We start from the raw sequence: 47,990 nt of genomic DNA, 5'->3' as shown, positions 1-47,990 counted from the left end.
GATGAGACGTCGAACACCTCCCTCAACGGCACGGGAGCCCTGTCCGTTGCTCACACCGGCCCATCACCCGATCAGTGGCCACTCTGAAAACACTCGCTGTTTCATCCCGGGCTGGGGTGTCCGCGCTCATAGCGCCACCGACCTGCTTTTCCAGATCGCCTTCTGCTTCAAGTGCCACGGTGCCCGACTGTGGGGGCCTGCTGTGCCGGGAGAGCTGGAAGGTATCCACGGCTTTGATCCGGACAGCCCTTCGGCCCTCGAGCTGCTTCGACGGTTTCGCGGCTCCAGGTTCAGCCGGCTGCGAAAGCTTGCACGATGCAGTTGAGGGGGAGGCGTGGTCGGGCTCTCCGGATTGACTGCGGTGGGTCTTTCTTCTCTGTCACGATCCTCGGGTTGTGCTGGTTGAGGGCGAGGAGTGAGAGTGCAGGAATCGAAGCGTGTCCATGCCGAGCAGGTGCTGGTCGCTGAACTTCAGGAGCATGTGGATCCGGGGTATTTGACCGGGGTGAGTCTGAGTGTCACGCCGGGGGCTGCGGGGAGTGGCGGGGAGACCGTGCGGGTGACTATTTCTGGCGTGGCACGGCAGGAGGTGGCCAAGCAGATCGTCCTCCTTGGGCGGAAGTGGCAGGGCAAACGCCTCTCTCCGCCCGGGGTGCTCCTTGAGGCCGTGGACACGGGGGCCTTCGCCCCTGGTGGTGGTCCATCCCGCTGACGGGAAGGAACAGCCGGGCCGCCTCGTTCAGCAGGACGAGCTCCTGATCCGGTGTGGAGGACCGGGTCCGCCGGGAGTACCTATATCTTCCTGCGGCCCTGGTGCATGGCGTGGAAACGTTCGACGGCCTCAAGGTCGAAGGAGTCGACCCGGTCGGCGGTCATGGCCTTCTCCGGGAAGCGGGAGTCCGCCGGCTGCTGCTCGCGCTGGCGTACCAGGTGCCGACGGTCCATTTGCCGGCCACGCTCTAGTAGGACTCCGTTAGGTCTGTTGTCGCCCTCTTCGTCTGGTTCGGCGGGAGGGTGGCAGCGGGCGGTGGCAGGTGGTGCAGATGCCGGTCCAGCACCTCAGCAAGTCCTGGAGGTTGTTGAGGGCTTGGTAGAAGGTGAGTCCCGGGTGCTTTTGGGTGGAGCCGTTGTTCGGTGAGGAAGGCGTGGGCTGCGGTGGCGAGGGTGATGTGGTGGTGTCATCCGGGCCGTGAGCGTCCCTCGAAGTGGTCCAGGTCCAGGCCGTGCTTGAGTTCGTGGTAGTCGTGCTCGATGCGCCAGCGGCGTTTCGCCCAGCGCACCAGGTCTGTGATGGGGGTGTCGGCGGGGGAGGTCCGAGAGCCAGTACTCGGTGGGCGCTTCTGCCCCGTCGGGGCCACTCGGTCAGCAGCCACAGATCCGGCAGTACTCCGTCCCACCAGCCCTGTTCGGAGGAGGCCCGCGCTTTGATGGGGCGCTCGACGGCCTTGCCGGCCGGGCGGATCCGTAGGGCCGCGAACTTTGAGCGCATCGGACCGCGGGAGCCCTGCCGCCAGGTCACGTCTGTGAACGTAGAGCGTCCCCGTCCTGTGGCCAGTGAAGCCACGGAGAGCGCGGGCTGCCGGTAGCGGGGCTGGGGCCAGCACCCAATTGCCCCCTTGCGGGGCGGTGCTAGGGGCAGGGTGCCGAAGGCGTGAGCCGTCACGTCGGAGCGGATCGCCAGCACATAGTGCAGGCCCCGTGCGGTGAGCGCGGTGCGAAAGCGGGCGTTCGTGCCGTAGGCGGCATCGGCGACAACGACCTGCGGGGCCAGTCCCCACTCGGAGACTTCGTCGAGGATGTCCAGGGCCAGCAGCCACTTCTCACGGTGGCCGACTCCTGCCGGGACCTGTGTCTTTGCCCTCCGCTTGTCATCGTGTGCCCATTCCGCAGGCAGGAGCAGGCGCCACTACAACGGGCAGGAAGCGGTGTCCGTGACGGTGCGGACGCTGACCGCCACCTGGCAGTTGGCCCGCTTGCCCAGGGCCCCGCAGTACGTGCGGGGCGACTCCGACCGACATCCGGCCGTCCTTGGGGAACGAAACGTCGTCGATCGCCCAGGCAGCGGGCGCGATCTGTGCCGACATACGTATGGCGAGCCGGTGCTGCACCGGCAATGGGTCCCACGGCGACTGGTTCACGAACTGCTGCAGGTTCTGCTCGTTACCGTCCGGCAGCCGTCCCGCCATGGCCTGGATCGGCTTCCGGCGCCCGTCGAGCATCAGCCCACGCAGATAACAGTCACCCTCGTCCCGCTGATCCCGGCGGGGCGCCGAGGAGAAAGCGTCAGCCACGAACTCCGCCAACTCACAGCGCAGGCCGTTCACTTGCCGCATGTCCACCCATCCAGCATGCTCCCGAACAGCACGAACGAGAAGACCTAACGGAGTCCTACTAGGTCTGTCTGGCAAATGATCACCGAGCGGCTGCGTGCCTGGTCCAATCACCTTGCCGTCCTGACGACAGCCAGTGATTCTGGGCAGGTGTCAGGACAGGGGAAAAGAAGGCGGCGGCAAGAGGACGCACGGCAGCGGCTTGCTGCCCGCACCGCGCTGGACGCGGGAAGGTGGGAAGTCGTCGTTGAGACACGGGACCAGGCGGAGATGCGTACGCGGTTGCGCCGTCTTCGGGATGCAGGAGTGGACGGGTCGATGATCCGGATCGACACGCTGTGTGGGCGCCTGGAGCTGCCGACCACCTACCGGCTGAGCCGTTTCGTAGCGGACCCCACGCGGGAGTCCGAGTACGAGCACTCTGATCATTGATCATGCGGCAGGTCGAGGCGAGTTGACGGAAGCGGCGTGGGAGCGAATAGAGCTCCTGCCCCCCCGCGGGCGAATGGCCGTGTTCTCGGCGCGGCCGATCCACTCCAGAGTGGTCAGCGAGTTCTGGGTGGGTTCGGGGATGGTGGAGTCCTCGGCCTGCCAGGAGCCCAGAGTCTTGCCGGTGGGAAAGTTCGCCGAGTGCCGGCGAGGACGCCGGTGGCCGCGTCGCGGCCGGTGACCTCCTCGGCTATCAGCAGCCGCAGGACCTCGGCGGGATCCCAGCGTTGAGCACGGGCGGTGGCCAGCACGTCGGGGGCGGCATTGCGCATATAGGGCAGGCGCATCCGGCGCATCAGCTTGTCCAACTCCTCGGGCAGGGGTGGGGCCTGGGAAAACGTCACAGTCGTACATTCCTTCTCTGGTCGAGGTAGCCGCCGATAGGCTCCGCGGGTGATTAATCTGGCGGTGCGTGGTGAGAGCGGGAACATCGAGGCCCGCGCCAAGGCCGGTGTGGAGTGGACCGCTGCTTTTGCGGACCTGGACCCGGCGTGCTTCCCGATGCTCTTCGCCCTGACTCCGTACGGGGACGCGGTGTTCAATCAGCGGCAGATGCCGCTGCTGCTGGCGGAACTCGACCGGCTTCCGGCCGCCTGCGGTGGTGAATGGGTCGCTCAGGCCCGCGAGTTGTGCCTGGTCGTCGAGCGCGGGCAGCACCTGTATCTGTGGTTCCTCGGCGACTGACCCCGCTCGGCTGGGCTCCAACTGCCCTGGGTGATGACTACTGGCCCAGGGCCTGCCAGCCGATGGTTCCGTTCTGGACGGAGTGGGCTTCGTCCGCCCGGACGACCTCGCCGGCGGGCCTGCTGTCGGCGATGTGCCCCAGGATCGGGAGCAGGTCGTCGTCGGCGCAGCGCCCGGCCGTGGCAGCGAGTCCGAGGGCCTGGTCGTCTCTGTCGTTGCCCAGAAGGGTGGCCAGCTCGACCGCGCGGGCCATCTTGGCGCGGATGCGGATGCGGATGCGGATGCGGATGCGGATGCGGGTGGCGCTGGCGGGTCCGGCCTCCTTGAGCCAGCGCCCGGCTCCCGGACCGATGCCGACGAACGCGATCTCCGCTTCCGAGCGGGGCCGCAGCCTGGGCTGTTGGTTCTGAGCCTGGGTGGTGCTCGTCGGCGAAGCTGGAGGACGTCACGGCCAGGGCGGTGGTGCCGAGGGCGCAGCCCGAGGATGCCCGGGGACGCTGGACACGACAGCGGCACGCCTGCCACCCGCGGCGCGCACACCGACGGACCGCGCAGACCGGGCCCGTCGGTGTGCCTGCGTCAGATGCGGACGCGGATCGCGGGACTGCCCGTGCCCGTGGCGATGACGCCTCGGTTGGTCCACTTCACGGACGGACCGGTCCCGGTGGTGTTCTCGTAACCGCTCAGGGCGCCATTGGGAGCGAGGACGAGGTACTCGGCCCTTGCGTCGCCCGTGACGTCGGCGAAACGGATCTGGTCGCCGGTCCAGTTGGCGGAACCGGTGGCGACGTAGCCCTGGTAGACCCACTTGAGTGTGCCGTCTGCGGTGGTGGTGTTGGTGTAGCCCTGGGTGGCCCCGTTGTCGGAGACGACGAGGTAGTCGGCCTTGGCGTCGCCCGTGACGTCGGCGAAGCGGATGTCCTCGGCGGTCCAGTGGGCGGAGCCGGTGGCGACGGTGCCACGGTCGGTCCATTTGACCGTGCCATCGGCGGCGGTGGTGTTGATGAAGGCACGGACGGCGCCCTGGTTGGAAACGATCAGGTAGTCGGCCTTGGCGTCGCCTCCGATGTCGGCGAAGCGGACCTGGGTGTCGTTCCAGGCGGCGGACCCGGAAGCGATGGTCCCGATGTCCCGCCAGCCGCCGCGGCCGTTGCCGCCCTCGTTCACCAGCGCGCGTACGGCGCCGTTGGGGGCGAGGACGAGGTAGTCGGCGCGGGCGTCGCCGGCCACGTCGGCGAAACGGACCCGCTCGCCGGTCCACTGCGCGGAACCGGAGGCGATCACGCCCTGGTCCGCCCACTTGACCGTGCCGTCAGCCGTGGTGGAACTGGTCCAGGCGCGGACGGCACCGTTGTCCTCGACGACGAGGTAGTCCGAGCGGCCGTCGCCATTGATGTCGACCCGGTAGTCACCGGCCGTGGCCGGGGTGCCGGTTCCTGGCGGGGCGGGCTTGACGGTGACGTTCTCGTCGATCCACTTGTTGCGTGCGGCGGTGATGACGCCGCCGTGGAAGGAGGCCGCCATCTTGCGGTAGCCGCGGTCGTTGGGGTGCAGGTTGTCGTCGAGGTCCGCCACGGTCAGCGTGCTCATGCTGACCTGGGTGATGCGGTAGCCGCGCTGTGCCCGGTCGGCGACGATGCCGGGGATGGCCCGGTTGTAGGCGTTCACCCGGGCCTGCACCGTGCGGTCGGTCGCCGGGACGAGGGAGGCGACCACGATCGCGGTGTTCGGAGAGGACGCGTGGATCTGGTCGATGAGCCCGGCCAGTCGCTGCGGGGCGGTGCCCACCTGGTAGTCGCGGTCCATGTCGTTGGTGCCGATGTGCAGGAGGACCAGGTTCGGTTTGGCCTGCTCCATCCAGCGTTCGATGTTCGCGGAGATCTGGTCGATGCGCCAGCCGGAGTGGCCCTCGTGACGGGTGCCGTCGGTATCGCGCATGGAGCCGACGAACTGCACGTCGGGGGCGTCCTGCACCAGCATCTGGGCCAGCGCGGGCCGGTACCCGGTCCGTCCGCCGCTGCCCACCCCCAGGGTGATGGAGTCACCCAGGGGCATGACGGCCAGCTTCTTGAGCTCGTCGTGGGGCGGCGGGTTGGGCACTGCGGGAACGGTGGGGTCCCCGGTGGGCATCAGGTCGTAGCGGGTGGAGTTGTTGTCGCCGACCGTGAGCGGGGTTCCTTCGGTGACGGGCTCTGTCGAGTTGCTGCCCACGGCTGCGCCGGAGGAGGGGTTCCAGATCTGGCCGTCCAGGAACTGCCACGACATGCGCTGTTCGGCCTCGGGAGTGCTGCCGGCGGTCGGGCAGGCCTCGGTCTTGGCCATCGCGTGCCCGAGTATCGGAATGAGGCTTGAACTCAGGCACTTGCCCGACACCATGCTCACCAGGTACATCGTGCCCGCCACGGCGGTGGACGCGCGCAGGAGCCACTTCTCGTACGGGACGCCCGCGTGGTCGCTCAGGCGGCCTTCGACGACCCGGTCCACCGCGATGTCCTCCCGCAGGTACCGGAGGCTGTGTTCACTGGCGAAGTACACCGGCTGGTTCACCTGCACCGGGAACCCGCCGGTGTCCAGGTGCTCCAGGTCCACCTCACCCACCGACCAGGAAGCGGAGGGTTCGGGCTCCGTGGGAACGGGCTTGCCCATCGACAGCTGGTGGTTGGTCCCCCACATGGTCAGGCGCTCGCCCCGGATGTTGCGAATGAGATCACCGTCGATACGCCACAGGAACTGCTCCGGTGGATGACTGGAGCTCGCCCTGTCCAGATTCCCGACCACTCCGAAGTCCCCTGAGATCAAGGAGAGCCCACTGGCCTGATTCACGAGGTGGAAGTAGTCGTGCTCGCCGGAGCGCGTGGCGAAATTCAGCGAATAGACCTGGGACGTGGCATTCCTGAACTGTTCGCCGTGCGGGGTGCTCAGCGCTGCGACTCCGGTGACGGCGAGGTCGGTGTTGTTGTTCACGAGGGCGACGTGCCGGGAGGGCTCCGCTCCTCCCCGCGGACTGCCGAACATCACCGAGTGGTGGTCGCCGCCCGAGTTGCCCCAGGTGCCGGTGGCCCGTTGCCACGCGGCCTGAGGGGCGGAGGTGATCATGTAGTCCAGGGTGCCCCCCGAACTCTGGGTGGGCAGCAGGTTGCCCCTCTCGTCGACCGCGGCGATGACGGTGGCATCGAGGTCGGTGATGGTCTGGTCGTTGTTCAGAGTGTTCGGTCCCCGGTTGAAGTCCCCCAGTACGGCCCAGTCCCAGTTCGGGCCGAGCGGTTCGACCTGCGCCGCTATCTCCGCGACCATGTCCTGCGCCGGATTTCCGGCAAACGCATCAGCGTGATACGACGCGTACGCCATGAAGTTCTGGGTGTTCCCCTGGTGACCGTCAAGCAGGACCAGGGCATTTCGCCTGCTGCCGGCAGCCGCCACGTCCAGGGCGCGGTTCACCCGGGAATCGGTGACCATCCCCAGCGGAATGTTCTGGGGGTGTGCCGTATTGGAGGTCTGCAGCAGGTAGAGGTAACGCACTTCCGGGAACCGGCTGCTGCCCACGTTCCACCGGTACTCGGTCACGTTGGGCGGCAGTGCCGGGAGCTGGCCGGTTCCGCCCCGGTCGGTCAGCTGCGTTACGACGCCCTGCCCGCGGTCCGGGGGTGCGGGGACCCACCAGCCGTTGGCGTCGTTCCTGCGCGGGACTTCCTGCAGAGCCACCACGTGGTGGCTGCCTGCCAGAGCCTCCACACGGCCCCAGACTTCGCTCTTCTGCTGCATGTTCTGGGTGGCCACCCAGGTGTTCCGCGGCTCTGGCAGGGCCGCCGCGTCGGTCGCTCCGGTCATCACCGCGACCATGCTGCTCAGCAGAGCCAGGACACAGACCCAGGCGGTCCGCCAGAACGGGCCGCGCACCCCGGCCACCGGTCCGCTCCGTCTGAAACGTTCCTTCTCGGACCTTCGCACGCGCGCGGACCATCCGCGGCGTACGGCAGCATTTCCTGTGGCAGGCATGGGGGATCCCCTCATCGAAAACATGAACAGCGGCAAACCGGCCGCCGTATCAGGCGACGGAGCCTTCTCTGAAGAAGTCAGCCGGGTCCGCGCACGTTCGGGCCGCCCCCACGGCCGTATGCCGCGGAGATCATAGGCATGCGCCACTAACGCCCCACTAACGATCACCCCGCGCGGAAGACGGGCCTGCCGGGACCGATGCCGAGCCCCGTCCGCGCGCACGGCCCAGCATGACCGCTCCGATCTCCACCATGCCTGCGCGCACCCGGCCCAAAGAGCCTTAGCTGCAACCCGATGAGTGTGGTGATCCGACGTCGCCACTGCGCTGGACGGTGAGGGAACCGTCGGTCGCGGCCTTTGGGGGATGCTCGACGCTGAGGCGAAACAATGTGCCCTGGACCAGGGAGAGTTCCCGCCGTGGTCGAACCGGGCCGAGGGGTGATGTCGTTTCGTGGGGGTGTAGTTGAGGGTGTAGTTGAGGGTGAGGTGACTCCCGTTGGACACACCTGACAATGGATCTTGATGATCCTGGAAGGTGTAGCTCCACATGGCACGGCCTTCGAAGCGCAGTGCGTAACGAGGTGCGGTCCCGGCTGGCCTCGAAGCCGTTGTACCGTCGCGCAGCCAAAGCCGGGAACGTGGGTGCCGCCTGCCTCCTGGGCATGCTGCTCCACGAAGAAGGGGACGAGGAAGCTGCTGAAAAGGTACTGCGCGAGGCGGCCAAGTCGCGAACGCCCCAGGCACTCCGGGACCTGGGGTATTTCCTCCTGCAGACCAACCGCCCGGAACAGGCGCTGATTCCGCTGCGCCGGGCGGCGGAATCCGACGCGGCCGCGGGCGCACTCGTATTACTCGGTACGGCTCTGGAATGGACCGGGGAGACCGAGGAAGCACTCCGGTGCTTCACCCGTGCCGCCCGGTCGGATGACGAGGACGCGCCGTTGGCAGCCGCTCGCCTGCTCATTACGGAAGACCGCGATACGGAAGCCGAGGTCTTCCTTGGGCCCGCCGTCGCCCAGGGTGTGCCCGACGCACTTCATCTGCGCGGGGTGATCGCCTAAAAAGCGGGAGACCGTACGACCGCTCGGCCCCTCCTCCAAGAGGCATACGACAAGGGGTGTAAGGACGCGGCCTACGACCTGGGGCGTCTCGAGTACGAGGAGGGCCAACAGCAGAAGTCGTTCTTCTGGTACACGAAGGCCGCGGAAATGGGTAGGTCGCATGCCTTCCTTCAGCTCGGTGTCCTGCTCCACAGCGTGAGCGAGCAGGAATGCCGGAAGCTCACCGGCCGGAGCAAGGACGAGGCCGTCTTGGCCGCCTTCCAGGAAGCAGCCGACCGCGGCATTGCGCAGGCTCACACGGTGATGGGGGAAGTCCTCGACGCCGCCGGCAAGAAGAAGAGAGCCGAAGCGGCCTACGCGAAGGGGGCTCGAGAAGGGGACGCCGACGCGTGCTTCGCCATGGGCGTTATCCGGGAAGCCGCCGGGAAGCGGCAGGAGGCGAAGGACTTTTACCGCGAGGCGGCCGATGCGGGGCACGTGGTCGCCTCCTTCAACCTGGGGAACTTCCTCTACGACGAGGGAGACACCAAAACGGCCGAGACCCTACTGCGATACGCCGCTTCCTCTGGGTACACGATGGCTGGCTATCATCTCGGAATTCTGCTGGCGACCCACCGCTCGGCACAGCACAAGGAGGCCGAGCAGCTGCTGCATGACGCCGCGAAATCGGGAATCGTGGAGGCGCACGCCAAGCTGGGCTGGTTCTACGCCAAGAACGACCAGCTCGGCCCTGCAGAGAAGCATCTGCGTCGGGCGATGCAGGCGGGGATCGCGATCGCCGCGTACCACCTGGGGCTCCTGCTGGACCGGCAGGAACGGAGCCGAGAGGCACGCGATGCCTTCAACGAGGCCTACCGCCTGGGTTACGTCGAGAACGCCCATGCCCTTGTCATCGTGGCCAGGGAAGAGGAACTCCTGCTCGGGTACAAGGCCTCCGCCTACAACGGCACGCCTCCGTCGCACTCGGGCCCCCGGCCGGAACGCCGTCGGTGGGGCAGTCGGCGCAGGAACTGAGCCGGGAGTCGTTGCGGTGGGGCTCGAATCGGCCCCACCCCCCCCGTCTTCGATGAGGTTCGAAATCCGACCGCGCCCCGCCCTCGTTCTCGGAGACCACGTGGCGCAGCTCAAGGTGTCACCGATGGCGGCAGTGGGTCATGCCGTCGGGGATGGCCCAGGAGTCGGGCACGACCACGGGAGGCGCACCAGGCTGGCGCCCGCCGGTGTAGCGGGTGGTGGCCCGGCGGTTGGTGGTCCCGAGGGGTTCGCGGGCCCAGGTGGCCGGGCGGGTGGTGTCGGGGGAGAGGACCCAGCGACCGCCCGTTTCGGCGCACTGGGCGATGTGGTTCAGCAGGCTGTGGGCTGTGCCCGCCGGGTCGTTGGTGCGCATGGCAGGGGTGTGCGCTGCCCGGTGACGGTGATTTCCACCGTGAGTGTGTCCCGCGAGTGGTCGATGGTTTTGATGGCGTCGGCGTTGACCGTGGCGGAGGCCACGCACACCCGCACGTTGCGTTTCGGCATGGGGCGAGCCGGGCGGGCCCACCCCCGTGATTCCGCAATTCACCGCCAGCCCACCGCCGTGCTCCCGCGCGCCACCGCCGGGCCCTCGTGAGTAGGTGTCTTTCAACTTCCCGCTCCTGATCAGCGGAAGAGTGCCACTAGAGTGGTGCGCGGGCCGTGACTGGCGCTGAGGTGGAGCACCACCGGGGAGCGGTCTGACGAATCGGTCGATGCCGTGCGCCTGGGCGAGTGGTCAGCGACGCCTGGAGGCGACCCCATGTCCCAGACACAGACAGCCCGGCTCATGGACGGCGTTGGCCTTGCCCGACGCATCGTTGAGGAGACGTCAGGCAAGGCGACAGAGCTTGCGCGACGTGTCGGCGTGGCGCCTTGCCTCGCAACGGTGCTGGTAGGTGAGGATCCGGCTTCGGTGACATACGTCCGGATGAAGCGGGCCCGCTGCGCGAAGGCGGGCATCGAGTCCCGACTTGTCAGCCTGCCGGCCGCCACTACAACCGCTGAGCTGGTGGAGACCCTCCAGTCCCTCTCGCGGGATGCCGGAGTGCACGGCATCTTGCTTCAGCACCCCGTAGGCCCTCACATCGACGAGCGGGCGGCATTCGAGGCCATCGCGCCGGAGAAGGACGTCGACGGGGTCACGATGAACTCCTTCGGGGCGATGAGCTTCGGACTGCCTGGATTCGCATCGTGCACCCCTGGCGGGATCATGCGGCTCTTGGACGAGTACGAGGTCGATCTTGCAGGTCAACACGCCGTTGTCGTGGGTCGCAGTGCGATCCTCGGCAAGCCCGTCGGAATGCTCTTGCTTGCCCGGGATGCCACTGTCACCTACTGCCACTCCCGTACGACCGATCTGGCCGCGATCGTGCAGGAAGCGGACATTGTTGTGGCGGCCGTGGGAAGGCCTCGGCTTATTCGCGGCGCAGACGTCAAGCCAGGGGCCGTCGTGATCGACGCCGGATACAACCCCGGCAACGTGGGCGACGTTGACTTCGACACTGCCCGCACTCGTGCCGGCTTGATCACGCCGGTCCCTGGCGGGGTCGGCCCCATGACCATCGCAGTCCTGCTGGCGCAGACGGTCGACGCGGCATCCATCCAGCTTGGGCTGGCCGGCCGATGAGGAGGGCACCCTTGATTTCGGCGTGGACGACAAGCGGCTAAGGCTTGTCCCGTAACTGATCTTGAGGTCGATTCGGCAGCTGTCAGCGGCGATGAATCTTGCCTTCCTATCCTGCGAGGGCGAGGTTGTGCAGGCGGGCAACGCCGAGCATGGCGTGGTGTACACCATCGCCTTTGAGGCGGCAGTCGCGGAGGATCTTCCAGCTATTCATGCGGACGAAGGCGTGCTCGACACGAGCGCGGACCTGCTTTGTGGGACTTGTTGTGCGCCTGCTTCCAGCCGGGGAGTTCTTCGCCTTTGCGGCGCCGGTGGGGCATCACAAGGCCGGTGCCCGGATAGCCGCCGTCGGTGATCGTCATGGTGTTGCCGACGGCGGCCTTGGTGCCGGATTCCGCCCACGACTTGCAGTTGTTGCGGTTGCCCGGCAAGGGGAGGCCGATAACGACGACCAGGCGGCTATCTGCATCGATGACCACCTGATGGTTGGTCGGTCCGCAGTCGACTTGGATACACCGAACAGCGGAGCGAGCTGACGGAGCGTCAAGTTCGTGCGCCAGTAGGCCGCGACCAGCAACAGCCGGTCCTCCAGAGGCAGGCCCCAGGGCCGTCCCCGGCGGACGGGGCCGATCTCCTGGCGCCGCAGTACGGTCACCAGCTTGGTGAACTGGCGGGGGCTCAGGCCGGTAAACGGGGATATCCAGGACGGCTCCGACGCCGTGATCACCACACCGGGATCATGACATCAGATCCGCCCGGCGCCGACACGATCGTTGCAGCTACGCTCCACTGCACAGCCGATGTTAGGCAAGGGGGAGATCGTGAACCGACCACTGCTGTTCCTCGATGTGGACGGGCCGCTCAACCCCTTTGCGGCCAAACCAGAGAAGCGCCCGTTCGGCTACACCACACTCAGGGTGCCCCGGGACAGCGAGACCCCAACGGAACACGGAGGACTCTCGCCCCGGCGACGGCCCCTGCGGGTCTGGCTCAACCCTGAGCACGGGCAAGCCCTGCTTCGGCTCGACTACGAGCTGTGCTGGGCCACCACATGGAGGGACGACGCCAACCGGTGGATCGCCCCGGTGCTCGGCCTTCCCGAACTCCCCTTCGTCGAGTTCGGCGACGCCCTGTTCCAAGAACGCCCCGACGGAGTCCACTGGAAGACCGGTCCCCTTGTGGACTACGCCAACGGTCGTCCCTTCGCCTGGGTAGACGACGAGCAGAGCGATCTCGACGAGGCGTACGTAACCGCCCACCACCGGGGTCCTGGGCTTCTCCACCACGTCAACCCGCGAATCGGTCTGCGCGAGGACGACTTCCACACACTCGCCGATTTCACCCGGTCACTGAACACCACACAAGCCACCGGCTGAGCACGCCACCACCCCATCAGAGAGCTCTGCACTCGGCTCCGCGATCATTGCGGGACAAGCCTTAGTTGAACGGATCCAGCGTGATGTACGCCTGCTGCGGGTTGCCGTCGTGCACCAGTGACTCGTGCGCGCCGACGTCGTCGAAGGCGAACCCGTACGCCTTGCCGTCCGCCATCTGGGCGTGGATCTTGGCGGAGTAGTGGTTGGTGACCGCGTCCTTGTAGAAGTTCGCGTCGTCAGCGTCGGGCTGGTTGGGGTTGCTCAGCAGGGTCGAGCGGTTGTAACCGGCGCACAGCGTACGGGAGATGGGGCCCCGGACCAGGTCGTTCGGTGCGTCGAGGAGCTTGTAGCAGCCGAAGACGCTGTCCGAGTCGGGCTTCTGGAAGCTGGTGACGACCGCGCCGGAGGCGTCGGTGAAGTTCATGGTGTTGCCCGAGACCCGGCCGAAGTACTTCACGGACGGCTGGTCCTTGAACGGGGTGACCGTGAGTGCCTGCGAGGAGTACTTGCTCCACACCCGGTTGACGTAGTCGCTCATGACGTTGGCGGGCAGCGCCCCGGCCTCGATGCCGTGGCCCGGCGCCAGGGCCCTCAGGACCGTGCCGTCGGACCGGGTCCTGATGAGGCCGCCCCAGCCGCCGGGCTGGCTGCGCAGCGAGGAGAGGAAGGCGTTGTAGCCGCCGGGCTTGAGGTGGCCGGTGGTCCTGGTCGAGCCGTCGGGGGTCTTCACACCGACCGCGTAGGGGGCGGAGAACATGTCGACCTGTGTGCTGTTGATCCACAGCCCGGAGCCGTTGAGCGTGTACTCCGTCCAGTTGAAGAGGATGCTCGCGTTCGGGTCGCTCGGGTTCTGCACCGCGGGCTGCACCAGGCCACCTGTGGCCAGCTTGAAGACCAGTTTCTGTCCGTACGAGAAGTAGACCCGGCCGGAGAACTTCGGCATCCGGATCGTCTTCGCCTGGCCGCTCGCCGGGCCCTCGATGGAGGCCTCCGGTGCGGGTGACGGCGGATTGGCGCCGGCGGGCCACGGATGGAAGGCGCCGGATGCGTCGGCCCAGCCCTGGCGGCCGGTCGAGAGTTCGGTGCCTATGACGTAGACGTGGACCTGTTCGCCGCGGCCGGAGTTGTTGGTCAGCGTGAGCGGGATCGTCGCCGGAACCGCGGCTCCGGAGGCGGGAGTTGCCGGTGAGGCGGCCAGCAGGCCTCCGGCCAGGGCGAGCGCTGCGACGAGCGCGGCCGCCCTGCGGTGGGGGCGGGGTGTGGGGGGCACGGGGGGTTCGTTGGCGGACAAGCTCTTCCTCCTCGGTGGGAAGGCCAGTGGGGGGAGCTGCCGGGAGGCCCTCTCTGGTTGAGAGCGCTCTCAGTGCATTGCCTGGAAGTTAGCCATTCGCCAGGGACGCGTCAACGCATAGGTACGGACCTTCGCGATTCCTTCGCCTGAGCGAGGCGACGCGGCCGCCCCCCCCGGCACTGCGTGCCGACCCGGAGACCCGCCTACGGGTCGGCCGTCACCGGCACCTGTCCGGCGGGGCCCACCCGCGTCGACGAACGCTGCGGTGAACGATGCCCGTGCCTGTCACCGGCCCGGGCGCGGCCCGCGCGAAGCCGAAACGTGCCGTCGCCTGCGGCCCACCGTGAGTGTGGTGAGAGCGGCCACCGCGAAGGAGAGCAGGGAGGCGCTCATCCAGGGCTGGACGGTCAGGCCCACCGCGTCCTGCAGTCGGACCCAGAAGTCGGACCAGCCGGCGATGTTCGTCGGTGCGACCAGCTGGTAGGTGGCGAAGCCGAGCGCCCAGGGCGCCAGCATGACCCAACGGGTGGGGGCCTGTTCGGAGACGTCCCAGGTGCGGTGTCCGCCGAGTACGAAGAAGTCCACGACGAGGACGGCGAACATCGGGATGAAGACCGCGCCGATCAGGTACAGGAAGCTGGCGAAGCTGTCCATGTTCACCAGGAGTGCCAGGCCGGTGGCCAGGGTGCCGCTGACCAGGCACAGAACGCGGCGGTCCACCCGGGGCAGCAGGTTCTGGGCGGAGACGGCGGTGGAGTAGACGTTGGCGAAGGACTGGTCGACCTCGCGCAGCACCAGGACGCCGAAGCAGATCACGCCGACGCTGGTGGCGGTGAAAGGATCGAAGACCTTGTACGGATCGGTGCTGTCGAACGCGATCATGGCGAGCGCTGCCACGCCGAGGACCGAGCCCGCGATGCCCGCGAGGGTCTGGCCGACGACCAGGCCGCCGAACGCCTCCTTCTCGCTGCGGGAGTGCCGCGAGTAGTCCGCGACCAGCGGCAGCCAGGAGATCGACACGGCGATCACGCTGTCGGTGGCGAACCAGAAGTCCTTCCAGGAACCGCCCTCCATCGGGATGCCGCGCCCGGCCAGGTCCCAGCCCAGGTAGAGGATGGCCAGGACGACGGCGATGGTGACGTAGCGGCGGATGATGCGCAGGGCGCCCAGCGGGCGGAGCGTGAACGCCGTCGTCACCGCGCCCGCGACGAGCACGTACAGCCAGCCGGGCCCCGGGTCCCCGAAGGCCTGGCGGGCCAGGATCTTCAGCCCTGTGGAGATGACCACCAGCTCGAAGACGGCCCAGCCGACCATCTGCAGCACGTTGAGGACGGTGGGCAGGTACGACGCCTTTGCGCCGAACAGGCCGCGCAGCAGCACCATCGAGGGCGCTCCGGTGCGGGCCCCGGTGATGGCGGCCAGTCCGAGGGCGAAGGTGCCGATCAGGGTGCCGACGACGGACGCGGTGACGGCGGCGGCGAACGACAGGGTCGGACTGCCGGTGCCCAGGGGGTCGAGGACGACCAGCATGCCGCTGAAGCCGAGCAGGCTCACTCCCAGGTTTGCCCAGAAGGTGCCTTGGTCCCAGCCGGACAGGACCTTGGGCGTGGGCTGGTCGAGGGTGAGCGGCGCCTCGTTCGCCGGGGCAGGCCCCGAGGTAGTGGGTTCGGTGCCGGTCGTCACTTCGCGGGCTCCGCATCCTGGGCGGGAGCGGTCCCGAAAGGCCAGGACTCGACGCGCCAGGCGGCGTCCCAGAACATCCACTCCCAGGTGGAGGCGGTGGTGAAGACCGTACGCATCCGTGCCCGGGTGGCCGGGTCGGCCTGGTCCGCAAGCCGGTTGACGATTCCTCGGGCGTGCGCGGTGGCGGCCTCGAACTCCTCGTCGGCGTACGTGCCGATCCAGTCGCCGTAGGGGTGGGCGGCGAGGTCGCCGGCCTGTTCCAGCAGCGCCCGGCCCACCTCTGCGTAGATCCAGAAGCAGGGCAGTACCGCGGCGGCCAGCTCGGCATAGCCCTGGGTGTGGGCCACGGAGAGCAGGTAGGAGGTGTATCCGGTGCAGGTGGGGGAGGGGGTCCAGGCATCGACGTCGACGACGTTGCTCTGGTGCAGGGAGCTCTCGACGACGATGGCGTCGTGGGCGTGCTGCGCGAAGAACGCGATGTCCTCGGGCCGGTCCGCCTTCGCGGCTGCGCTGGCCAGCGCGCGGGCGTAGTCGCGCAAGTAGTGGGCGTCCTGGGCCAGGTAGTAGACGAACTTCTCCCGGTCCAGGGTGCCGTCGCCGAGGCCGGTGACGAACGGCAGCTTGTCGATGGCCGCACGTATCTCGGCCGTGGCCATCCACAGCTCGTCGCAGAAGGTGGTGGTCATGGGGCTCAGCTCCAGTACTGGTGGAAGTGGTGGACGGGGCCGTGACCGCGGCCGACACGCAGGGTGTCGGCCGCGCGCAGGGCCCCGGTGAGGTACTCCTTCGCGGCGCGGACAGCGGTGTGCCAGTCGTCGTGCTGCGGGCGGAGGGCGGCGATCGCGGCGGAGAGGGTGCAGCCGGTGCCATGGGTGTTGCGCGTGTTCACGCGGGGTGCGGACAGCTCGGTCACGTCTGTGCCGTACGTCACGTCTGGTCTGTACGTACTGTCGACGAGGATGTCGACGGACTCGGCGTCGTGCGTGTGGTGGCCGCCCTTGAGGAGGACGCGCCTGGCACCGGTTTCGAGGAGTGCGCGGGCCTGCTCGACGGCCTCGGCGCGGTTCCTTGCGGCGGCGGCGCCGAGAAGGTCACCGGCCTCGGGAAGGTTGGGGGTGATGAGGTCGGCGAGGGGCAGGAGACGGTCCCGCAGCACCGCCACCGCATCGGTCTCCAGAAGGCGGTGACCGCTGGTCGAGACCATGACGGGGTCGAGGACGACGTAGCGCGGGCGGTGCCGCTCCAGGGCGTCCGCGACGGCCGCGGCGAGGGCGGCGTCGGCCAGCATTCCGATCTTGACCGCGTCCACCGGGACGTCGGCGAAAAGAGTGTCGAGCTGCTCGGTGACGAAGGCCGGGGGCACGGTGTGGATGCCGGTGACGCCCTGCGTGTTCTGCGCGGTCAGGGCCGTCAGGACTGCCGTTCCGTACGCCCCGTTCGCGGAGAACGCCTTCAGGTCGGCCTGGATCCCGGCGCCGCCCGAGGGGTCACTGGCGGCGATGGTGAGGGCGATGGGCGGGGTGGTCACGAGGAGACCTCCTGGCGCAGGGCGTGGACGAGGGAACGGGCTGCGGCCTCGGGGTCGCGCTGCCCGCATACCGCGCTGACGACGGCGATCCCGGCCGCACCGCTTCTCACGACCGCGGCAGCCTCGGACACGTCGATGCCGCCGATGGCCACGCAGGGCAGCAGGCTCTCCCGGACGATCCGGGCCAGGCCGCCCGGTCCGAGCGGGGCGTCCGCGTCGGGCTTGGTGGACTGCGGGAACACCGGGCCGACCCCGAGGTGGTCGACGGCGTCCGGCACGTGCGCCAGCTGCTCGGGGCGGCTGACGGACAGGCCGACGTACGCATGGGGGCCGAGCAGGCGCCGGGCGGTCTCGGGGGAGACGTCCCGCTGCCCGAGGTGGACGCCGTCGGCGTCCAGCCAGACCGCGACGTCCAGGCGGTCGTTGACGATCAGGGGGACGCCGGTGCCGACGAGCTCGGCCTGGATCGCCCGGCCGAGCGAGAACAGCGTGCGGGCGTCCGCGTCCGAATCGCGCAACTGGACAGCGGTGACACCGCCCTTGACGGCGGCTGCCACGGTGGCGGCGACACCACGGTCGCCGCAGAGGCGGGTGTCGGTGACGAGGTACAGGGACAGGTCGAGAGAAGGTCGCATGGGTGGGTCCTTGGTGGTCTCCCTGCCGGGGGGGGCATGGGAAGCGCATCGGGAGGCACAGGGCAAGGAAGGGCCCTGGCGTGCAGGAACCTTGAGTCGTCCACAGGCGGGAGCGTGGGGGAGGGGAGGTCGGCTGGTGTCGGGGTCGCCCCCCGGGCGGGCGCAGGCTGTTCAGCGGGTGGCGTCCAGGCCGCCGCTCATCACAGAACCCCTCAACACCCGCCTGCTCAGCGCAGGTTGACTGCCTCGGTGAGTCGGTCAGGGCCGAGCTCGTACAGAGCGTCGATCAGTGCGACCGCGAACGTGCCGGGCCCCGCAGAGCGGGTAGCGGCGTCCTCCGCGGCCACGGTGAGCAGACAGGTCGCGGCAGCGGCGGCCAGCAGCGCGTCGCCGGTGACGGCCGTACAGGCGGCCACCAGAGCACCCAGCGCACAGCCCGTTCCCGTCACCAGAGGCAGCAGCGGGTGCCCGTTGGCCAGGCGCACCACCCGCGTCCCGTCCGTGAGGACGTCCTCCGGGCCGCTCACCGCCACCGCGCAGCCGTAACGCCTGGCCAGCGCGGTGGCCGCGGCGAGTGCCGCCTCGGGTACGTCCGTGCTGTCCACGCCGCGCCCGCCCGGGCCGCCGTCCAGCGCCAGGATCTCGGAAGGATTGCCGCGAACGACCGCCGGGGGCGCGCTGTCCAGCAGTTCACGGGCGAGTGCGGTGCGCCAGGGCAGCGGACCGACGGCCACCGGGTCGAGCACCCACGGCCGCCCGGCCCCTCCCGCTTCCCCGACCGCGACACGCATCGCCTCGGCCGTCACGGACGTCACCGTCCCCAGGTTCACCAGGACACCCCCGGCCACCCGGGCCAGTGCTCCGGCCTCCTCCGCGCTGTGCACCATCGCGGGGGTGGCCCCTGCGGCGAGCAGTACGTTCGCGGTGAACTGCGACACCACGACGTTGGTCAGGCAGTGCACGAGGGGTGCGGAGGCCCGCAGCGACGCGATCACGTCCGCCACCGCATCACGGGAGACGGCAGCGCCGCGCTGAGCGGATATGACGGCAGGATCCATCGTCAACACCCTTCCTACGCCGGCATTACCCGGTCCAGGTTCATGCGGTCGGCGGAAAGGGGAGCAAACAACTCCCGTCCGCCCTCTCAGCCCGGCTACTCCCGAGCTCCCGCGGTGGTCGCTACGCAATGTACCTCCTTCACGAACGGGAGTTCGCACTCGGGGCACCACACGAAACGACAGGGATCTGCGGACGGAACCGGCTGGCGCCGTCCAGCGAACCTCCAGCGAACAACGGGCACTTTTCAGCCCTGTCCAGGCCTTGGGCCACACTCCGGCGAGCAGTCCACCCACACTGTGCACAGGCCGCGAGAACAGGCCCCGCCGGCAGGGGAGTTCGGTGTGCCACCCGGTCCCGACCGCGCAGCGGTCGACCCGACACGGCTCCGCACCGACCGAGGCCGGTGTGATTCACCGGGTGTAGTACGGGAGCAAGTGAATACTGGGGTTTGCCACGGATTGTGGACATCTCTTGAGAGCCGGATTGTGGGATCCGGTCAGGAGGTGTTCTGGTGGGTACTGCCCGGTATTCAGAAGAGTTCAAGCGGGATGCGGTCGCGCTGGTCGCGAGCGCATGCGGGCCACGCGGCGACCTGATTCCAGGACTCGACCATCCGGTCGGTCCGCCACCTCGCTAGCCGTTCATAGCACCAGCGCACCCCACGGGCCCCGGTCTCCTCGGGAGCTCTGACGGCTCTGGACTATCAAGCGGTCACCGTGCGGCGGGCTCGCACCACCAACACCAACGAGTGATCAAGCGGACAGTGTTGACGGTGGTGGCAACCTCGAAGACACCGAACGCCGCCGCTCTGGATAAGGGTTCGTCATAGGGGTTCGTCCTCTCCGAGATGCGAGGACTTCGGCACCGAACGCCTGGCGCACCGATGAGTTTCCTGCACTGCGGCGGCCCTATTGGCAGCAACGCACACCACGGCAGTACGGCCCTTACGTGAACCGGAGAGACAAGCATGGCAACAGCGCGAGAGCAGTCGGCCGGAGCCGAGGCCCGAGTCACCTCCGCCGACGGCACCGAGATCGCATTCGAGCAGTCGGGCCGCGGGCCGGCCGTCGTCCTGGTTGCCTCGGCACTGGCAGACCGCTCGGACACGACCAAACTCGCGACTCTCCTCGCCCACCACTTCGCTGTGATCAACTACGACCGGCGCGGACGCGGTGCCAGCGGGGACGCGGTGCCAGCGGGGACGCCGCTACTTACGCCCCCGACCGCGAGATTGAAGACATCGCCGCGTTGATCGAACACGTCGGCGGCGTGCGGTCGGCCCCGGTGTGTCCAGCTCGTCCCAGTCCAACGGCACCGCCACGGGCGCACCCGGCCTGGACCGTACGGCGAAAGGAGCGACGACGGTCTGGGCATAGCCGTTGCGTGCGACGTCCAGGTACAGCCGCCCCCTGCGGGCCTCTTTGCGCCCCTCGGTCGTCAGTTCCCGCGGGTGCCGCACCACCAGCGTCTTCGCGGCCGCGCGGGCGAACGTCAGTATGTCGTCGGCGTCGTCGCGTCGGTTCAGCCGTACGACGACGTGCAGTCCGCGCGAGCCGGTGGTCATCAGACCGGACGGCAGGTCCAGCTCGTCGAGCAGCGTGTGCAGCTGGTGGGCGGCACGGCGGACCGGCGCGAAGTCGTCGACGGGCGGGTCGAGGTCGAAAACCAGCCGGTCGGGGCGGCGCGGCTCGTCGGCGCGGCTCAGCCAGCGGTGCGGGTTGATGCAAGCCTGGCTCGCGGGGTAGACCAGCGTCGCGGTGTCGTCGCACACGACGTGCGTGACTCCGCCGCCCTCCTTGGCCACCGGAGCACGGTGGATCCAGTCGGGAAAGTAGTCGGGGACCTCCTTCTGATAGAAGCGGCTTCCGTCGATGCCGTCCGGCATCCGCTCCAGCATCAGGGGTCTGCCGCGCAGCTCAGCCAGCATGCGCGGCGCCACCCGCCGGTAGTGCGCGACGAGATCGGCCTTGGTGAGGCCGTCTTGCGGGAACAGCTCCTTCTCGGCCCGCTTCATCTCGATCTTGCGGCGTCCCACCCGCAGCTCAACGGCTGGACTCACGCGACCACCTCCTTCGTGGTGGCTTCAAGATTGCTGCGTTCGACGCCCGGACGCGACCTGCCCGACTGTGCGGGGACTCGCCGTGCGGGTGCGACGCCGCGTGCGTAGCCTTGCCGTGCTGAGCGGAACGGGCCGGGCCGGGCCGCGCGGGCCAGGGGCCTGTCGGAAGGGAGCTGCGGTGAGCGGGGAGGATGCCCTGCGGACCTACCGCGGGAAGCGGCACTTCGACACGACGAGCGAGCCCAGCGGTGCGCGCTCGGCACAGGACGAAGGCGCGCGCTCGGCACAGGACAAGGGCACACGGCCGACCGGTGACGAGCCGGTGTTCGTGGTGCAGATCCACGACGCGAGCACGATGCACTTCGACTTCCGGCTGGAGGTCGACGGCGTACTGAAGTCCTGGTCCGTCCCCAAGGGCCCCTCCACCGACCCGCACGACAAGAGGCTCGCCGTCCCCACGGAGGACCATGCCCTGGACTACCAGGACTTCGAGGGCGTGATTCCCGAGGGCCAGTACGGCGGCGGAACCGTTCTCGTGTGGGACCGCGGCACCTACCGGCCGACCAGCCACGACAAGCACGACCGGCCCGTGCCGTTCGGTGAATCCCTGGAGAACGGCCATGCCACGTTCGACCTGCACGGCAAGAAGCTCCGAGGGCAGTTCGCGCTCACCCGCTTCCACGGCCGGGAGGAGAAGAGCGGCGGGTCCGACAGCAAGCCGACATGGCTGCTCGTACGGAAGGCCTTGGGCGCCCGCATGGGGGGTGGCACCCCCGACCCGCGTCGAGCCCGCTCGGCGCGCAGCGGCCGCACGCTGCGTCAGGTCGCCGAGGCGCACGGGGCGACTGCCGGGGAGCAGCGCGGCGGGGACCGGGAGTGAGCGGCGATTGCGCGCGGGCAGGGCGGTACGCGGCCAGGGTCGGCCCCGGATTCGACCGGCGCACCCTGCTGGCCCGAGGGCGCAAAGGGTGCGACCGGGGCCGGACCCCGGCACAGTGAGTGACAGGCCCGGAGTGACAGCGCCACGAGTCACAGGGCCATGTCACCGGTGCGCCTGGCGGAAGGCCACTGGACTAAGGCCACTGGACTGTCGTGAGCTGCTCTGACGGAAGCGGGGCGATCGCATGTTTCGTGCACGGGCCGCCGACGACGGGGGCGAGCTGCTCGCCAAGCTCGGCGCGCTGACTGCTCAGGCCCGGGAACTCGCGAAGTCGCAGCGTTCCCGGGTCGAACTGGCAGTGGCCCTGCAGCGCGGCATGCTGCCCCAGGACCTGCCACACCCTCCTGGAGTTCGGCTCGCCGCCGGTTATATGCCCGCCCACCACGGGCTCAACGTCGGTGGGGACTGGTACGACGCCTTCACCATGCCCGACGGACGTGTTGGCCTGTCCATCGGAGACGTGCAGGGGCACAACATCGAGGCCGCTGCCTTCATGGGGCAGGTCCGTGTGGGCCTGCGTGCACTCGCCCACGTGACGAACGACCCCGGGGAATTGCTTGCACGTACCAACGATCTCCTGGTTTCCCTGGGCGCGGACCTGTTCGCCACGTGCATCTTTCTCCGGCTCGACCCGGCCACCGGCGTCCTGGAATGTGCCAGGGCCGGCCATGTCCCGTACATCTGGGCCACGGCCGACGGACGGTCCGGTGCCGACGGCGGAGAATGCGGCCCCCCGCTCGGCGTACTCGAAGGCGCCGAGTACCCCGTGGTCTGCCACCGGCTTACCGTGGGCAGCGTCGTGGTGCTCCTGACCGACGGAGTGGTGGAAGGGCCGTCTCTGAGCCTCGATGAAGGCCTGAGCCGCGCGATGCGGCTCGCCGAGGTCCACACGGCTGCCGGTCTGGGGATCGATGCTCTCGCCAGCAGTCTCATGCGGCTGGCGGACACCGTGGGGCACGAGGACGATGCCGCCGTTCTCGTCGTCGGCCACGACGGTGGTGCCGGGTAGCGGCGGCCGCTGCGCACCGGAGGGGGCGCGCGAGGGGAGAGGTGCCCCCGAAGATCACGGACGTGCCCCGGGGCGGCAGAGCGTTCGCATGGCTGAAACGGCCGACGCGGTGTCTGATGGCCACTGTGTTGGTGACCCGGCGGTATCGCCTGTACTCGGAGGCCGTTCTCAGGACGCTGGCCGTTGCTGCCCTGTACTACGTGGCAGGGCGCGTGGGCCTGCTCGGCGGGCTCACCGTCGAAGGCACGACGGTCACCCCCATCTGGCCACCCACCGGCGTCGCGGTCGCCGCACTGCTTGTCTACGGCGTGTCGGTCTGGCCGGGGATCGCCGTCGGGTCGTTGCTCGTCATCGCCTCCCTCACCACTCCTCAGCCCGCCACGATCTTCACCCTGGCGGGCAACACCCTCGCCCCGATCTGTGCCTGGCTGATGCTGCGCAAGGTCGGATTCCAGGTCGGTGTCTCCCGTGTGCGGGACGGACTGGCTCTGGTATTCCTCGGCGGGCTCGGCGCCATGCTCATCAGCGCGACGGCAGGAGTCGGACTGCAGGTGGTGACCGGTGCCTTGGGGACGGGGGAGTTCTGGTCCGTGTGGCTCGCCTGGTGGGTGGGCGATGCGATGGGCGTACTGCTTGTCACTCCGCTCCTGCTCGTACTGGCGGGAGTGGCCGGGCCGGTGGAGTTCACCCGCTGGAAGGAGATGCTCTGTCTGGGCCTTGCAGTCGTGATCATCGTGCCCCTGGCTGTCCTGGGTGAACTGAGTCTGCTGTTCCTCGTCTTTCCACTGCTGATCTGGGCAGCACTGCGTTTCCAACTGGCCGGGAGCATGGTGTGCGCGCTGTTCGCGTCCGTTCTCACCACATTCGAAGCGAATACGCAGCAGGGCGCATTTCTCGGCTTGTCCGCCGTCGAGGTCATGGTCAAACTTCAGGCTTTCAACGGTGCGGCCGCACTGACGGCGCTCATGCTGTCCGCGATGGTCGCCGAACAGCGCGCCACCCGGCGTTCGGTGCAGGACGCCTGCCGAGAACTCGCCGAGGTGCTGGAGCACCTTGCCGCAGGAGAATCTCCGCCCGATCCCCCCGTCAGGCATGCCGTCCGCCCCCGTCCCGACGACACCGCGACGGGGACGGCCACACGCCCGGGCGCGTAGGGGAGAGACCCGTCCGCAGCCGGGCCATCTCTCTCTGGGCCCCCCGAGGCTGCTATATCGCGTCAAGCCGCTTGAACAAGTTCCTCGATGCTCCTGGTCTTGGTCGCGGTGCGGTCAGTCCGTTCGAGGGTCTTGAAGATCGAGCGACAAATGGCGCGCTTGAGGCATCGCTGTGCCTCGCGAGGGGTCTTTCCCTCGGTTATTCGACGGGCGACGTACGCCTTGGTGACGGGGTCAAGTCGCATGCGGATCAGGGTGATCGTGTGCATGGCGCGGTTGACCTGCCGGTCTCCACTCCGGTTGAGCCGGTGCCGGTTGGTGGGCCCAGAGGAGGCAGGGATTGGTTAGATGCCGGCGACGGACGCGAAGGCGGCTTCCGAGCGGAACCGGCCCTGATGGGACCAGCTGCAGGATCTGAGCTGCGGTGATCGGTCCGACGCCAAGCAGGCCGAGGAGCTCTGGGGCGGCCTCCCGGCTCGGGATGAGGATCTCCTTTTCGAGGTCTTTGGCCTCGGCCTGCAGGGAGCTGGACGCGCTGGGCGGTGGACCGAAGGGCTCGTGCTGTCATCCGGTGCTCAAGCCCGGTTGCTTTCGTCCGCCCCGGTTGGCGGCCCATTTGGCCCGACGTACCTCGACGACGTGCTCGCCGGCCTGGCTGAGGAAGGACGCCAGGCCGGCGCCGTAGCTGCCGATGCCCTCCAGAGCCCAGCAGCGGCGTCCCGGGACGTGCTCGCGGCCGAAGTCCAGCAGACGGCGGTATCCGCGGGCATTTGCCGGTGAGTCGGTGCTGGCCAGGACTGCTCCGATGGGGCTGACAGCCGCTGCTGCGAGGGTTTCCCGGTGGGTAGCGACGCCGATGACGCCGTCGACCTGTTCTGCGAGGACAGCCCTTGACGGGGCGCCAGTTATGTTTCGAGTCATGCCGGATCATCGGCGCCGAGCCTGGCAGCAACCCATCCCGGGCTGCAGGAGAACTCTCACAGTTATCTTTTTCGCGGTCCTGCAACGGGATCGCTGGCCTCCGGGCCCGGCAGGTGCCGTCGGAGACGCTGATGAGAGACCCGGCCACCGCCCGGCCCGGCGCAATGCCGGACAGTTCGCGGGCGAGAGGTCTGCATCATTTCCAGTTCCCGCAGCGTGCGGGGCTCCGCTTACGCCGTCATGGCGGAAGCGAGAAAGGGCAGCGGGAAGGCAGAAGGGTCAGTCACGGAGCATGGTCCTTACCGTCGGTGTGCGGCGGCCGGAAGGATAGGTCAGCGGACTGACAGGGCAGTTGGCCCTTGCCTCGCGATGGCCCGCCCGGCCTTCGCCGTCCTTGTCTCCGCCGCCCCCGAGATCTGCGGCGTACCTGCCCGGGCCGCCTGACAGCGATCGACCACGTACGGGGTTGGGTGTGGCTCTTCTGAAGGGATGTCTGCAGCTCATGGCGGGATCTGCCCTTGACCGTCGGAGCGGACCGTCAGTTGGTGGCGAGAAGGCGTTCGAGCCAGTTGCGGCGTGCCGCGACCGCGGCCTTGCTGATCCGTGCCTCGGGGGCTTTCCGGTCGAAGGAGTGGATTCCGCCGGGCCACACGTGTAGTTCGGCTATGCCGCCGGCCTGCCAGATCCGGTCGGCGTAGGCGAGGACCTCGTCGCGCAGGCACTCGGCGGAGCCGACGTCGAGGTACGCGGGCGGCAGGCCGGCCAGGTCGGTGGCGCGGGCGGGCACGGCGTACTGCGGCACGTCAGCTTCGCCCTGGGCGTCGCCGAGCAGCGAGTTCCAGGCGAACCCGTTACCGCTGCGGTCGAAGAGTTCGACGTCGTCCATCTGCAGGGCCGAGGCGCTGTCGTTGCGGTCGTCGAGCAGGGGGGCGGCCAGCAGTTGGCCGAGCAGGCGGGGGCCGCCCTTGTCGCGTACGTACAGGGCGAGCGCGGCGCTGAGGCCGCCGCCGGCGCTGGGGCCCGTGACGATGATGCGCTCCGGGTCGATGCCGAGCTCGTCCGCGTGGTCGGCGACCCATAGCAGGCCGGCGTAGGCGTCGTTGATCTGGGCGGGGTAGGGGTGCTCGGGCGCGAGCCGGTAGCCGACCGAGATCAGCGTGGCCCCGAGCCCCTCGGCCATGTCGAGTATCTGGTCGAGCCCGAGGCGGTGATCGCTGCAGTAGAAGCCGCCGCCGTGGATGAAGTAGAGCGTCGGCCGTGATGCGGGCGCGCCGGAGGGCGTGCACACCAGCAGCGGGATCTCGGGTGCGCCGTCCAGGCCGGGCACCGAGGGCTGGGAGACGACGAAGCGTCCGCCGCAGTTGAGGTCCTCGATCGCCGCCACTGCGGCGTCGTCCTCCGCGCGGCTCACCGACAGTTTCGCGAGGCTCATCGGCGCCGAGTCCGGTTTCTCCGCCAGGCAGGCGTCATAGACGACCTGAACTTCGACATCGAGGGGCACAGGCACTGCGGGCACCGCATGACCAGTTTCAAGATCCATGCGCGGACGGTAGCGCCCCTGTTCCCTCGCGTCATGCGGTTTTGGGTGCGGTTCTTCTGAAGCGAAGCGCTGTGTTGGGGAATCTCGGTTCAACCAGTTGCGGTTCACCTGCTCCGACGGCGCATGAGCTCCCGTGCCAACTGCCAGACGGTCGCGACCTGCAACGCGCACGCAAGACCAACCCACCAGACGGACTCGCCGGACAGATACGCCTGAACACCGCCCGCAAGAAGCATGGCGCTGACCAGGACCGCCAAGACATCGATCGACAAGCTGAAGCGATTCATCACGCGCGAATTATCGCGATCAAGCCCTCTCCCTGCCTAGATGTACTGACCGGGGACGTTAGTCAATCGTGTGAACGGCGGCTGACTGCCACACGCGGTGTGGGGACGGTGATGGTTGTACTGGTGGAGCCAGCCGGAGAGTGCGCCTCGTCGTTCTTGCTCGCTGGTGTAGCAGCGGGCGTAGGCCCAGCCGTCGGCCATGGTGCGGTGGAAGCGCTCGACCTTTCCGTTGGTCTGCGGACGGTAAGGGCGTGTGAACTTCGGCGTTATCGACAGCGCGTCGCACGTGTCCCGCCACAGGTTTCACCGATAGGCACCTCCGTTGTCCGAGAGCACCTTCTCGATGGTGACGCCGCGCGCGGCGAACCACTCCACCGCGCTGTGCAGCACGCTGAGCCTCCGCCAACTTGAAGCCGTAGGTCAAAGGGCTGGTGTGACTGGTTCCCGCGGCGCTCACGCTGGTCATGGGCGACTGTCTGAGAAGTAGATCGTCCGACGCCCCTAATGTTCGTTACCGGCGGACAGCTAGGGTTGTCGTGTGGGGCTTGAGCTGTGGGAACGGTCGGGCGGGTAGCCGTTGCGGGCGAGGTGGTGCACCTTCGGGCCATGGTCGCGAGGGTCGTTGAAAGGGTTTTGATGCCGGAGAAGTCCTCTCCGCTGTGGTGGCTGTTCGCCCCGCTCAGTGTGGCTTTGTATCTCGCCGCGATGTTCCCCGGGATGATGAACCGGCAGCAGAAGATCTGGGTGTCATGCGGTCCGGTGGCAGGGTTTTTGGCGATCATGGCCCTCAGCGCCAACCATGACTGGTCTCTGCACGAGATGCTTCCCGCCTACTGTGGGGTAATCCTGGGCATCGCCCTGGGGGTCGTGGGCCACTGGAAGGCGATGCGCGACTTCATGACGTGGCGTGCGGAGAATCCGGGCAAGCCTGATGACGAGGGGCCAGGTGTTCCCTGGATGCTGCAGATGGCGTTCACCCTTCCGATTTTCCTCGGTGGCGCGATCTGGTACATGAACACCTACTGACCTCAGCGGTTGACTTCGAGGTGCGTCAGAACCATCAGTGCACGCAGGAGGCGGGTGGCGCGGGCGGGATCGGAGTGAGCATCAGCGACGAGCACGTGAAGGTCCACTTCCGGATGGAAGTGGACGAGGACGGCTGGCCGCCGGCGAGCGTGGAGAGTCTGTGGGCGGTGGACCTCGGTGATGGAACGGTCCGCCTGGACAACACTCCTTGGTTCGTGCGCGGGGTTGCGAGCGACGACATCGTCCGCGTGGAAGTCGACGAGGAGGGCGCCCGCTGGCCTGGGGAGATTGTCAGGGTTTCGAAGAACTGAGGGCCGCACCGGGACCGCCATCGTGATCAGCGCGGCCGTCGTGCCCAGAACAGCACGTGCCCGCTGTGTCCCTCCGGCACGAACTCTTCCTGCTCGACCGTCAGACCACGGGCAGTGATCCAGGCACGATGAGCGGAGGCATCAGCATGGCTCCACCACATGGCGACGCCGCTGCCCAGCCAGTTCTCGTCCGTGCCGGTCCACCCGTGCTGACCTGTGCTGCGCAGAAACCATCCGCCGGGGCGAAGCCATGAGGCAACCGCCTTCAGCAGCGAACGCTGTTCCTCCAACGGGACGTGAATCAGCGCATAGAGGGACACCACGGCATCGAAGAACTCGGCCGGGAAGTCCAGCGAGGTGGCATCGGCCCTGATGAAGTCGGCCCGCGGCACGAGCTCCCGTGCCCGCCGGATCTGCATCTCGCTGATGTCGACACCGGTGACGCGGTGTCCCGCCTCCGCCAGATCACGCACGACCGGCACTCCGCTACCGCAGCCCAAGTCCAACACCCGGCTGCCGTCCTCAAGCCTGACCTTCAAGCTCTCGACCCAAGACCGGTACTTCGAGTCGGCTTCGTAAACCTCGTCATAGCGCAGCGAGAGTGCGTCATACCCGCGCCGAACCATGTCTTTCGGATCGTCAACCGTCATGCTCAAGGACGCTAACGTTCCTGGTCCGGACCAGGCGAGGCACTTTCTCGAGAGCAGCACCTGAGCTCGACCATCACCAACCGGCTCCGACCGTGACCTCGCTCCGGACGAGCCGCACTCAAACCGTTTCGGTTCAATAATTGCAGCGGCGTCGCACGACCCGGGACGCGGTCCGTCTTGCGGGGGCAATGGGTGCCACAGGAATGCGCGCACAGCCGGGCGGACGGACTCAGTTGCCCCCGGGGCGGATACCGCGTAGAGCGATCTTCCAGATCTGCTGGAGTTGGACCACGGCAGTCGACGGCCTGTTGGATTCGACAGCTGCCCTGGCATGCACTTCTGTCCCGGTGAGGAGATGGCTGGCCAAAGAGGCCAAGGTGGTGGCGTGAACCTCGGTGTGCAGGTGGCCGGCCCGCTGTGCCTGGTGCAGAAGCTCGTGCACGGTGGGTAGCCAGGTGGTCGACCAGGCCGGCGCGGTGCCCGAGTGCTCTCGGGTCAATCTGGCTGCCGAGCGTACCGCCGGATCCTCCTCCAGCAGACGCGCTACTTGCAAAGTGAGGTCAACGAGCTGATCGAGCGGCGGGGCTGAGGTAGCGGTGACTTGTTCGATGATGGTCCGCAGAGCCATGCGCCCATAGTCCTGGACAGCATCGGCAAGTTCACTCTTGGTCGAGAAGTGAAAAGTGAGGGCTCCCGTGGTGATTCCGGCCGCCCTGCTGACCTTCAGCATCGAAGTACCGTCGTACCCGTACCGATCGAACTCCGAGGCCGCTGCCCGCACCAGGGCCCGACGCGTTCGCACTGCTCTCTCCTGCATGGTCTCTCCGTGCCCCTTGCTGACCGCGTCGGCGGCCAGAACTACTTCCGTGTTTCTCCGGTACCTGCCTGTCACCGAAGAGGGGCGGGCCTCTCCATGCGTGCCACGAACACGGACTGGACCGTGATGAGGCAGGCGTACGACCCATGGCGCAGAGGCAATGCGCGGCACTAGCGCCAACAGGGCTCCTCTGACGATCTCGCAGGCGGGAGGCACAGCGTCGCGGTCATGTGCCGCTTCCATCAAGTCCCGCACACTGATTGCAGGATTGGCCTGGCCGATTCTCATCTGCTCGGATGTCCTGGCCTCGCAGGAGCGGCAGTCGGCCTACCGGATGTTGTCTGATTCCCGATCCAGCCAAAACATAGTTGACTCCATTATTCTATGGCGGTCAGAGCGTGCTCACCAAGGGAGGGAATCTCCATGACTGTGACCCATTTGTCCCCTGCGCCGATGAACATCACCGCGGGACAGCTCTCTGGCTTCGCCGACACACTCTTCGGTCATCTCTCCCGCGCGGATCAGCGCCGCTGGGGCCAGGCTTACTTACAAGGGTTGTTATCCGCACCTGGGAAGAAGACGGTCCGGGGTCTGGCCGCAGCCATCACCGACTCGCCGACGGCGTCGCAGTCCCTGCAGCAGTTCATCAACTCCAGCCCCTGGGCATGGGAGCCGACCCGTCACCAGCTGGCACGGTGGACCACGGAACGCCTCGAACCACAAGCCTGGACCGTGTCCACGGTGTTGCTGCCCAAACGCGGGAACCACTCCTGCGGCGTCCACCGCCGTTTCGCTCCCCGCTTGGGGCAGAATCTTAATTGCCAAGTCGGCATCGGGCTGTTCCTGTCAGCGCGAAACGTCGCGATCCCGGTTGACTGGCGCCTGTACCTCCCCGAGCACTGGGCACACCCACGGCTGCGGCAGCGTGCGCGTATCCCGGAGGACGTCCAGCCACTGCCTTCCTGGATCCTTGGCTTCAACATGGCTGACGGACTGCGGCGACACACCTCTTTGGCACCTGCTCCCCTAGTGGCCGACTTGCATGACAGTAAGGAGACGGGCGGGCTCGGGCACATGTTGAGCAGATACCGTCATGACTTCGTCATTGCCCTGTCCGACAGCTTCCCGGTCCTGCCCTGCACCTCTACCAACCCGGCCCAGCTGCCCACCCTTGGGGCGTCCGCACCCATCGGCGCATGGCAGAGCCTTGCCCAGAGCGGCACACTGCACAGCCATACCGGATCGGTAGTCATCGGGTCGGGTGGTGTACCACGCAGGACCCGCATCCTGAGCACGCTCGTCTGCCTTTTGCCCGTCGCCGGGCACGGTCCTCACATCCCACGCACGTACCGCCTGTTCGCAGAGTGGAGACCTGGTCGGAAGGGTCCGGCTCGGGTGTGGATCACCAACATGGTGCGCCGCCGCACCGAGGAGCTGCTGTCCCTCGTAGACCTGCAAACAGGCACGGCGGACACGATGAGCGAGCTGGAGCAGGACTTCGGGCTGCTGGATTTCGAGGGCCGCTCCTATCCGGGCTGGCACCACCACATGACCCTGGTTTCGGCTGCGCACGCCTTCCGCCACTTGGCTTGATCTTTAACCTGTTCTGCGTGGACGTGGAGTCGCGGGCTTCTTCGTTTTCGGATTCGTGGCTCCCGTTCACCGGCTCAGGCACGAATTCCGTGAAGTTGATCAGCTACTCGCAACGGTCTGTTCGTCAGACCGCACTGCCTGTTCGTCAGACCGCACTGCTCGTCCGCGCACACGTCGGCGATCCGGTTTGGCAGCACCGGGGCCTCAGTGAGCCATCCGTTCCACCCGCACCAGTTCGCAGGTGTTCTTCCAGCTCGGCGCAGGTCCATGAACTGGCCAGGTCGCCAGGCGGGGTGCGTGTCAGGGACCGGAGGAACTGACCGAGCGGGCAAATAGGTCAGCACCCGGGTGAGGGGCACAGGGAATCCATCTCAGGACTCTTCTCGTACTACGTCGCTGTGCTCGGCACCTTCGACTGTGGAAGTGAAGAGCCCGTCTGCTACTGGGAGTTGGGCGATGCGACTGCCCGAAGACGGCCCGGAGAGGGGCCGAGTCGGACAAGCCGAGCTCGTCCTCGTCCAGCCATCCTCGCTCGACCGGTCGCCTGAGTTTCGAGCGGGGTCTCTCAATCCGGCCGGCTGTGGCCTCCAGTTCGATCCTCTGCATGATCTGCCTGGCCCGCACCGGTCCCGGCGCGTCCGCGATGACCTCCAGGATGTCCTGGTACACCCGCGGAAGGACATCTACCCCCATGCCCGGCCGCCACTTGGGCACGGCCAACACCGGCAGGCCCGAGCACACCACGCTCAGCAATCTCCCAACTCAACGCTTCACTTCGAGGAACCGCACTCATCGCGGATCATGACCAGGCTCTTTCCGAGCGGATCGACAAGTGCACGTTCGCAAGGACGGGAGAGAGCCCGCCTTGTCTTCCGTGTCGTAGCGGCAGACAAGGCGGGCCTACTGCACGTCTGGCTGGAATCGATGTCAGACGGCGCTGCAGCCACCGTCCACGGGGACCGCAGCCCCGGTAACGAAGGAGGACTGCTCGCTGCATAACCAGGCGGCGGCACGGGCTATTTCCACGGGATCGGCCAGGCGTTTTTGGATCGCCCGTGCGGCCATCTGCTGTTCCGTGGCCGACGAGTCCGCAATGGCCTGGTCCAGCAGTTCCGTGCGGGTGCTTCCGACCATCAGGGCGTTGACCCGGATACCGTAGGCACCGTAATCAGCAGCCGCCGCTCTCGTCAGCCCCAGTACGGCGTGCTTGGCGGCGACGTACGGCGCCACGGCGCCGGTGGCGAACAATCCCGCGGTGCTGGCGGTGTTGACGATCGAGCCCGGTGTTCCCTGCTCCAGCATCACCGGAAGCTGGTAGCGGAGGCAGTTCCACACGCCACGCACGTTGACCTCCATGATCTGGTCGTACATCTCATCCGGAACCTCGTGCAGAACGGTACCGGCGGCTCCCCAGCCCGCATTGTTGAATGCCGCGTCCATGCTGCCGAAGTGCCGCACTGCCTCGGAGACGGCGTGCTGCACGTCCGTTGCCGAAGTCACGTCTCCCGCTACGGGTACCGCACGGAAGCCGGCGGTTGTCAGCTCCGCCGCCAGCTGTTTGAGCTTGCCCTCCCGCCGCGCCATCAGAATCAGCGCTGCCCCCTCGGCTGCAAAAAGCCGAGCCGCCGCGGCGCCGATCCCGCTGGATGCACCAGTGATCATGACGGTTTTGCCTGTAAGCACGCGTCCTCCGTTGGCTGGCCCTCCCTGGCTGACAGGAGCAGGTGAGGGCGGCCCCAACCCGGACGCGAGCCGCGCCGGGACTAGGGCCGAACGCTTACTGTGCCGCTGAAAGGCCCGCAGGGGGAGGCTTCTTCCGGATTGAGCCAGAATGCAGCCGTGAGCGTCCCGCACACCTATTCCGCGGACTCAACGAACCGGACACGGGGTTCTCGCGTGCCTCCGCTGCTCCGGTCGGGGACAGCTCGGTCGCGGCAAACGTCGTGGACCGATTGTGCCGAGCAAGTGCGGGTCAGCGCGCCCGGCCTCGGGCCTCGTCCAACTCGATGCGCTTGACGGCGGCGGGCGCCGCGAGCGCAGGCAGCAGGATGCGCCACATATCCACGATCCGTTCGGGGAGGTCTGAGCGGCCAGTCTCCAGCAGAGAGTGCATCTGGGCCCCAGTGCAGGAGTTGACGATCAATCTTGCGATGGCCTCGACGTCGGCGGTGGAGCGCAATTCACGGCGTCGTCGCGCGCTGGCCAAGTCCTCCTCCATGACCCGGCTCCACTGCTGGTGGGAGTTCTCGGCGAGGTCGACAAAGGCATCCTGCTCCATCACCAGACGTGCACCGGCCAACAGAACGGCGTTGTGATTCAGTTCATGGGCCCATGTCAGGGTGACGTCCACTGCGTGCTGCAAGCCAACGGAGTCAATGGGCGGTGTGATGTGTTCCGGTTGGTTGCGGACGATCTCCCTTGCGAGGTCCCCCTTGCTCCTGAAGTGGAAGTACAACGCTCCCAGCGTCACTCCGGCCCTGTCAGTGATCTTCGTCAGGGTTGCTCCGGCGAAGCCGTGCTCGACGAACACCTCCGCCGCCGCCTGGAGGAGGTGCGCTCGGGTCCGCGCGGCACGCTCCTGGCGTATCACTCGTCCACCTGTCTGCTCTGCCATGAAAGACCTCGCTCCCGTCTCGACAGAAAACATAATCGACTCTATTTTGCTCCTACTGGCCCTCCAACGCCCGTGCTGTACCCGAACCATGACGCCCCGGAGGAACGCATGACACCCGGCACCGCGAGCGCGTCACTTGAGATCAGACGGTACGTAGGCAAGAAGCATGCCTCCGAGGTCTTCGTCACTGGATGGCACCATCTCACCGCCGACACGCACCTGGTTACGGCACGATGGCCCCGCCTTCACCCCTTTTATGTCCCAGACCTCAATGAACTCCATCCCCATTTAGTCACCGAGACCGTCCGTCAAGCGCTAGCCGTAGTGGCTCACACCGCGTTCGATGTCCCCGTCGGCTATCGCATGGGCTGGGAGCAGTTCACCTGCGACATCGCCCCCGCTGAACTCGCGAAGGCCTCGGCCGAAAGTGGCACCGTGGAGCTGACTGTCACTCACGCGCCCTGCATCCGACGCAGATTGGGATCCATGCATCTGAATGCCACGATCCGTGTCATGCGCAACAGCTCGCTCCTGGGCACGGCCCACCTGCGGTACACAGCCTTCCCGCCCGCGCTCTACAACCGTCTTCGCGGCCGCTACGCCGATGCAACCGCCGCCTTCGCCCGCGCCATACCCGTTGCTCCCCCATTATCCCCCTCATTGGTAGGCAGACGCAAAGAGGCGGATGTCGTCCTTTCTCCGACTGGAATCCCGCGACGCTGGCAGCTACGGGCCGACACCAGCCATACGACTCTTTTCGATCACCCACATGATCACGTTCCCGGCATGATGCTCCTCGAAGCCTGCAGTCAGGCCGCCCTGGCTGATACCGCTCCTCATAACGCCACTCCCGTGGCCTTTGAAACGAGCTTCTTCCGCTACGTGGAGCTCGACCAGCCCTGCTGGATCACCGCCCACGACGCACCCAACGACCAGCAGGGCTGCCGCCGAGTAGTAGTCACGGGGACCCAGGCGGATCAAGCCGTGTTCTCTGCCGCCGTGACCACACGGGCAACTCCCCCCTCCGACGCGCCCCTCAGCCTCGACCCCTCGGTAGAGAGGCCATCGACCTATTGAATCGAAACGGTTTGGTTGCCTTGCCCGTTGAGGGGGTGTGATGGAGCCTGGGGGTGCGCGGGGTCTGGGGCCTGCCGCGCAGGAGGTGGTGCGGCTGCGGGTGGTGGCCGCGCTGGAGTCGGGGCAGATACGGACGCACCCGCGGGCGGCCGAGGCGTTCGGGGTCTCGGAGCGGTCCGTGGGAACTTGATGGCGTAAGTCCAGGCGGCGGGCAGGGAGGCGCTCGCGGCACCGGTCGAGTCCCGGACCGGGCCCGGTGAGCTGATCGGGGACCAGGGCCGGGCAGCGCTGTTCAAGGCGATGGCCGACTACACGCCCGAACAGTTGCTGATCGGCGGCCCGTTGTGGACCTGGGCCTTGGTCGCCGAGCTGATCCGGATGGTCACCGGCCTCACCATGACCGAGCAGGGTGTGGGCGAATGGCTGCGCCGGTACGGTTCACACCTCAGCGCCCGGCCCGCCGCTCCTACCGCCAGCAGCATGAGAAAGTGAGTGCCTGGCTCGAAGAGGAATACCCCGCGATCGCCGCGCGCGCGAAGGCCGAGCACGCCGTCGTGGCCTGGGCTACGCTCGGACACCGCCTCGCCGGGACGCTCGTGGGCCTCCGCCGGGCAGACCCCGACGGTGAAGGTCAACGGCCGCCGCTTCCGGGTGAACACCAACACCATGTCCGCGATCGCCTCCCGCGGCTCGCTCTGGTTCACCGTGTTCACGGGGAAGTTCACCGCGAAAGTGTTCACCGCTTTCCTCGACCGGCTCGCCCGCCAGGCCGGACGCAAGGCCAACGTCATCGCCGACCGGCCCCCCGTCCACCGCGGCAAAGCCGTCCGCGCCTGGCTCGCCGACAACACCGAGCGCAGCGAGCTGCATCTGATGCCCGGCTACAGCCCCGAGCTCAACCCCGATGAGATCCTCAACGCCGACCTCATCGGTAGTCCGTTAAACCGGCGGTAGAGATCAAGGGGCCTGCCGGTAGCGACCGCGTCGAGGAGAACCGAACCTCGGGTGGCGGGTCTTGGGCCGGCGGCCCATGTGCGCGGTGGCGGTGCTGGCCCTGCGCTCTCCGGAGTCGTCGGTGATCAGTACGCGCTGATCGTGTGGGGCCGTGGCCGGCTCGGCGAGAGTCAGCTGCGGGCGCCGGTCGTCGGCTTGGCACCGGCCAGGCAGGTCAGCGGCCAGGCATGTCAGCGGCTTGTTTCGGTCACGCGGAGCCAACAACTCAACGGACGGCCGGCAAACACCGAGCCGAGACACCCCCTGCTCGCTACTTGCCCAAGTTGCCAACGAATGCGGCGGAGCCGGGCGTGCTGGACTGCGAGCGCAAGACGCCCCCCGTCGGGTTCCTGACCAGCAAGGCAAGCGAGAGAGTGGACTGGCGGTTCTGCGACATGACCCTTTCCTGTGAGGGTTATGTCGCAGAACCGCCAGTCCACAGAGGACGGAGCCTGCTGAACTGAGCGCGCAATGACTCGCGCTTCACGGGATGGAATTCATGGCCTCGACCACCACCACTCACTCCGGCGGTACCGGACCATCGACGCGATCACCTCTGGTCGGTTGGTTAGCCGTCGCCTCGGTGATGCTGGGACTCTTCTCGATCGTCACCACTGAGATCCTGCCGATCGGACTGCTGACGTCGATCGGATCCAGTTTCACCATCTCTGACGGGATGGCGGGGCTGATGATGACCATGCCGGGATTCCTCGCAGCAGTCTCCGCGCCTCTGGTCACAGCGGCGACTGCACGGATCGATCGACGCCTCATGCTCTGTGTGTTCATGGTCCTGTTGGCCGCGGCCAACTTCCTGGCCGCTGTAGCACCGAACTACTGGCTCGTTCTGGTCTCCCGCATCATGGTGGGCATCACCATCGGTGGATTCTGGTCGATCGGTGCGGGACTGGCCGAACGACTGGTGGCTCCTAAATCTGTTGGCCGAGCGACTGCAGTCATCTTCTCCGCTGTTCCCCTGGGCTCCGTGCTCGGTGTCCCGGCCGGGACGTTCATCGGTGATCTCGCAGGCTGGCGCATGTCGTTCGCCGTGATGGGCTTCCTGACAATCGCGGTGCTCATCATGCTGCTCCTGGTCATGCCACCGCTCCCTCCCGCCCAAGTGACCCGGCTGGGCGTCTTGCGGACCATGTTCCGAGGTGTGAACACCCGCTTCGCACTCGTTCTCACCTTCCTGATCGTGCTGGCTCACTTCGGGACGTACACGTACGTGACCCCGTTCCTTGAGCAAGTCACGCATTCGACCTCGCAGCAGATCACCCTGTTCCTGCTGATCTACGGAGCCGCGGGGATCGTCGGTAACTTCTTGGGCGGTGCAATGGTCGCTCGCCGGCCGCGAGCCACCTTCGGTCTGGCGGCTGGTTTGATCGCGGCGGTCACTCTGCTGTTGCCAATCCTGGGCCGCTCGGCGATCGGGGCCGTAGCCCTTCTGATCATCTGGGGCGTTGCCTACGGGGCTGTTCCCGTCTCGTCCCAGACCTGGTTCGCCAAAGCGACGCCGCACGCACCTGAAGCTGCCTCGGTCCTGTTCACTGCCTCTTTCCAAGCGACCCTCTCCATGGGAGCCCTGGCAGGCGGAGTAGTTGTGGATCACAGTTCCCCGTCCATGGCCATGACGCTGGGGGGAATTGCCGCCGTCTGTACGGTCTTGGCCGTGTGGCTGCACTCCGCACGAGGTCTCACCTGGCCGGATGCCGGGGCTGACGCCGTTGGTGATGATGCTCAGTCTCCGAGCAGTGATGAGAGGGGTGCGGCTCTTCTGAAGTGACGCTTGGGTAGTCCTCAAAGTCGCCTTTCCTGATTGGCGTGTAGGCGGTCCGATGTCAGGGTGTCCACCTTGCCGAGCAGTACGGCGGTGAGGTGGACATCGGTGCAGTGGTGCCCGGCGACGACAGCGGCTTCGTTCATGGGCACCCCTGATATAGATCTCTTTCATCGGTCCTGCTCCGGAATGAGGAGGGACTGCCTGGCGGACGTGGGCCCAAGTCCTTGAGTGGGTCAGGCCGCTGGCCAGAGACGCGGCGCCGGACACCGGCGACCAGGTGGTGGCAGCGGGGAGTCGGCAGCCGTTCTTCCCCGTCCCGGGAACACGGGCAGCAACACTGTTGCTGATCACCTCGAGACCACCCGGGCTCGCCCTGGCTCCGCGACGGGCGCCTGAGCCGCCGAACCCGACGGCGAAGGCGGCTGAAGGAGATGCGGCTGATCATCCGCGAGGAACACCGTGATTGCGCCCAACACTGCCTGCACACCCATCGCCGAGATGGAACACGGCCCGACATGCTCGTCCTCGACGGCTTCGCCATGCGCCAGCTCGGAGCGCCACAGGCCGATGACCTCTACGAACTCGACAGCGAACGGCAGGGCTGGTTGCTGATCAACACCAGCCACCAGGTCATCATGAACGGCCTTCGTATCGCTCGGTGGTTCGGGCCACCAGGCGCCTAACCGGGCCTGTGCCGCAGGTGCCAGCCGTGCGCTACCTGCGGGGCTCCGGTCCGGAGGCCCTGCGCGTAGGCGCCGGCTTGGTCCCGGGACATGGTCTCGGCCTCGGGATGAGCTGCAATCCAGGCGGCCAACGGCTCGGCACGCCGCCACCGGGCAGACGGTGTTGGTGCACTTGAAGCGCCGCACCACGCACTCGATCACGACGGGCGTGATCGGGGGAGGGGCGTCAGGCAGCCGTCGCACATATCGCCCATGGACCCGCCGCGACGGCATGGTGCAGCGGAGACATCTCGCCGGGAGCGTCCGGCACGAGCGAGTGTGAGCACGGTCACTCGTATGTGACTTGTCCATGTCGGTGTTGTCGCAGCAGCGTTACATGGCAACCGTAGGGGGCAGTCAAGGCTTCTCGGTGGAAGGCACGGGTTGGCGTAGGCCCTGGCGCTTCAACGGCGATCGGGCGTTCTTCCTCGTGGTGACGTGAACTCCTCTCCCGTGAACGGGGGGAGGCGCGGTCACCCAGGGCAAACGAGAACGACCGCCTTCCGCGAACACGGCCGGCTTCCAGTGCACCCTTTCGCGAGGGTGTCCTCATCGTGCTGCCCAGGCATCCATATGTCGATTTGAGTCTGACCCAAATTGGATGCAGCGTGTCGCATCCTTGTCTCGCACCATGCGAACGGAATGGCGAGTATTTAAGCGTCATCACCACAACGAACTCGGCTGGCTGTCACCGGCCTTGTTTGGTGTGCCTGTATTAGGGTTTCCGGGAGGATTCATGGCGCGAACCGGGCAGATTGATGTTGTGGTCGTCGGCGGCGGGATTGCTGGATCCTCCCTGGCTGCAGCCCTGGCTGGAGACGGTTATGACGTACTGCTTCTTGAGCGGCAGACCGTTTACCGGGATAAAGTGCGAGGCGAGGTGATCAACTGCTGGGGTGTGGTCGAGCTCTTGGAACTGGGGCTGGAGAAGCCACTCCTCAACGCAGGCGGTACCTACGTTGACCGCTTTATTGGGTATGACGAAATAGCGGATCCCAAGGTCGCCGAATCCCGAGCTCTGCGGCTGGATGAGATGCTGCCAGGAATTCGCGGCGTTCTTGACGTGGGACACCCGGAAGCTTGCGAGGCGCTGGCCACTGCAGCCGAGGAAGCCGGTGCGACGGTCGTCCGAGGTATAGGCGATGTCATAGTGGCCGGGGGCCCGAACCCCGTCGTGCGTTATGAACACGACGACATTGAGCACGAAGTGACCTGCCGATTGGTGGTCGGGGCGGATGGCCGGACCTCCACGGTGCGCAGGCAACTGGGTGTCCCACTGACCGAGACGCCGCCGAACTCCCTCGGCGGAGGCATGCTCGTGGAGAACCTCGACGCCTGGCCGGTCAATGTCACCTCCGTCGGCACCGAGGGGGACCTGCTGTATTTCGTCTTCCCCCGCGAGGGCGGCCGGGCCAGGCTCTATCTGCTCCACGATGTCGCTCAGAAGGGACGCTTCGCCGGCCCGAACCGGCACGCCGACTTCCTCGATGCCTTCCAGCTCCAGTGCATCCCGAACAGCGAAATGTTCGCAGCGGCCAAACCTGCCGCCCTGTGTGCCTTCTACCCCATGAACGACGCCTGGACCGATGCTCCCCATGTGCCCGGTGGGGTGCTGATCGGTGATGCCGCCGGATGGACCGACCCGGTCATCGGCCAAGGTCTGTCGATCGCCCTGCGGGACGCACGAATGGTGTGGGAGGCCCTGCGCTCGTCGCGGTCGTGGACGCCGCAGACCTTCGAGCCGTACGCCAGAGAACGCGAGGTCCGAATGCGGCGCCTGCGTATCGCCGCCTCCGTACGGACCACGATGAACATGACCTTCACCCCTGAAGGCAGGGCTCGGCGCACGGCCTATGCGGAGGTCTGGCCCAGTGACCCCGTGCTGGCCGGCTCCCGGCTCTCCACTTTCAAGGGCCCTTTCGAGGTCCCGGCCGAGTCCTTCGACGCTGACGTCATCCAGCGCATCTTCGACCTGCGCTGACGGCATGGCGGCTCGCCGACCGCACGAACGAACCCATGCCCCGTTCCACTGCACAGCAGTTCCGCTACGAAGCCCCGCTACCCAACAGAGGAGATCTCCCATGCACGTGAAAACCGAGGCCGGCACCGAGCTGATCCGCAAGAACGGATGCGACATCCGCCAGCTCTACCCGTGGGACGGCGTGGTGGCGCCCCCCTGGAACAGCACCTTGTGCTCGATCCGGGCCACCGAGTCCAGCACCCCACACGGCCATGACACCGACGAAACGTTCCTCTTTATCAGCGGGGAAGGGCACGTGCGGGTGGGGGAGGAGGAGCGGACGATCGCCCCGGGTGACCTCATCTACATCCCGCACGGCACCAAGCACGTCGTCACCAACACCAGCCAGAGCGAGCCACTGACGTTCGTCAGCATCTACTGGCTCCAGCCTGCCCAGTAGGAGAGAGACCCGCGATGAAGGAAGCCCTGTCCCGCGACGGCTCCGGCCGCCGCATCAACGTGACCTTTTCCCCGCCTACCCCCAACGGCGACCTGCACCTGGGCCACCTCTCCGGCCCGGTGCTCGGCAGCGACGTATGCGCGCGGTCCCAGAAGATCCTCGGCCACGACGTGGCCTTCGGTACCAGTACCGACGACAACCAGACGTACGTCGTCACCACTGCCGAGCGCCTGGGCACGGAGCCCGAGGCTCTGATTCAGCACGCCTTTGACAGCGTCACCAAGTCGCTGGCGCTCGCGGGTGTCGAAGTGGACCTCTTCGAGCGGCCCGACGCCCCCTACACGGCGTTCGTGACGGACTTCTTCACTCAACTGTGGCGCCACGGCGCGTTCGACCGGCGGGAAGTCGAGCTTCCTTACGACGCCGCTTCGGAGACCTACCAGGCCGAAGCCTTCGTCACCGGCCGGTGCCCCACCTGCCTGGCCCACGCCCGCGCCGGTGTCTGCGAGGCCTGTGGCCTTTACAACCTCCCCGGCGCACTGCTGCCCGTGGCCGACACCGCGGCTGCGCTGCCGTTGCGGTCGGTCGCCATCTGGGTCCTGGACCTGGAGCGCTACCGGACGGTGCTCGTCAACTGGTATCAGGCGTCGGAGGTGCGACTGCGCCCAGATCTGGCCCGAGTGGTGGAGCAGACACTCAATGGCACCGGCCCGCTTCCGTACATTCCGATCACGTACCCGAGCAAGTGGGGCATCCCGGTGGACTGGGACGGGCCCGACACCCCTGCCCAGGCCATCAACGCCTGGCCGGAGATCTACGTCGGCCACCTCTACTGGCTGGAGCGCGCCCGGGAGGGCCGCCAGGTCGACTGCGATGAACTGGTCCAGTTCATCGGCATCGACAATGGTTTCTACAACGCCTTCGTCTACGTGACGCTGTCGCTGCTCGCCGCCCGATACGGATTACCCGTCAACCTGCCCAAGACTCGCACCATCACCAACCAGTACTACCTGCTGGAGGGTCGCAAGTTCTCCACCAGCAAGGGCGACGTCCGCTGGGCCGGGGAGTTCCTGGAGAGCGTGGGCCGCGACCGAGCGCGTTTCGTACTGGCCCTGACCAGCCCGGAACTCCAGCAGTCCGAGTTCAGCGAGCCAGTGGCCGCATCGACGCTGGCCACCCGCTTCGATGCCCCCCTGGCGACTGTCGCGGAGTCGCTCACCGCCGCACTGGCGGGGCGCCGAGCTGAAGAACCCCCTTCCGCCTGGTGGGCCACCGCGCTGCAAGCCTCCCGCGGTCGCTTTGAACAGGCCTACCAACTGGAGACCTTCTCCATCCGCAAGGCGGCCGAGGCCCTCGCCCTGCACCTGGAGATCCTCGCCCTTCGCTGCCGGGATCTGAAGACCGATGACGCCGGCGAAGTCTCTGGGATCCTGCAGTTCCTGTGGACCTTGCGCTCTCTGGCCTGGCCGCTCACCCCTGACCTGGCCGAGCAGATCGCGCAGGCCTTCGGCGCCCCCTCCACTCTCGGCGAGCCGCCCTTGCTGGCGGACTCGTCCGAGCCCCCCACGGGCGTCTTCACCGGCTTCGAGGCCCCCGGCAGTCCAAGGTAGGCAGCCCTGACAGGGCGTAGGCCGTCAACCACCCCTCCCCGCCCCCCGCGTGCCAACCGGCATGCAACTCACGATGAAGGAATGCCATCATGCTGCGTACGATCATGCACTCGAAGATCCACCGCGCGACCATCACCGACAGCAACCTGGACTACGTCGGTTCGATCACCATCTCGCCCGAGCTGCTGGAAGCCGCCGAGATCGACGTCCGCGAGCTGGTCCACGTCGTCAACGTCAACAACGGCGCACGCTTCGAGACCTACACGATCCTCGGGCAGCCGGGAGCCAACGAGGTGATCGTCAACGGCGCCGCGGCACGGCTCGTCCAGCCGAAGGACAAGGTCATCATCATCAGCTACGCGCAGCTCACCGACGAGGAGCGCGCCGGTTTCAAGTCCCGTGTGGTCCACGTCGACGAAGCGAACGAGATCACTGAGGTGTCGCTCCAGGGCGATTCGGTGTCGGGCAACTGAGGCACCGCTACTTCGCCTGGGGACGTCGGGCATGTCTACGGGCCGGGGGGGGGGGGGGGGGGCCCGCCCCCCCCCCCCCCCCCCCCCCCGCCCCCCCCCCCCCCCCCCCCCCCCCCCCCCCACTCCCGGCCCGCCCCAAGGCCCCCTACCTGGCACGGTGTGATCCGATGCCGCAGCAACTCACTGCCCTGCCCTTTCCGACGTAGGCCATGCGGGGAACGAAACCGGCCCGGCAGGTCGGCAGGTGAGCTCTGACGTGAGCTGGCGAACCTTTCCCCGCGTTCCTGCATGCACGACAAGTCGAGGATGCGTGAACAGTGACGAAGCAACAAGTTCATCCCGTACTGGGCGTAGGGTTCGGCCCGGCGAACCTTTCCCTGGCCGTGGCACTTGAGGAGCTCGGCCGGTCGGCCGACGCCCATTTCATCGAGCGCGCGGACAGATTCCAGTGGCAAGAGGAGCAGCTGCTGCCCGGCGCCGACATTCAGAACAATCCGTTCCGGGACCTGGTCATGCCGCGGAATGTCAACAGCCGCCACACATTCGTCAACTTTCTTGCCTCTCAAGGCACATTGACCGACTACCTCCATCTGAACGCCAAATTCCCACTGCGCCGGGAGTACGCGGCATACCTCAGCTGGGTCGCCTCTTCATTCCAGGAAGTAGTGGACTACGGGCAGGTCGCTACGAGCCTCTCCCTGACCGAGGACGACGGGGGCGACGAGGTGTTCTGCGTGGAGACCGCGCAAGGACAGAGGCATCTCGGCGAGAGCCTCGTCCTGGGCACCGGCCGGTCCCCGCGCATCCCGGCCCCTTTCCGGCAGCTGGGGTCGACCGTCTTTCACTCGACGCGCTACTTGTCCTCCGTGAAAGCCTTGGCCGGCCAGGACCTTCGCATCGCCGTAGTGGGAGGCAGCCAGAGCGCGATCGAAATCGTCCTCGACCTTCTGGACCGCCCCAACGTCGCGCACGTCACTTCGATCCACCGCAGCATCGGCTTCCGGCTCAAAGACACCAGCCCCTACAGCCGCCAAGTCTTCCTGCCGGAGTTCGTCGACTACTTCCATCCGCTGCCCGCCAGCACCAGGCGCCGCCTGCGCAGCGAACTGCGCTCCGTCAACTACGCCGCGTGCGACCAGGACGTGATCGACCGGTTGGTCGGCATCCAACGTGAATACGACCTCACCGGGTCGCAGCGGCTGCAGATGATGCCGTTCTCCGAAGTCACCGCGTTCGAGACCCCTGTCTCCGGCGGCCCGCACCGCCTGGTGATGCGTGACATCAACCATTCCGCCCAGAAGACCCTCGATGTCGATGTCGACGTCGTCGTCCTGGCCACCGGCTTCCGGGACTTCGGGACCTCGCCCAGCGACGAGCCCTACCACCCGTTGCTCGAAGGGGTCGCCCACCGTCTGCCCCTGGACGAGGACGGCGTCCCCGTCGTCGCACGGGACTACGGCATCGAGCTCAAGGTTCCTGCCCACCGTAGCCGCCCGCTGAAGGTCTACCTCAACGGGCTGTGCGAGGCGAGTCACGGCATGGGCGACGCCGGTGCCCTGGCCATGCTGTCCGTACGGGCCTCCGACATCACCGAAGCGCTTCTGCTGCAAGGCACCCCGCAGCCCGCACAGCACTTGGCGGCGGGAGCCTCGCAATGACCGAGGCCGTAACGTCCGCAGACGTCGTGATCGTCGGCGGGGGCATCATCGGGATGGCTACCGCCGAACGGCTCACGGCCCGCGGCCTGACCGTGGAAATGGTCGACGAATGCGCCGCCGCCGAAGGTGCCACCAGCATTTCCGGCGGACTGGTGCGCGCTTTCGACCCGAGTGGCGACCACCCCGCCTGGGCAGCCGAAGGTCTCGACCTCTACCGACGGCGCGGCTGGCACGGCACCTGGCCCGAGCTCCGCGAACACGGCAGCCTGACACTCTTTGCCGCGCACGAACTCGCGCGCGCGACTACCCATGTGGACGTGCTCCAGGCTGCCGGACGGACGGCTGACATCCTCACGCCCCAGCAGATCACCACCCGGTTCCCCGGTCTCAGTGTGCCCGACGGGCTCCACGGTGCGTACGAACCCCAGGCCGGCTGGCTCCCCGCCGACCAGGTACGGAACGCGATCCGCCAGGACGCCGGATCGGCCCTCCGGGTGCGCCGGGCCCGCGCCAGGAGCTTGCTGCTCTCCTGCAAAGGCATCGTCGGCGTGGACACCTCGACCGGCACTGTCCTCGCCGAGGCCGTGCTTCTCGCCGCCGGGGTCGGCAGCGCTGCCCTGGCCAAGGCGGTCGGTATCCATCTCCCGCTGCGTACCAGGTCGGTGAGCTATGGCCTCTTCCGTGTGGAGGACCACACCGACATCTCCCAGCTGCCCACCGTCGTCGACCGCACCACGGGAGCATGGTTGCGGCGCTGGGACGAGCGCGGCACCGTGCTCGCCGGAGTGTTCTCCCCCGTCACTGACGTCCCGGAGACCGTCACGCACGGCGTACCGGTCCACGAGGAACAGCGCATCCGTAGCGCGCTCCGGGACCGCTACCCCCATCTGGCCAAGGCTTCGGTGGTAGGCGGCGTCACCGCGTACGACGCCATGGCCGCCACTGGCGGTGGCGAAGTCACGCAGTGGCAGAACCCCCGTGGTCTGGTCAGCGCCACCGGTTGGAACGGCAGTGGCTTCAAACTCGCCCCCGCCATCGGCCGATTCACGGCCTCGCGGATCGTCGAGGTGCTCACATGATCTCCGACGCGACGGCATGGCGTCTGAATTCGACCGATGAGATGCTGCACCAGGCCGCGGCCCGGCTCGGTTCCTCCCGCATCGTCCAGATCCTGTGGCGCTTCCCAACCCCGCTGGCCGCCGACGCACTCCAAGCGGAATGGGATCAGCTAAATCAGGGCCTGCTCAGCCGTCGCGCCACCGGGGCTCGAATCCCTGTGGCGCGTCGCAAATGGTTGACGGCGGACAACGCGGAACCCCTCCATCTGGAGCGTCGGTCCCTGACCGAAGCCACCGCACCCGACTGGATCGACACCCAGGTACGTGCCCCCCTGCCGGCCGACTCCCGCGCCCTGTGGCGCCTGGCCGCCGCCCCCTATCGGGGCGGCTGCCTCGTCTCCCTGACCGTGCCGCACTTCCGCAGCGACGGTCTGGGCATCGTCAACGCCATCGCCGCCCGCCACGCCCCCCGCCACCGGGGTGACGGAGTTCCCGACAGCGACCTCGCGGACGCGCTGCGCCAACTCGCGCGCACCGTACCGCAGGTGGCGCGCTGGGGCATCCGCCTGCTTGGCGACCGGCAGGAACGTACCGCGCTCACCAACGCGGTCCGCCGCCACCCCGACCCCCACACCGCGAGTGGATCGACCCCGCAGTTCTTCACCTCGGCCATCTACGAGGTCGACGCCCGCCGATGGCAGGAGCAGGCGCAGGCCCACGGCGGCACCGTCAACAGCCTCTTCGTGGAGGTGGCGGCCAACCTCATCCGCGAGCGAGTGCCCCGTGCGGCCAACGCCACCATCGATGTCGGCATCCCGATGAGCCTGCGCCACCCCACTCACGACGAGCGGGCCAACGCACTCGTCGTCGTCCCGCTGACCGTCCCCGGCGGCACCCCCCGCCACGGCGACCTGCGCGCCACCCGCCAGGCCACCAAAGCACTTCTCCAGAGCTCCGGCAGACACAGCACCACCCGCGTCCCGGAGCCGCTGTGGCACCTGCTCCCGGCCCGCTACGCCGAGCCGCTGAAGAACCCCGGAGCACAGCAGGTCGATGTCGTGGCATCCAACTTCGGCGTTGCGCCCGACGAACTGGCGATCTTGGCCGGGCGCAAGGCCGACAGCATCGCGCTGCGCACCATGAATGTGCCCGGGCTCGTTCCGGAAAGGGCCCGGCTGCGCGCTTCCCTCTGCCTGCTGCGGACCGGGGACCAGCTGACCGTGACCGTCACGGGCATGCCCGCCCCATACGGCGACAACGCCTCCCTGCACAGCCTGGTCACTGACGAGTTCACGGCTTGGGGGCTGACCGCGCGGCCGTGGTGGAACGCTCCGGCACCTGACATGAAGAAGGGCTGAATGATGTCCACGCCCCTGCGGCCTGTCCACCTGTCCGATCGCTGGTTCCGTAGCCGCCCTGACTCTTCGACCCTGTCCCGCCCGCGGTTGCTGGCCCGGTCTCTCATCGATGTCGCCGACCTGGACGACCACATCGCCTTCTACGAAAGGCTGCTGGGCGAACCGGCGGACTTGCGGATGCCCATACCGGACTTCGGCGGCCTCGAACTGGCCGCCATCGGCAACTTGCTGCTGATCGCCAGCGGCCGGCCCTTCACCCCCGTTCAGCGTCAGACCCGCTACTCCCTGATCGTGCCTTCCCTCGCCGCGCAACTACAGCGACTGGAGCGCACGAGCACTGTCGTTGTCGAATCGCCGGAGGTGATCGTTCCCGGGGCACGGGCGCGCGTGCGCTACCCCGATGGTGTGCTGGCCGAACTCGTCGAACACCGACCCCAGCCCGGCGAGCAGCCCAGACCACCGACCCTTTCGAAAAGCGCGGAACGCACGTCACCAGCCGGACGATTTCACGTGCTGGCCCGCAAAGCGGTGTCCCACGGGGCGTTCGCGGACACCGTACGGCTCTACGAGACGCTGTTGCAGACCCGCGCTTTTGTCCGCAAGGAGAGCGTCGGCACCGATCACGGTCAGGCGGCGCTGGTCGGCAACCTGCTCCTGGTGGGCCGTCCCGTGCCTGATCCGGACGAGGCCCCCCAGCCCGTGATCGCCCTCATCGAACCCGCACCGGACTCCCGGCGTCCCCAGGAGCCCGGTCTGGACATGGCCCTGGACGACCTCGCGGCCCGCCGGTTCGCCGGCAGCACCGGCCCGCGGACCGTCACTCTCGCGGGCCCGCTCACCGCTGAGGTCTGGGGAGTGGAGGCCGCACAATGGCTTGCCCCGCACCTCGGACAGCACCGCCCCGCCCCGGTGATCGGCCGGTCATGAAGGAGAACCTGCGGGAAGCCGAGGTCCGCCGCCTGGATCGGGTGATCATTCGGTTCGCGGGTGACTCCGGTGATGGTATGCAGCTCACCGGTGACCGGTTCACATCGGAGACCGCGTCGTTCGGCAATGACTTGTCGACGCTGCCCAACTTCCCCGCCGAGATCCGCGCCCCCGCCGGGACGCTGCCCGGTGTCTCCAGCTTCCAGCTGCACTTCGCCGACCA

46 protein-coding genes, 5 pseudogenes and 2 riboswitches are annotated in these 47,990 nt (G+C 67.5%); of the genes and pseudogenes, 26 read left to right on the top strand and 25 right to left on the bottom strand.

Features of this window, described 5'->3' with window-relative positions; translation table 11 throughout:
* Positions 1–792: 792 nt before the first annotated feature.
* The 3 genes and pseudogenes from ACIA73_RS39240 to ACIA73_RS39230 all read right to left on the bottom strand — a co-directional run bounded on the left by ACIA73_RS39240 (position 793) and on the right by ACIA73_RS39230 (position 3,163).
* Positions 793–945, bottom strand: coding sequence for a hypothetical protein (locus ACIA73_RS39240; RefSeq protein WP_399443769.1), 153 nt, complete (start codon positions 943–945; stop codon positions 793–795).
* A 114-nt stretch (positions 946–1,059) separates the two neighbouring features.
* Positions 1,060–2,339 (bottom strand): annotated as a pseudogene (locus tag ACIA73_RS39235) (IS701 family transposase).
* Positions 2,340–2,875: 536 nt separating this feature from the next.
* On the bottom strand, positions 2,876–3,163 hold the full coding sequence (locus tag ACIA73_RS39230) for a hypothetical protein (protein ID WP_399443768.1): 288 nt from the start codon (positions 3,161–3,163) through the stop codon (positions 2,876–2,878).
* Between the two features lie 49 nt (positions 3,164–3,212).
* On the opposite strand from ACIA73_RS39230, the gene ACIA73_RS39225 reads away from it, so the two are divergent.
* Entirely contained in the window at positions 3,213–3,503 is a 291-nt protein-coding gene (locus ACIA73_RS39225; protein WP_399443767.1) for a hypothetical protein, read from the top strand.
* Between the two features lie 37 nt (positions 3,504–3,540).
* Here the strand turns inward: ACIA73_RS39225 and ACIA73_RS39220 are convergent, their stop codons facing one another.
* Both ACIA73_RS39220 and ACIA73_RS39215 read right to left on the bottom strand, forming a co-directional pair.
* Entirely contained in the window at positions 3,541–3,756 is a 216-nt protein-coding gene (locus ACIA73_RS39220; RefSeq protein ID WP_399443766.1) for a hypothetical protein, read from the bottom strand.
* 326 nt (positions 3,757–4,082) lie between these two features.
* Positions 4,083–7,409: a GDSL-type esterase/lipase family protein gene (locus ACIA73_RS39215; RefSeq protein WP_399443765.1), complete on the bottom strand. Its 3,327-nt coding sequence runs from the start codon at positions 7,407–7,409 to the stop codon at positions 4,083–4,085.
* Between the two features lie 602 nt (positions 7,410–8,011).
* Between ACIA73_RS39215 and ACIA73_RS39210 the strand changes: the two genes are divergently transcribed.
* Both ACIA73_RS39210 and ACIA73_RS39205 read left to right on the top strand, forming a co-directional pair.
* Positions 8,012–8,560 carry a hypothetical protein gene (locus ACIA73_RS39210; RefSeq protein WP_399443764.1) on the top strand — a complete coding sequence of 183 codons (549 nt, stop codon included), beginning with the start codon at positions 8,012–8,014 and terminating at the stop codon, positions 8,558–8,560.
* Positions 8,561–8,755: 195 nt separating this feature from the next.
* Complete coding sequence (locus tag ACIA73_RS39205) at positions 8,756–9,574, top strand: tetratricopeptide repeat protein (protein WP_399443763.1); 819 nt, start codon at positions 8,756–8,758, stop codon at positions 9,572–9,574.
* A 118-nt stretch (positions 9,575–9,692) separates the two neighbouring features.
* Here the strand turns inward: ACIA73_RS39205 and ACIA73_RS39200 are convergent, their stop codons facing one another.
* Positions 9,693–9,947, bottom strand: a complete 255-nt coding sequence (locus tag ACIA73_RS39200; RefSeq protein WP_399443762.1) for a hypothetical protein — start codon at positions 9,945–9,947, stop codon at positions 9,693–9,695.
* Positions 9,948–10,224: 277 nt separating this feature from the next.
* A riboswitch (ZMP/ZTP riboswitch) is annotated at positions 10,225–10,311 on the top strand.
* A 23-nt stretch (positions 10,312–10,334) separates the two neighbouring features.
* Between ACIA73_RS39200 and ACIA73_RS39195 the strand changes: the two genes are divergently transcribed.
* Complete coding sequence (locus ACIA73_RS39195) at positions 10,335–11,201, top strand: bifunctional 5,10-methylenetetrahydrofolate dehydrogenase/5,10-methenyltetrahydrofolate cyclohydrolase (RefSeq protein WP_399443761.1); 867 nt, start codon at positions 10,335–10,337, stop codon at positions 11,199–11,201.
* A 106-nt stretch (positions 11,202–11,307) separates the two neighbouring features.
* On the opposite strand, the pseudogene ACIA73_RS39190 reads toward ACIA73_RS39195, so the two are convergent.
* Positions 11,308–11,925 (bottom strand): annotated as a pseudogene (locus tag ACIA73_RS39190) (transposase family protein).
* 94 nt (positions 11,926–12,019) lie between these two features.
* Here ACIA73_RS39190 and ACIA73_RS39185 point away from each other — a divergent pair.
* The gene (locus tag ACIA73_RS39185) at positions 12,020–12,574 is read left to right on the top strand and encodes a hypothetical protein (RefSeq protein WP_399443760.1); all 555 of its coding nucleotides are present in this window, start codon (positions 12,020–12,022) and stop codon (positions 12,572–12,574) included.
* Positions 12,575–12,635: 61 nt separating this feature from the next.
* On the opposite strand, the gene ACIA73_RS39180 is transcribed toward ACIA73_RS39185, so the two are convergent.
* The 7 genes from ACIA73_RS39180 to ligD all read right to left on the bottom strand — a co-directional run bounded on the left by ACIA73_RS39180 (position 12,636) and on the right by ligD (position 20,784).
* Positions 12,636–13,865: a glycoside hydrolase family 64 protein gene (locus tag ACIA73_RS39180; protein ID WP_399443759.1), complete on the bottom strand. Its 1,230-nt coding sequence runs from the start codon at positions 13,863–13,865 to the stop codon at positions 12,636–12,638.
* A 285-nt stretch (positions 13,866–14,150) separates the two neighbouring features.
* Positions 14,151–15,548 carry a purine-cytosine permease family protein gene (locus ACIA73_RS39175; RefSeq protein ID WP_399443758.1) on the bottom strand — a complete coding sequence of 466 codons (1,398 nt, stop codon included), beginning with the start codon at positions 15,546–15,548 and terminating at the stop codon, positions 14,151–14,153.
* Entirely contained in the window at positions 15,545–16,234 is a 690-nt protein-coding gene (gene tenA / locus ACIA73_RS39170) for a thiaminase II (RefSeq protein ID WP_399443757.1), read from the bottom strand. The genes ACIA73_RS39175 and tenA overlap by 4 nt, the downstream gene beginning before the upstream one ends.
* Positions 16,235–16,239: 5 nt before the next feature.
* Complete coding sequence (thiD, locus tag ACIA73_RS39165) at positions 16,240–17,076, bottom strand: bifunctional hydroxymethylpyrimidine kinase/phosphomethylpyrimidine kinase (protein WP_399443756.1); 837 nt, start codon at positions 17,074–17,076, stop codon at positions 16,240–16,242.
* A complete protein-coding gene (gene thiE / locus ACIA73_RS39160) occupies positions 17,073–17,711 on the bottom strand; it encodes a thiamine phosphate synthase (protein ID WP_399443755.1) in 639 nt (212 codons plus the stop codon). The genes thiD and thiE overlap by 4 nt, the downstream gene beginning before the upstream one ends.
* 227 nt (positions 17,712–17,938) lie before the next feature.
* Positions 17,939–18,769, bottom strand: a complete 831-nt coding sequence (thiM, locus tag ACIA73_RS39155) for a hydroxyethylthiazole kinase (RefSeq protein ID WP_399443754.1) — start codon at positions 18,767–18,769, stop codon at positions 17,939–17,941.
* Positions 18,763–18,892: riboswitch (TPP riboswitch) on the bottom strand. (Overlaps the previous gene by 7 nt.)
* Positions 18,893–19,977: 1,085 nt before the next feature.
* Complete coding sequence (gene ligD / locus ACIA73_RS39150; RefSeq protein WP_399443771.1) at positions 19,978–20,784, bottom strand: non-homologous end-joining DNA ligase; 807 nt, start codon at positions 20,782–20,784, stop codon at positions 19,978–19,980.
* A 223-nt stretch (positions 20,785–21,007) separates the two neighbouring features.
* On the opposite strand from ligD, the gene ACIA73_RS39145 reads away from it, so the two are divergent.
* The 3 genes from ACIA73_RS39145 to ACIA73_RS39135 all read left to right on the top strand — a co-directional run bounded on the left by ACIA73_RS39145 (position 21,008) and on the right by ACIA73_RS39135 (position 23,932).
* Entirely contained in the window at positions 21,008–21,709 is a 702-nt protein-coding gene (locus tag ACIA73_RS39145; protein ID WP_399443753.1) for a DNA polymerase ligase N-terminal domain-containing protein, read from the top strand.
* A 244-nt stretch (positions 21,710–21,953) separates the two neighbouring features.
* Positions 21,954–22,778, top strand: a complete 825-nt coding sequence (locus tag ACIA73_RS39140; protein WP_399443752.1) for a PP2C family protein-serine/threonine phosphatase — start codon at positions 21,954–21,956, stop codon at positions 22,776–22,778.
* 116 nt (positions 22,779–22,894) lie between these two features.
* On the top strand, positions 22,895–23,932 hold the full coding sequence (locus tag ACIA73_RS39135; RefSeq protein ID WP_399443751.1) for an MASE1 domain-containing protein: 1,038 nt from the start codon (positions 22,895–22,897) through the stop codon (positions 23,930–23,932).
* Positions 23,933–23,994: 62 nt separating this feature from the next.
* Here the strand turns inward: ACIA73_RS39135 and ACIA73_RS39130 are convergent, their stop codons facing one another.
* The 6 genes and pseudogenes from ACIA73_RS39130 to ACIA73_RS39105 form a co-directional block, all read right to left on the bottom strand.
* Entirely contained in the window at positions 23,995–24,177 is a 183-nt protein-coding gene (locus ACIA73_RS39130; RefSeq protein WP_399443750.1) for a hypothetical protein, read from the bottom strand.
* A gap of 27 nt (positions 24,178–24,204) precedes the next feature.
* Positions 24,205–24,273, bottom strand: a pseudogene (locus tag ACIA73_RS39125) (hypothetical protein); the annotation flags it as partial.
* 223 nt (positions 24,274–24,496) lie between these two features.
* Positions 24,497–24,853, bottom strand: a complete 357-nt coding sequence (locus tag ACIA73_RS39120) for a hypothetical protein (protein WP_399443749.1) — start codon at positions 24,851–24,853, stop codon at positions 24,497–24,499.
* Positions 24,854–25,391: 538 nt separating this feature from the next.
* Positions 25,392–26,393: an alpha/beta hydrolase gene (locus tag ACIA73_RS39115; protein ID WP_399443748.1), complete on the bottom strand. Its 1,002-nt coding sequence runs from the start codon at positions 26,391–26,393 to the stop codon at positions 25,392–25,394.
* 104 nt (positions 26,394–26,497) lie between these two features.
* On the bottom strand, positions 26,498–26,665 hold the full coding sequence (locus ACIA73_RS39110; RefSeq protein ID WP_399443747.1) for a hypothetical protein: 168 nt from the start codon (positions 26,663–26,665) through the stop codon (positions 26,498–26,500).
* Positions 26,666–26,716: 51 nt separating this feature from the next.
* Positions 26,717–27,073: pseudogene (locus ACIA73_RS39105) on the bottom strand (integrase core domain-containing protein); the annotation flags it as partial.
* Between the two features lie 213 nt (positions 27,074–27,286).
* Here ACIA73_RS39105 and ACIA73_RS39100 point away from each other — a divergent pair.
* The gene (locus ACIA73_RS39100; RefSeq protein WP_399443746.1) at positions 27,287–27,706 is read left to right on the top strand and encodes a hypothetical protein; all 420 of its coding nucleotides are present in this window, start codon (positions 27,287–27,289) and stop codon (positions 27,704–27,706) included.
* Positions 27,707–27,780: 74 nt separating this feature from the next.
* Entirely contained in the window at positions 27,781–28,017 is a 237-nt protein-coding gene (locus ACIA73_RS39095; protein ID WP_399443745.1) for a DUF4265 domain-containing protein, read from the top strand.
* 26 nt (positions 28,018–28,043) lie between these two features.
* Here ACIA73_RS39095 and ACIA73_RS39090 read toward each other — a convergent pair whose 3' ends face one another.
* Complete coding sequence (locus ACIA73_RS39090) at positions 28,044–28,667, bottom strand: class I SAM-dependent methyltransferase (RefSeq protein WP_399443744.1); 624 nt, start codon at positions 28,665–28,667, stop codon at positions 28,044–28,046.
* 229 nt (positions 28,668–28,896) lie between these two features.
* Positions 28,897–29,484 (bottom strand): ScbR family autoregulator-binding transcription factor, encoded by a 588-nt coding sequence (locus ACIA73_RS39085; RefSeq protein WP_399443743.1) that lies wholly within the window; start codon positions 29,482–29,484, stop codon positions 28,897–28,899.
* A 453-nt stretch (positions 29,485–29,937) separates the two neighbouring features.
* Here ACIA73_RS39085 and ACIA73_RS39080 point away from each other — a divergent pair, with 453 nt between their 5' ends.
* A complete protein-coding gene (locus ACIA73_RS39080; protein ID WP_399443742.1) occupies positions 29,938–31,077 on the top strand; it encodes an IS701 family transposase in 1,140 nt (379 codons plus the stop codon).
* Positions 31,078–32,004: 927 nt separating this feature from the next.
* Here ACIA73_RS39080 and ACIA73_RS39075 read toward each other — a convergent pair.
* Together ACIA73_RS39075 and ACIA73_RS39070 are read right to left on the bottom strand one after the other, a co-directional pair.
* The gene (locus ACIA73_RS39075) at positions 32,005–32,739 is read right to left on the bottom strand and encodes an SDR family NAD(P)-dependent oxidoreductase (RefSeq protein ID WP_399443770.1); all 735 of its coding nucleotides are present in this window, start codon (positions 32,737–32,739) and stop codon (positions 32,005–32,007) included.
* Between the two features lie 310 nt (positions 32,740–33,049).
* Positions 33,050–33,691 carry a ScbR family autoregulator-binding transcription factor gene (locus ACIA73_RS39070; RefSeq protein WP_399443741.1) on the bottom strand — a complete coding sequence of 214 codons (642 nt, stop codon included), beginning with the start codon at positions 33,689–33,691 and terminating at the stop codon, positions 33,050–33,052.
* Between the two features lie 108 nt (positions 33,692–33,799).
* Between ACIA73_RS39070 and ACIA73_RS39065 the strand changes: the two genes are divergently transcribed.
* The 5 genes from ACIA73_RS39065 (at position 33,800) to ACIA73_RS39045 (ending at position 37,544) form a co-directional block, all read left to right on the top strand.
* Positions 33,800–34,768, top strand: coding sequence for a ScbA/BarX family gamma-butyrolactone biosynthesis protein (locus tag ACIA73_RS39065; protein WP_399443740.1), 969 nt, complete (start codon positions 33,800–33,802; stop codon positions 34,766–34,768).
* Positions 34,769–34,808: 40 nt separating this feature from the next.
* Positions 34,809–34,958, top strand: coding sequence for a hypothetical protein (locus ACIA73_RS39060; RefSeq protein ID WP_399443739.1), 150 nt, complete (start codon positions 34,809–34,811; stop codon positions 34,956–34,958).
* Positions 34,959–35,068: 110 nt separating this feature from the next.
* Positions 35,069–35,260 carry a winged helix-turn-helix domain-containing protein gene (locus ACIA73_RS39055; protein ID WP_399443738.1) on the top strand — a complete coding sequence of 64 codons (192 nt, stop codon included), beginning with the start codon at positions 35,069–35,071 and terminating at the stop codon, positions 35,258–35,260.
* Complete coding sequence (locus tag ACIA73_RS39050; RefSeq protein WP_399443737.1) at positions 35,261–35,722, top strand: transposase; 462 nt, start codon at positions 35,261–35,263, stop codon at positions 35,720–35,722.
* Positions 35,723–36,260: 538 nt separating this feature from the next.
* Positions 36,261–37,544, top strand: a complete 1,284-nt coding sequence (locus ACIA73_RS39045; RefSeq protein ID WP_399443736.1) for an MFS transporter — start codon at positions 36,261–36,263, stop codon at positions 37,542–37,544.
* 14 nt (positions 37,545–37,558) lie between these two features.
* On the opposite strand, the gene ACIA73_RS39040 is transcribed toward ACIA73_RS39045, so the two are convergent.
* Positions 37,559–37,684 (bottom strand): hypothetical protein, encoded by a 126-nt coding sequence (locus ACIA73_RS39040; RefSeq protein ID WP_399443735.1) that lies wholly within the window; start codon positions 37,682–37,684, stop codon positions 37,559–37,561.
* A 372-nt stretch (positions 37,685–38,056) separates the two neighbouring features.
* On the opposite strand from ACIA73_RS39040, the gene ACIA73_RS39035 reads away from it, so the two are divergent.
* From ACIA73_RS39035 to ACIA73_RS38990, 10 genes and pseudogenes are all read left to right on the top strand, one after another.
* Positions 38,057–38,224 carry a hypothetical protein gene (locus ACIA73_RS39035; RefSeq protein WP_399443734.1) on the top strand — a complete coding sequence of 56 codons (168 nt, stop codon included), beginning with the start codon at positions 38,057–38,059 and terminating at the stop codon, positions 38,222–38,224.
* Between the two features lie 640 nt (positions 38,225–38,864).
* Positions 38,865–40,244, top strand: coding sequence for an NAD(P)/FAD-dependent oxidoreductase (locus tag ACIA73_RS39030; RefSeq protein WP_399443733.1), 1,380 nt, complete (start codon positions 38,865–38,867; stop codon positions 40,242–40,244).
* A 100-nt stretch (positions 40,245–40,344) separates the two neighbouring features.
* Positions 40,345–40,683: a cupin domain-containing protein gene (locus ACIA73_RS39025; protein WP_399443732.1), complete on the top strand. Its 339-nt coding sequence runs from the start codon at positions 40,345–40,347 to the stop codon at positions 40,681–40,683.
* Between the two features lie 14 nt (positions 40,684–40,697).
* A complete protein-coding gene (locus tag ACIA73_RS39020; RefSeq protein WP_399443731.1) occupies positions 40,698–42,293 on the top strand; it encodes a class I tRNA ligase family protein in 1,596 nt (531 codons plus the stop codon).
* Between the two features lie 89 nt (positions 42,294–42,382).
* Positions 42,383–42,766 (top strand): aspartate 1-decarboxylase, encoded by a 384-nt coding sequence (panD, locus tag ACIA73_RS39015; protein WP_399443730.1) that lies wholly within the window; start codon positions 42,383–42,385, stop codon positions 42,764–42,766.
* A 317-nt stretch (positions 42,767–43,083) separates the two neighbouring features.
* Positions 43,084–44,424, top strand: coding sequence for a SidA/IucD/PvdA family monooxygenase (locus ACIA73_RS39010; RefSeq protein WP_399443729.1), 1,341 nt, complete (start codon positions 43,084–43,086; stop codon positions 44,422–44,424).
* On the top strand, positions 44,421–45,503 hold the full coding sequence (locus ACIA73_RS39005) for an NAD(P)/FAD-dependent oxidoreductase (RefSeq protein WP_399443728.1): 1,083 nt from the start codon (positions 44,421–44,423) through the stop codon (positions 45,501–45,503). The genes ACIA73_RS39010 and ACIA73_RS39005 overlap by 4 nt, the downstream gene beginning before the upstream one ends.
* Positions 45,500–46,840: a hypothetical protein gene (locus tag ACIA73_RS39000; protein ID WP_399443727.1), complete on the top strand. Its 1,341-nt coding sequence runs from the start codon at positions 45,500–45,502 to the stop codon at positions 46,838–46,840. The genes ACIA73_RS39005 and ACIA73_RS39000 overlap by 4 nt, the downstream gene beginning before the upstream one ends.
* On the top strand, positions 46,841–47,767 hold the full coding sequence (locus tag ACIA73_RS38995; protein ID WP_399443726.1) for a VOC family protein: 927 nt from the start codon (positions 46,841–46,843) through the stop codon (positions 47,765–47,767).
* A pseudogene (locus ACIA73_RS38990) lies at positions 47,764–47,990 on the top strand (2-oxoglutarate ferredoxin oxidoreductase subunit alpha); the annotation flags it as partial. The gene ACIA73_RS38995 and the pseudogene ACIA73_RS38990, both read left to right, overlap by 4 nt.

Source organism: Streptomyces sp. NPDC051561 (assembly GCF_044454195.1).
In the GTDB taxonomy this organism is placed as follows: domain Bacteria; phylum Actinomycetota; class Actinomycetes; order Streptomycetales; family Streptomycetaceae; genus Streptomyces.
Note: the sequence above shows the minus strand (reverse complement) of the source record. Positions and strands in the feature narration are given on the sequence as shown.

Excerpts from the sequence above, each read along its gene's own strand:
- ACIA73_RS39240 (WP_399443769.1), bottom strand. The coding sequence starts at position 945 with ATGGACCGTCGGCACCTGGTACGCCAGCGCGAGCAGCAGCCGGCGGAC.
- ACIA73_RS39220 (WP_399443766.1), bottom strand. The coding sequence starts at position 3,756 with ATGGCCCGCGCGGTCGAGCTGGCCACCCTTCTGGGCAACGACAGAGAC.
- ACIA73_RS39210 (WP_399443764.1), top strand. The coding sequence starts at position 8,012 with ATGGATCTTGATGATCCTGGAAGGTGTAGCTCCACATGGCACGGCCTT.
- ACIA73_RS39200 (WP_399443762.1), bottom strand. The coding sequence starts at position 9,947 with ATGCGCACCAACGACCCGGCGGGCACAGCCCACAGCCTGCTGAACCAC.
- ACIA73_RS39195 (WP_399443761.1), top strand. The coding sequence starts at position 10,335 with ATGTCCCAGACACAGACAGCCCGGCTCATGGACGGCGTTGGCCTTGCC.
- tenA (WP_399443757.1), bottom strand. The coding sequence starts at position 16,234 with ATGACCACCACCTTCTGCGACGAGCTGTGGATGGCCACGGCCGAGATA.
- thiE (WP_399443755.1), bottom strand. The coding sequence starts at position 17,711 with ATGCGACCTTCTCTCGACCTGTCCCTGTACCTCGTCACCGACACCCGC.
- thiM (WP_399443754.1), bottom strand. The coding sequence starts at position 18,769 with ATGGATCCTGCCGTCATATCCGCTCAGCGCGGCGCTGCCGTCTCCCGT.
- ligD (WP_399443771.1), bottom strand. The coding sequence starts at position 20,784 with ATGAAGCGGGCCGAGAAGGAGCTGTTCCCGCAAGACGGCCTCACCAAG.
- ACIA73_RS39140 (WP_399443752.1), top strand. The coding sequence starts at position 21,954 with ATGTTTCGTGCACGGGCCGCCGACGACGGGGGCGAGCTGCTCGCCAAG.
- ACIA73_RS39135 (WP_399443751.1), top strand. The coding sequence starts at position 22,895 with ATGGCCACTGTGTTGGTGACCCGGCGGTATCGCCTGTACTCGGAGGCC.
- ACIA73_RS39130 (WP_399443750.1), bottom strand. The coding sequence starts at position 24,177 with ATGCGACTTGACCCCGTCACCAAGGCGTACGTCGCCCGTCGAATAACC.
- ACIA73_RS39120 (WP_399443749.1), bottom strand. The coding sequence starts at position 24,853 with ATGACTCGAAACATAACTGGCGCCCCGTCAAGGGCTGTCCTCGCAGAA.
- ACIA73_RS39115 (WP_399443748.1), bottom strand. The coding sequence starts at position 26,393 with ATGGATCTTGAAACTGGTCATGCGGTGCCCGCAGTGCCTGTGCCCCTC.
- ACIA73_RS39100 (WP_399443746.1), top strand. The coding sequence starts at position 27,287 with ATGGTCGCGAGGGTCGTTGAAAGGGTTTTGATGCCGGAGAAGTCCTCT.
- ACIA73_RS39090 (WP_399443744.1), bottom strand. The coding sequence starts at position 28,667 with ATGACGGTTGACGATCCGAAAGACATGGTTCGGCGCGGGTATGACGCA.
- ACIA73_RS39085 (WP_399443743.1), bottom strand. The coding sequence starts at position 29,484 with ATGCAGGAGAGAGCAGTGCGAACGCGTCGGGCCCTGGTGCGGGCAGCG.
- ACIA73_RS39080 (WP_399443742.1), top strand. The coding sequence starts at position 29,938 with ATGAACATCACCGCGGGACAGCTCTCTGGCTTCGCCGACACACTCTTC.
- ACIA73_RS39075 (WP_399443770.1), bottom strand. The coding sequence starts at position 32,739 with ATGATCACTGGTGCATCCAGCGGGATCGGCGCCGCGGCGGCTCGGCTT.
- ACIA73_RS39070 (WP_399443741.1), bottom strand. The coding sequence starts at position 33,691 with ATGGCAGAGCAGACAGGTGGACGAGTGATACGCCAGGAGCGTGCCGCG.
- ACIA73_RS39065 (WP_399443740.1), top strand. The coding sequence starts at position 33,800 with ATGACACCCGGCACCGCGAGCGCGTCACTTGAGATCAGACGGTACGTA.
- ACIA73_RS39060 (WP_399443739.1), top strand. The coding sequence starts at position 34,809 with ATGGAGCCTGGGGGTGCGCGGGGTCTGGGGCCTGCCGCGCAGGAGGTG.
- ACIA73_RS39055 (WP_399443738.1), top strand. The coding sequence starts at position 35,069 with ATGGCCGACTACACGCCCGAACAGTTGCTGATCGGCGGCCCGTTGTGG.
- ACIA73_RS39045 (WP_399443736.1), top strand. The coding sequence starts at position 36,261 with ATGGCCTCGACCACCACCACTCACTCCGGCGGTACCGGACCATCGACG.
- ACIA73_RS39040 (WP_399443735.1), bottom strand. The coding sequence starts at position 37,684 with ATGAACGAAGCCGCTGTCGTCGCCGGGCACCACTGCACCGATGTCCAC.
- ACIA73_RS39035 (WP_399443734.1), top strand. The coding sequence starts at position 38,057 with ATGCTCGTCCTCGACGGCTTCGCCATGCGCCAGCTCGGAGCGCCACAG.
- ACIA73_RS39030 (WP_399443733.1), top strand. The coding sequence starts at position 38,865 with ATGCAGCGTGTCGCATCCTTGTCTCGCACCATGCGAACGGAATGGCGA.
- ACIA73_RS39025 (WP_399443732.1), top strand. The coding sequence starts at position 40,345 with ATGCACGTGAAAACCGAGGCCGGCACCGAGCTGATCCGCAAGAACGGA.
- ACIA73_RS39020 (WP_399443731.1), top strand. The coding sequence starts at position 40,698 with ATGAAGGAAGCCCTGTCCCGCGACGGCTCCGGCCGCCGCATCAACGTG.
- panD (WP_399443730.1), top strand. The coding sequence starts at position 42,383 with ATGCTGCGTACGATCATGCACTCGAAGATCCACCGCGCGACCATCACC.
- ACIA73_RS39005 (WP_399443728.1), top strand. The coding sequence starts at position 44,421 with ATGACCGAGGCCGTAACGTCCGCAGACGTCGTGATCGTCGGCGGGGGC.
- ACIA73_RS39000 (WP_399443727.1), top strand. The coding sequence starts at position 45,500 with ATGATCTCCGACGCGACGGCATGGCGTCTGAATTCGACCGATGAGATG.
- ACIA73_RS38995 (WP_399443726.1), top strand. The coding sequence starts at position 46,841 with ATGATGTCCACGCCCCTGCGGCCTGTCCACCTGTCCGATCGCTGGTTC.